50 protein-coding genes, 1 pseudogene and 1 riboswitch (2 of these 52 only partly in view) are annotated in these 57,553 nt (G+C 71.0%); of the genes and pseudogenes, 17 read left to right on the forward strand and 34 right to left on the reverse strand.

The window, feature by feature from the left end; translation table 11 throughout:
- The 3 genes from H305_RS0121760 to H305_RS0121770 all read right to left on the reverse strand — a co-directional run.
- A protein-coding gene (locus H305_RS0121760; RefSeq protein ID WP_199791437.1) for a glycosyl hydrolase crosses the window boundary here: on the reverse strand, positions 1–141 show its start. Its footprint begins 2,715 nt before the window's first position; 141 of the gene's 2,856 nt are visible here — the first part of the coding sequence; its start codon is at positions 139–141; the stop codon falls past the left edge of the window.
- Between the two features lie 566 nt (positions 142–707).
- A complete protein-coding gene (locus tag H305_RS0121765) occupies positions 708–2,036 on the reverse strand; it encodes a class I SAM-dependent RNA methyltransferase (protein WP_028802242.1) in 1,329 nt (442 codons plus the stop codon).
- A 105-nt stretch (positions 2,037–2,141) separates the two neighbouring features.
- The gene (locus H305_RS0121770; RefSeq protein ID WP_028802243.1) at positions 2,142–4,193 is read right to left on the reverse strand and encodes an APC family permease; all 2,052 of its coding nucleotides are present in this window, start codon (positions 4,191–4,193) and stop codon (positions 2,142–2,144) included.
- Positions 4,194–4,605: 412 nt separating this feature from the next.
- On the opposite strand from H305_RS0121770, the gene H305_RS0121780 reads away from it, so the two are divergent.
- Positions 4,606–5,277 (forward strand): potassium channel family protein, encoded by a 672-nt coding sequence (locus H305_RS0121780; RefSeq protein ID WP_028802244.1) that lies wholly within the window; start codon positions 4,606–4,608, stop codon positions 5,275–5,277.
- On the forward strand, positions 5,277–5,954 hold the full coding sequence (locus H305_RS0121785) for a potassium channel family protein (RefSeq protein ID WP_028802245.1): 678 nt from the start codon (positions 5,277–5,279) through the stop codon (positions 5,952–5,954). Before H305_RS0121780 ends, H305_RS0121785 begins: the two co-directional genes overlap by 1 nt.
- A gap of 365 nt (positions 5,955–6,319) precedes the next feature.
- Here the strand turns inward: H305_RS0121785 and H305_RS0121790 are convergent, their stop codons facing one another.
- The 9 genes from H305_RS0121790 to H305_RS0121830 all read right to left on the reverse strand — a co-directional run bounded on the left by H305_RS0121790 (position 6,320) and on the right by H305_RS0121830 (position 15,631).
- A complete protein-coding gene (locus H305_RS0121790; protein WP_028802246.1) occupies positions 6,320–7,075 on the reverse strand; it encodes a DUF3159 domain-containing protein in 756 nt (251 codons plus the stop codon).
- Between the two features lie 3 nt (positions 7,076–7,078).
- Positions 7,079–7,477: an OB-fold nucleic acid binding domain-containing protein gene (locus H305_RS0121795; protein ID WP_078629174.1), complete on the reverse strand. Its 399-nt coding sequence runs from the start codon at positions 7,475–7,477 to the stop codon at positions 7,079–7,081.
- 69 nt (positions 7,478–7,546) lie between these two features.
- Positions 7,547–8,263, reverse strand: a complete 717-nt coding sequence (locus tag H305_RS0121800) for a response regulator (RefSeq protein ID WP_051370823.1) — start codon at positions 8,261–8,263, stop codon at positions 7,547–7,549.
- On the reverse strand, positions 8,257–10,803 hold the full coding sequence (locus tag H305_RS0121805) for a sensor histidine kinase (protein ID WP_028802249.1): 2,547 nt from the start codon (positions 10,801–10,803) through the stop codon (positions 8,257–8,259). Before H305_RS0121805 ends, H305_RS0121800 begins: the two co-directional genes overlap by 7 nt.
- A 719-nt stretch (positions 10,804–11,522) precedes the next feature.
- Positions 11,523–12,215: an ABC transporter ATP-binding protein gene (locus H305_RS0121810; RefSeq protein WP_028802250.1), complete on the reverse strand. Its 693-nt coding sequence runs from the start codon at positions 12,213–12,215 to the stop codon at positions 11,523–11,525.
- 59 nt (positions 12,216–12,274) lie between these two features.
- Positions 12,275–13,495 (reverse strand): alginate lyase family protein, encoded by a 1,221-nt coding sequence (locus tag H305_RS0121815; RefSeq protein WP_028802251.1) that lies wholly within the window; start codon positions 13,493–13,495, stop codon positions 12,275–12,277.
- A 264-nt stretch (positions 13,496–13,759) separates the two neighbouring features.
- Positions 13,760–14,524 carry a DUF3710 domain-containing protein gene (locus H305_RS0121820; protein WP_028802252.1) on the reverse strand — a complete coding sequence of 255 codons (765 nt, stop codon included), beginning with the start codon at positions 14,522–14,524 and terminating at the stop codon, positions 13,760–13,762.
- A 1-nt stretch (position 14,525) separates the two neighbouring features.
- Positions 14,526–15,020, reverse strand: a complete 495-nt coding sequence (gene dut / locus H305_RS0121825; protein ID WP_028802253.1) for a dUTP diphosphatase — start codon at positions 15,018–15,020, stop codon at positions 14,526–14,528.
- 26 nt (positions 15,021–15,046) lie between these two features.
- A complete protein-coding gene (locus H305_RS0121830; protein WP_028802254.1) occupies positions 15,047–15,631 on the reverse strand; it encodes a PaaI family thioesterase in 585 nt (194 codons plus the stop codon).
- 58 nt (positions 15,632–15,689) lie between these two features.
- On the opposite strand from H305_RS0121830, the gene H305_RS0121835 reads away from it, so the two are divergent.
- Entirely contained in the window at positions 15,690–16,151 is a 462-nt protein-coding gene (locus H305_RS0121835; protein ID WP_028802255.1) for a DUF3093 domain-containing protein, read from the forward strand.
- A 172-nt stretch (positions 16,152–16,323) separates the two neighbouring features.
- On the opposite strand, the gene H305_RS0121840 is transcribed toward H305_RS0121835, so the two are convergent.
- From H305_RS0121840 to H305_RS0121855, 4 genes are all read right to left on the reverse strand, one after another.
- Positions 16,324–17,235 (reverse strand): hypothetical protein, encoded by a 912-nt coding sequence (locus H305_RS0121840; RefSeq protein WP_078629175.1) that lies wholly within the window; start codon positions 17,233–17,235, stop codon positions 16,324–16,326.
- A gap of 13 nt (positions 17,236–17,248) precedes the next feature.
- Positions 17,249–17,545: a DUF4193 domain-containing protein gene (locus tag H305_RS0121845; RefSeq protein ID WP_003997302.1), complete on the reverse strand. Its 297-nt coding sequence runs from the start codon at positions 17,543–17,545 to the stop codon at positions 17,249–17,251.
- A 393-nt stretch (positions 17,546–17,938) separates the two neighbouring features.
- Positions 17,939–19,183 carry a sensor histidine kinase gene (locus H305_RS0121850; RefSeq protein WP_028802257.1) on the reverse strand — a complete coding sequence of 415 codons (1,245 nt, stop codon included), beginning with the start codon at positions 19,181–19,183 and terminating at the stop codon, positions 17,939–17,941.
- Between the two features lie 6 nt (positions 19,184–19,189).
- Entirely contained in the window at positions 19,190–19,843 is a 654-nt protein-coding gene (locus H305_RS0121855; RefSeq protein ID WP_010983842.1) for a response regulator transcription factor, read from the reverse strand.
- 415 nt (positions 19,844–20,258) lie between these two features.
- On the opposite strand from H305_RS0121855, the gene H305_RS54065 reads away from it, so the two are divergent.
- Entirely contained in the window at positions 20,259–20,432 is a 174-nt protein-coding gene (locus H305_RS54065) for a hypothetical protein (RefSeq protein ID WP_179332611.1), read from the forward strand.
- A 112-nt stretch (positions 20,433–20,544) separates the two neighbouring features.
- Here H305_RS54065 and H305_RS0121865 read toward each other — a convergent pair whose 3' ends face one another.
- A complete protein-coding gene (locus tag H305_RS0121865) occupies positions 20,545–21,360 on the reverse strand; it encodes an inositol monophosphatase family protein (RefSeq protein ID WP_028802258.1) in 816 nt (271 codons plus the stop codon).
- Positions 21,361–21,368: 8 nt separating this feature from the next.
- A complete protein-coding gene (locus tag H305_RS0121870) occupies positions 21,369–22,496 on the reverse strand; it encodes a ferrochelatase (RefSeq protein WP_028802259.1) in 1,128 nt (375 codons plus the stop codon).
- 510 nt (positions 22,497–23,006) lie between these two features.
- Here H305_RS0121870 and H305_RS0121875 point away from each other — a divergent pair.
- Positions 23,007–24,245: an MFS transporter gene (locus H305_RS0121875; RefSeq protein ID WP_028802260.1), complete on the forward strand. Its 1,239-nt coding sequence runs from the start codon at positions 23,007–23,009 to the stop codon at positions 24,243–24,245.
- Complete coding sequence (locus H305_RS0121880) at positions 24,205–25,524, forward strand: D-arabinono-1,4-lactone oxidase (protein ID WP_028802261.1); 1,320 nt, start codon at positions 24,205–24,207, stop codon at positions 25,522–25,524. The genes H305_RS0121875 and H305_RS0121880 overlap by 41 nt, the downstream gene beginning before the upstream one ends.
- A 47-nt stretch (positions 25,525–25,571) precedes the next feature.
- Here H305_RS0121880 and H305_RS50880 read toward each other — a convergent pair.
- Positions 25,572–25,790 (reverse strand): annotated as a pseudogene (locus tag H305_RS50880) (hypothetical protein); the annotation flags it as partial.
- Between the two features lie 438 nt (positions 25,791–26,228).
- Between H305_RS50880 and sepH the strand changes: the two are divergent.
- Positions 26,229–27,314 (forward strand): septation protein SepH, encoded by a 1,086-nt coding sequence (sepH, locus tag H305_RS0121890; protein WP_028802263.1) that lies wholly within the window; start codon positions 26,229–26,231, stop codon positions 27,312–27,314.
- Between the two features lie 52 nt (positions 27,315–27,366).
- Here the strand turns inward: sepH and H305_RS0121895 are convergent, their stop codons facing one another.
- Entirely contained in the window at positions 27,367–28,194 is an 828-nt protein-coding gene (locus H305_RS0121895) for a sulfurtransferase (protein WP_028802264.1), read from the reverse strand.
- 324 nt (positions 28,195–28,518) lie between these two features.
- On the opposite strand from H305_RS0121895, the gene H305_RS0121905 reads away from it, so the two are divergent.
- Positions 28,519–29,331 (forward strand): VOC family protein, encoded by an 813-nt coding sequence (locus H305_RS0121905; RefSeq protein ID WP_028802265.1) that lies wholly within the window; start codon positions 28,519–28,521, stop codon positions 29,329–29,331.
- 54 nt (positions 29,332–29,385) lie between these two features.
- On the opposite strand, the gene H305_RS0121910 is transcribed toward H305_RS0121905, so the two are convergent.
- From H305_RS0121910 to H305_RS0121925, 4 genes are all read right to left on the reverse strand, one after another.
- Positions 29,386–30,033 carry a thymidine kinase gene (locus tag H305_RS0121910; protein WP_028802266.1) on the reverse strand — a complete coding sequence of 216 codons (648 nt, stop codon included), beginning with the start codon at positions 30,031–30,033 and terminating at the stop codon, positions 29,386–29,388.
- A 68-nt stretch (positions 30,034–30,101) separates the two neighbouring features.
- The gene (locus tag H305_RS0121915) at positions 30,102–31,343 is read right to left on the reverse strand and encodes an alkaline phosphatase family protein (protein WP_028802267.1); all 1,242 of its coding nucleotides are present in this window, start codon (positions 31,341–31,343) and stop codon (positions 30,102–30,104) included.
- Positions 31,343–31,930, reverse strand: a complete 588-nt coding sequence (locus H305_RS0121920) for a DUF5998 family protein (RefSeq protein WP_028802268.1) — start codon at positions 31,928–31,930, stop codon at positions 31,343–31,345. Before H305_RS0121920 ends, H305_RS0121915 begins: the two co-directional genes overlap by 1 nt.
- A 125-nt stretch (positions 31,931–32,055) precedes the next feature.
- Complete coding sequence (locus H305_RS0121925; protein WP_028802269.1) at positions 32,056–34,923, reverse strand: bifunctional GNAT family N-acetyltransferase/acetate--CoA ligase family protein; 2,868 nt, start codon at positions 34,921–34,923, stop codon at positions 32,056–32,058.
- Between the two features lie 177 nt (positions 34,924–35,100).
- On the opposite strand from H305_RS0121925, the gene H305_RS0121930 reads away from it, so the two are divergent.
- Positions 35,101–35,382: an HPr family phosphocarrier protein gene (locus H305_RS0121930; protein ID WP_028802270.1), complete on the forward strand. Its 282-nt coding sequence runs from the start codon at positions 35,101–35,103 to the stop codon at positions 35,380–35,382.
- A 169-nt stretch (positions 35,383–35,551) separates the two neighbouring features.
- Here the strand turns inward: H305_RS0121930 and H305_RS0121935 are convergent, their stop codons facing one another.
- The 4 genes from H305_RS0121935 to H305_RS0121950 form a co-directional block, all read right to left on the reverse strand.
- Entirely contained in the window at positions 35,552–36,247 is a 696-nt protein-coding gene (locus H305_RS0121935; protein ID WP_028802271.1) for a GntR family transcriptional regulator, read from the reverse strand.
- A 260-nt stretch (positions 36,248–36,507) separates the two neighbouring features.
- Positions 36,508–37,272 (reverse strand): M23 family metallopeptidase, encoded by a 765-nt coding sequence (locus tag H305_RS0121940; RefSeq protein ID WP_028802272.1) that lies wholly within the window; start codon positions 37,270–37,272, stop codon positions 36,508–36,510.
- A gap of 12 nt (positions 37,273–37,284) precedes the next feature.
- Positions 37,285–37,444: riboswitch (cyclic di-AMP (ydaO/yuaA leader) on the reverse strand.
- 214 nt (positions 37,445–37,658) lie between these two features.
- A complete protein-coding gene (locus H305_RS0121945) occupies positions 37,659–39,059 on the reverse strand; it encodes a M16 family metallopeptidase (RefSeq protein ID WP_028802273.1) in 1,401 nt (466 codons plus the stop codon).
- On the reverse strand, positions 39,056–40,411 hold the full coding sequence (locus tag H305_RS0121950; protein WP_028802274.1) for a M16 family metallopeptidase: 1,356 nt from the start codon (positions 40,409–40,411) through the stop codon (positions 39,056–39,058). Before H305_RS0121950 ends, H305_RS0121945 begins: the two co-directional genes overlap by 4 nt.
- A 533-nt stretch (positions 40,412–40,944) precedes the next feature.
- Between H305_RS0121950 and H305_RS0121955 the strand changes: the two genes are divergently transcribed.
- Complete coding sequence (locus H305_RS0121955; protein ID WP_028802275.1) at positions 40,945–43,404, forward strand: DNA gyrase/topoisomerase IV subunit A; 2,460 nt, start codon at positions 40,945–40,947, stop codon at positions 43,402–43,404.
- Positions 43,405–43,478: 74 nt separating this feature from the next.
- Here the strand turns inward: H305_RS0121955 and H305_RS0121960 are convergent, their stop codons facing one another.
- Positions 43,479–44,609: a CobW family GTP-binding protein gene (locus H305_RS0121960; RefSeq protein WP_234020994.1), complete on the reverse strand. Its 1,131-nt coding sequence runs from the start codon at positions 44,607–44,609 to the stop codon at positions 43,479–43,481.
- 352 nt (positions 44,610–44,961) lie between these two features.
- On the opposite strand from H305_RS0121960, the gene H305_RS0121965 reads away from it, so the two are divergent.
- On the forward strand, positions 44,962–45,516 hold the full coding sequence (locus H305_RS0121965) for a DUF6082 family protein (RefSeq protein ID WP_028802277.1): 555 nt from the start codon (positions 44,962–44,964) through the stop codon (positions 45,514–45,516).
- A gap of 125 nt (positions 45,517–45,641) precedes the next feature.
- Positions 45,642–45,878: a hypothetical protein gene (locus tag H305_RS0121970; RefSeq protein WP_028802278.1), complete on the forward strand. Its 237-nt coding sequence runs from the start codon at positions 45,642–45,644 to the stop codon at positions 45,876–45,878.
- Between the two features lie 303 nt (positions 45,879–46,181).
- Here H305_RS0121970 and H305_RS0121975 read toward each other — a convergent pair whose 3' ends face one another.
- On the reverse strand, positions 46,182–47,351 hold the full coding sequence (locus tag H305_RS0121975; RefSeq protein ID WP_028802279.1) for a citrate synthase/methylcitrate synthase: 1,170 nt from the start codon (positions 47,349–47,351) through the stop codon (positions 46,182–46,184).
- A gap of 96 nt (positions 47,352–47,447) precedes the next feature.
- Here H305_RS0121975 and H305_RS0121980 point away from each other — a divergent pair, with 96 nt between their 5' ends.
- From H305_RS0121980 to H305_RS0121995, 4 genes are all read left to right on the forward strand, one after another.
- Positions 47,448–48,707 carry a citrate synthase gene (locus H305_RS0121980; RefSeq protein WP_028802280.1) on the forward strand — a complete coding sequence of 420 codons (1,260 nt, stop codon included), beginning with the start codon at positions 47,448–47,450 and terminating at the stop codon, positions 48,705–48,707.
- A gap of 118 nt (positions 48,708–48,825) precedes the next feature.
- Entirely contained in the window at positions 48,826–49,770 is a 945-nt protein-coding gene (locus H305_RS0121985; protein ID WP_028802281.1) for a sucrase ferredoxin, read from the forward strand.
- A gap of 145 nt (positions 49,771–49,915) precedes the next feature.
- Positions 49,916–51,688: an ATP-binding protein gene (locus tag H305_RS46755; RefSeq protein WP_051370824.1), complete on the forward strand. Its 1,773-nt coding sequence runs from the start codon at positions 49,916–49,918 to the stop codon at positions 51,686–51,688.
- Complete coding sequence (locus H305_RS0121995; RefSeq protein ID WP_028802282.1) at positions 51,685–52,365, forward strand: response regulator; 681 nt, start codon at positions 51,685–51,687, stop codon at positions 52,363–52,365. Before H305_RS46755 ends, H305_RS0121995 begins: the two co-directional genes overlap by 4 nt.
- A gap of 18 nt (positions 52,366–52,383) precedes the next feature.
- Here the strand turns inward: H305_RS0121995 and H305_RS0122000 are convergent, their stop codons facing one another.
- Genes H305_RS0122000 through H305_RS0122010 form a run of 3 tightly spaced genes read right to left on the reverse strand, consistent with a single transcriptional unit; the run spans position 52,384 to position 55,178 of the window.
- Positions 52,384–53,442 carry an ABC transporter substrate-binding protein gene (locus H305_RS0122000; protein ID WP_028802283.1) on the reverse strand — a complete coding sequence of 353 codons (1,059 nt, stop codon included), beginning with the start codon at positions 53,440–53,442 and terminating at the stop codon, positions 52,384–52,386.
- Positions 53,443–53,497: 55 nt separating this feature from the next.
- Entirely contained in the window at positions 53,498–54,373 is an 876-nt protein-coding gene (locus H305_RS0122005) for an ABC transporter permease (protein ID WP_028802284.1), read from the reverse strand.
- The gene (locus H305_RS0122010) at positions 54,363–55,178 is read right to left on the reverse strand and encodes an ABC transporter ATP-binding protein (protein WP_028802285.1); all 816 of its coding nucleotides are present in this window, start codon (positions 55,176–55,178) and stop codon (positions 54,363–54,365) included. Before H305_RS0122010 ends, H305_RS0122005 begins: the two co-directional genes overlap by 11 nt.
- Before the next feature lie 161 nt (positions 55,179–55,339).
- Between H305_RS0122010 and H305_RS0122015 the strand changes: the two genes are divergently transcribed.
- Positions 55,340–56,032 (forward strand): response regulator, encoded by a 693-nt coding sequence (locus H305_RS0122015; RefSeq protein ID WP_028802286.1) that lies wholly within the window; start codon positions 55,340–55,342, stop codon positions 56,030–56,032.
- A 199-nt stretch (positions 56,033–56,231) separates the two neighbouring features.
- Here the strand turns inward: H305_RS0122015 and H305_RS0122020 are convergent, their stop codons facing one another.
- Positions 56,232–57,553, reverse strand: the 3' portion of a protein-coding gene (locus tag H305_RS0122020; protein WP_028802287.1) for a cation acetate symporter. The gene runs 271 nt beyond the window's last position; only the last 1,322 of its 1,593 coding nucleotides appear in the window; its start codon lies off the right edge, out of view; its stop codon occupies positions 56,232–56,234.

The raw sequence follows: 57,553 nt of genomic DNA on the forward strand, positions 1-57,553 counted from the left end.
GTCCGCGCATCCGGAGGGCAGCGGGCCGGGCGCCGTGGTGGTGTAACTGCCCGCACCCACGGTGTCGGCGCCGGCCGCGCCGGAGTTGAGCACGGTGAGGACCGCGCCGAGGAGGGCCGCGACGGCCACGAACACCGCCATCCGTCGCCAGGGCGCGCACCGCGGCGCCGCTGCTAACGGCTGAGCACTGTCTCTTGACATGGGGTCACCTTTCGGCGGGAGGAGAAGGCAGCGACCGACCGCACCGGCGGGTTCGGCGAATCGCGTGGGGGAATGTGCGGCTCGACTTTCACATCTCAGGTCACAGCGACCGGTAACCCGTGATTGTTGCGTCTTGAGAGCGCTCTCAAGCAAGGAAGGCTAGAACCACCCTACTGAGCCGTCAATACGTATTGCAGTGATCGTTCAACCGGCCGTCACCGAGCGATCGGCGGGTTTCGGCATGGAAGTCCCCCGGGGGGGGCGCCAGGCACGTAGCCGCGTTCCCGGTCCCCGCCGACTGCGGCGCGCGGGACCCTGCCGCCATGTCGACGCTGTTGGTCGATTCAGGCCCTTACGACGACGTCGGCCTTCAAGACCCGTTGTGGTCTTGAAGGCCGACGTCGTCGTAAGGGGCGGTTCAGGGCTCCGTCGTTTTCCACGTCGTGCGCTCACGAAAAGGTGTCGGCGCAACCCGGAAAAAGTCCCGTATTGGAAAAACCGGCAGGTCAGAGCCCCTTTGTAGCAGGCTCCAGAATCGCCACGCACTCCACGTGATGCGTCATCGGGAACAGATCGAACGCCCGCAGCGTCCGCACCCGGTACCCCCCGTCGCGGAAGTACGCCAGGTCGCGGGCGAGGGCCGCCGGGTCGCAGGCGACGTAGGCGATGCGGCGGGCGCCGAGGGACGACAGGTGCTCGACCGTCTTCTTGCCGGCGCCGGCGCGGGGCGGATCGAGGACGATCAGGTCGACCTCGGTGATACCGGTGCGCGGGAGCACCGACTCGACCTTGCCCTGTTCGATGCGGACCCGGTCGAAGGCGGCGACGTTGTGCCGGGCGTCCTCGACCGCGCGCTTGCCCGACTCGATGCCGAGGACCGCGCCCGTGTCGCCGAGACGGTCCGCAAGGGCGCCCGCGAAGAGGCCGACGCCGCAGTACAGGTCGAGCGCCATCTCACCCTTGCGCGGCAGCAGGCCCTGCATGACGGCCTTGACCAGGGTGTCGGCCGCCATCGGGTGGACCTGCCAGAAGCCGCCGCTGCCGACACGGTAGGTACGGCCGTCGGCGCGCTCGCGCACGAACGCGCGGCCGTGGACACGGTGGATGCCGCCGTCCTTCTCCTCGACACGCATCACGGAGACGGGCTTGTCGAGTTCCACGAGGGGCAGGCGGGCGCCGGGCCGGGGCTCCAGGATCACCATGCGGTCCTGGGATCCGGTCGCGGCGATCACGTCGACCGAGGCCATGCCGGACCAGTCACGCTCCTCGATGCCGAGTTCGCTGACACCCGGCGCCGCGATCATGCAGTGCTCGATCGGCTCGACCTCGTGCGAGCGGTGGCGGCGCAGCCCGGCATTGCCGTCGGCGTCCACGGCGTACTGGACACGCGTACGCCAGGCCGGTACCTGGCCCGCGGGCAGCTTGTCGCCCTCGGCGGGCATCACCGTGCCGTCCCAGCCGGCCGCCTCGGGCGTGAGGCCCGCGAGACGCTGGAGCTGCTCGGCGATGACCTCGCCCTTGAGGCGGCGCTGGGCGCCCGGCTTGGCGTGCTGCCAGTCGCAGCCTCCGCAGCGGCCGGGACCCGCGTAGGGGCAGGGCGCCTCGACGCGGTCCTTCGACGCGTCCAGGACCTGTACGGCGTCGGCGCGCAGGAAGCGCGCGCCCTCCTCGCCCTCAGTGACCCGTGCGACGACCCGCTCGCCGGGCAGGGCGTGCCGGACGAAGAGGACCTGGCCCTCACTGGTGCGGGCGATGCAGTGCCCGCCGTGGGCGACCGGGCCGATCTCGACCTCGTACTCGGCCCCCACCAGCGACTTCTTCGGTTCTGCCTGCATGGCGGGGTGACTCCAGTTGAGAAAAGGGGGAACGGCCGGACAACAGCCCACCAGTCTACGTGGACGTCGTCCGGCCGTTCACCACGAGGCCGTCGGTGCCAGGCCTCAGCCCTTCGTCTGGGAGGACTCCTTGGTCCGCTCCTCGGCCGGACCGCGGCGCACCGCACCCGGAGCGTTCCAGTCCTGCCGCTTGCGGGCGCGCTGCTTGGCCGCCTCGGAGGACACCAGCTGGTAGGGCACCGAGGTCACCATGACGCCCGGGGTGAACAGCAGGCGGCCCTTGAGGCGCAGGGCGCTCTGGTTGTGCAGCAGGTGCTCGTACCAGTGGCCGACCACGTACTCGGGGATGATCACGGACACCGCGTCGCGCGGGGACTCCTTGCGCAGCCCCTTCACGTATTCGATGATCGGCCGCGTGATCTCGCGGTACGGCGAGTCGAGGACCTTCAGCGGTACGTCGATGCCGCGTCGCTCCCACTCCTCGCGCAGAGCCTTGGTCTCGGCCGGGTCGACGTTGACGCTCAGCGCTTCGAGAGTGTCGGAGCGCAGCAGCTTGGCATAGGCGAGGGCGCGCAGCGTCGGGCGGTGGATCTTGGAGATCAGGACGACGGAGTGGACGCGGGAGGGGCGGACACTGTCGTCGGAGGGGCCCTCGGGGGCGGCGATCTCCTCGGCGACCCGGTCGTAGTGCCGGCGGATCGCGCTCATCGTCGCGTAGAAGATCACCATGCCGAGCAGGGCGACCCAGGCGCCGTGCGTGAACTTGGTGACCAGGACGACGACCAGGACCAGGCCGGTGAAGAAGGCGCCGAAGGCGTTGATGGCCCGGGAGCGGACCATGTGACGCCGCTTGGCCTGGTCCTTCTCGGTGGCCAGGTGGCGGTTCCAGTGGCGGACCATGCCGGTCTGGCTGAGTGTGAACGAGACGAAGACGCCGACGATGTAGAGCTGGATGAGGCGGGTCGAGTCCGCCCCGTAGATGACGACCAGCAGGGTGGCGGCGCCCGCGAGGAGCACGATGCCGTTGGAGAACGCGAGACGGTCGCCGCGGGTGTGCAGCTGGCGCGGGAGGTAGCGGTCCTGGGCGAGGATCGAGCCGAGCAGCGGGAAGCCGTTGTAGGCGGTGTTGGCGGCGAGGAACAGCACCAGCGCGGTGGCGGCGGCCAGCACGATGAACAGGAAGCTGCCCTTGCCGAAGACGGCCTCGGCGACCTGGGAGATCACCGGGTTCTGGACGTAGCCGGAGCCGACCGGGGCGCCGTTGTGGATCAGGTCGTTGGCCGGGTTCTCGGCCATCCGGACCTTGGTCGACATGGCCAGCGCGATGATGCCGCAGAACATGGTGACGGCGAGCAGGCCCATCAGTGCGAGGGTGTTCGCGGCGTTCTTCGACTTGGGCTTGCGGAAGGCCGGGACGCCGTTGGAGATCGCCTCGACGCCGGTGAGCGCGGCACAGCCGGAGGAGAAGGCGCGCAGCAGCAGGAAGACGAGGGCGAAGCCCGCGAGCCCCTGGTGCTCGGCCTTGATGTGGTAGTCGGCGGTGGGCGCGCGCATGGTGTCGTCGAGGACGAGCCCGCGGAAGGCGCCCCACGCGATCATGATGAAGACGCCCGCCACGAAGACGTACGTCGGGATCGCGAAGAGCTTGCCGGACTCCTTGACGCCGCGCAGGTTCATCAGCGTGAGGAGCACGATGACGGCGACCGCGCAGGCCACCTTGTGCTCGACGACGAAGGGGATCGCGGAGCCGAGGTTCTCGATGCCGGAGGCGATGGAGACGGCGACGGTCAGGACGTAGTCGACGAGCAGGGCGCTGGCGACGGTCAGTCCCGCCTTGGGACCGAGGTTGGTGTTGGCGACCTCGTAGTCGCCGCCGCCGCTCGGGTAAGCGTGCACGTTCTGCCGGTAGGAGGCGACCACCGTGAACATCAGCACGACGACCGCGACGGCGATCCAGGGGCTGAAGTGGTAGGCCGACACACCCGCGATGGACAGGACCAGCAGCACTTCTCCGGGCGCGTACGCGACGGAGGAGAGCGGGTCGGAGGCGAACACGGGAAGGGCGATGCGCTTCGGCAGGAGCGTTTCTCCGAGCCGATCACTGCGCAGTGCGCGCCCGATCAGAATCCGTTTGGGCACGTCGGTCAGTTTGGACACAACAGAGAAGCGTAAGGGTTCGAACACGGGGCCGCCCACCCGCCGCCCCGCTTCGGCACACCATCTGCTCTCCGAGTGAAAACGGGGACCCGTCCGGCTGCGGATTCCGCGGCCGGACGGATCCCCGTGTCTATATGACAAAACCCCGCCCTTGCCCCTGCCGTGGAGGATCCATGCATGTGACCGCGGAGCTGATCGGAGCCGCCGCCGCCCTCGTCGGCCTCGGAATCCTGACCCTGGTGAGTGTCCGCAGCATCACACGCCGCTGATCCCCCTCTCCTCGGCCGCCGCCCGGAACCCGCAGGCGAACGTGCACAGGGGTGCCCCGGACGGACCGCGCGTGTGTAGCTTGGGCGGCGGTCTGAGACCCTGTTCACCCTGAGCCGTAACCATCAGATTCGGAAGGACGGTCGTGCACATCGTCATCATGGGCTGCGGAAGAGTGGGCTCCGCTCTAGCCCAGACCCTGGAGCAACAGGGGCACACGGTCGCGGTGATCGACCAGGACCCCACCGCCTTCCGACGACTGGGCTCCGGGTTCGGCGGCCGTCGTGTCACCGGAGTCGGCTTCGACCAGGACACCCTGCGCGAAGCGGGCATCGAGGAGGCCGGCGCGTTCGCCGCGGTCTCCAGCGGCGACAACTCGAACATCATCGCCGCCCGGGTGGCCCGCGAGATGTTCGGCATCGAGAACGTGGCCGCCCGCATCTACGACCCGCGCCGCGCCGAGGTCTACCAGCGCCTCGGCATCCCGACCGTCGCCACCGTCCGCTGGACGGCCGACCAGATGCTGCGCCGGCTGCTGCCCTCGGGTGCCGAGCCGCTGTGGCGCGACCCCACCGGCGGGGTGCAGCTCGCCGAGGTGCACACCTCCTCCGGCTGGGTCGGTCACAAGATCAGCCGACTCCAGGACGAGACGGGCGTGCGCGTGGCCTTCCTCACCCGGCTGGGCGAGGCGATCCTGCCCTCCTCGCAGACGGTGCTGCAGGAAGGCGACCTGGTGCACGTCATGATGCGCTCCGACGAGGTGGACAAGGTCGAGGCGGCGTTCGCCAAGGGTCCTGAAGAGGAGGCCGGTCACTGATGAGGGTCGCCATTGCCGGTGCCGGCGCCGTGGGCCGCTCGATCGCGGGTGAGCTCCTGGAGAACGGCCACGAGGTCCTGCTGATCGACAAGGCGCCGACGGCCATCTCGGTCGAGCGCGTACCGCAGGCGGAGTGGCTGCTCGCCGACGCCTGCGAGATCACCTCCCTGGACGAGGCCGCGCTCCAGCGCTGCAACGTGGTCATCGCGGCCACCGGTGACGACAAGGTCAACCTCGTCGTCTCCCTGCTCGCGAAGACCGAGTACGGGGTCCCGCGGGTCGTGGCCCGCGTGAACAACCCGAAGAACGAGTGGCTCTTCAACGAGTCCTGGGGCGTCGACGTCGCCGTCTCCACCCCGCGCCTGATGTCGGCCCTCGTGGAGGAGGCGGTCAGCGTCGGCGATCTGGTGCGCCTGCTGCGCTTCAGTCACGGCGACGCCAACCTCGTCGAGCTGACCCTGCCGCCGGAGTCCGCGCTCGCGGGCACCACGGTGGGCGACGTCGAGTGGCCGCAGGACACCTCGCTGGTGACCATCATCCGCGGCACCCGCGTGCTGACCCCCTCCCAGGAGGACTCCCTGGAGGCGGGCGACGAACTCCTCTTCGTGGCCGCCCAGGCCCGCGAGGAGCAGCTGGAGGACCTCCTGTCGGTGCGCCGCGAGGACGCGACCGAGTAGAGGGTGCGGAGCGTGTACGACGACGGGGCGCCCGGAGATCTTCCGGGCGCCCCGCCGTCGTGTGTGGACTGTCGTGATGGGGGCTGTCGCCTGCGGGCCGTCGCCTGCGTACCGTGGCGGGCCGTCACCTGCGGACCGTCACGGGCGGGACCATCGCGGACCGTCACCTGCGGACCGTCGCGGACCGCCGCCTGCGGACCGTCGCGGGCCGTCGTCCGCGCGCGGTCAGGTCGCCTGAGCTGCCGCCCGCGCCGTCCCGCGGACCGGGTGCCCAAGCCTCGGAGCCCCGTCGGCGCGACGAAGGGCCGACACTGCCACAGGGAGTGCCGTCTCGCGGCAGGGAATGCCGTCCGCGACGGGGCGGGTTACGCCCCCCGGCGGTGGCGCGCGGGTGCCGAGTCGTCGCGCTCCGCCGCGAGGGCGGCCTTGCGCTCCTTCTCGGCCTTCTCCTCCGCCTCCATCTCGGCGAAGACGTCGATCGGCGCGGGCGCCTTGGCGAGGAAGACCCAGGTGAGCCAGACGGCGAGGAGGAACGGCGGGATCTTCAGCGCGATGAGGACCCAGCCGAACTGGGTGGTGTCGGCCCACCAGTAGAGCGGGAAGAGCACCGCGCACTTGGCGAGGAGGATCAGGCCCCAGGCCCAACTGGCCTTGGAGTACGCCTTCTTGCGGCCGGGGTTGCGGGTGCGCCAGGAGAGGTTCTCCTTGAACACCGGTCCCAGGATCAGGCCGATCAGCGGGACGCCCGCGAGGGTCGTGACGATGTAGGCGATGGCCAGACCGAGCGTGTAGATCATGCCCGGCAGGTAGAAGTCCTTGGCATTGCCCGTCATCATCGCGAAGACCACGCCGAACGCGACGCCGAACACCCCGCTGAAGGCGTGCTTGACGGTGTCCCGCATGACGAGGCGGACCACCACGAGCAGCAGGGACACGCCGAGGGCGGCGATCGCCGACCAGTGCAGGTCCTTGTTGATCGTGAAGATGGTGACGAAGAGCAGGCCGGGCACGACCGTCTCGACCATGCCCCGCACGCCGCCGAACGCGTCGAAGAGCGCGGCCTCGGTCACGGCCCTGGAGTCCTGCTGGGCGTCTTCGGTCGGCTTGTCGAGCGACGTCACCGGCTACTCCCGTCCGAGCGGTCTGAGTTCGTACTTCGGGTTGAACAGCACCCTACGGCCCCGGCTCATCGAAATCCGGCCCGATGCGATCAACTTGCGTCCCGGCTCGATCCCGACGATGGAGCGCCGGCCGAGCCAGACCACGTCCAGGGCGGCCGATCCGTCGAACAGCTCGGCCTCCAGTGCCGGGACCCCGGCCCGCGGGCGCAGAGTGACCGTGCGCAACGTACCAGTAACCGTGACGATCTGGCGGTCGTGGCAGTCACCGATGCGAGTGCACCCGGTGGTCTCGGTGTCCTCCCGCAGCTCCTCGGACTCCAGGTCCTCCTGGGACGAGGAGAGCCGGTCTATCATCCGCCGGAACCGGCCCGCCGGCTTTTCGGAACGAGGAACAGCACTCATACCGAAAGCGTACCGGGGGCCGCCGACCCGTACGCACCCCCGACCCCACCGTGCGAACCCGCGTGCGACTCATCGCTCGAACCGGTACCCCATCCCCGGCTCCGTGATGAAGTGCCGCGGGTGCGAGGGATCCACCTCCAGCTTGCGGCGCAGCTGGGCCATGTAGACGCGGAGGTAGTTGGTCTCCGTGCCGTACGACGGCCCCCACACCTCCTGGAGCAGTTGCCTCTGCCCGACAAGGCGGCCGGTGTTGCGCACCAGGACCTCCAGGAGGTGCCACTCGGTGGGCGTCAGACGGACGTCGCGGCCGTCGCGGTTGACCTTCTTGGCGGCCAGGTCGACGGTGAAGTCGTCCGTCTCGACGATCACGTCGTCCTCGCCGCCCCCGGTGGGCTCCGCCCGGCGCACCGCGGCCCGCAGCCGCGCCAGCAGCTCGTCCATGCCGAAGGGCTTGGTGACGTAGTCGTCGGCGCCCGCGTCGAGCGCCTCGACCTTCTCGTCGGAGGAGTGCCGGGCCGAGAGCACCAGGATCGGCACCCGGGTCCAGCCGCGCAGCCCCCTGATCACCTCCACGCCGTCCATGTCGGGCAGTCCCAGGTCGAGCACGACGACGTCGGGGTGGCGGGCGGCGGCGAGCTGGAGCGCGGTCGCGCCGTCGGGCGCCGCGTCGACCTCGTACTTGCGTGCCCTGAGGTTGATCACCAGGGCCCGGGTGATCTGCGGCTCGTCGTCGACCACGAGGACCCTCGTGGGGGTCCGCGGGTCGCCCCCGGTCGAGCTCAGCATGGGACCTGCCTCTCTGCGCCTGATGGTGTGGTGGCCAGGTCGGGGCGGCGGTCCACCGCCCGCAGCGTGAGCACCATGGTGAGTCCGCCGCCGGGGGTGTCCTCGGCGTTCAGGGTGCCGGTCATCGCCTCGGCGAAGCCGCGGGCGACGGCGAGGCCGAGGCCCACGCCGGCGCCGCGCGGGGCGTCGCCGTAGCGCTGGAACGGCGCGAAGATGCGGTCCTTGGCCTCGTCGGGGACGCCCGGTCCGCGGTCGACGACCCGCACCTCGACCCGGTCGGCGATGGCGCTCGCGGACACCAGGACCCGTTCGTCGGCAGGGCTGTACTTGACGGCGTTCTCGACGAGGTTGGCGACGGCGCGCTCCAGCAGCCCGGCGTCGACGGCGACCATCGGCAGGCTCTCCGGGATCTCCAGCTCCACGCTGTCCTCGGGGACCCCGCCGAGGGCCATCGGCACCACCTCGTCGAGGTCGATCTCGCGGATCAGCGGAGTGACCGTGCCGGTCTGCAGGCGGGACATGTCCAGCAGATTGCCGACCAGGTGGTCGAGGCGGTCGGCGCCGTCCTCGATGCCTTCGAGGAGCTCCGCCCGGTCCTCCTGGGACCATTCGACGTCCTCGGAGCGCAGCGAGGAGACCGCGGCCTTGATCCCGGCCAGCGGGGTCCGCAGGTCGTGGCTGACGGCGGCCAGCAGCGCGGTGCGGATGCGGTTGCCCTCGGCCAGCTCCTTGGCGCGGGCCGCCTCGTGCTGGAGCCGCTGGCGGTCCAGGACCACCGCGGCCTGCGCGGCGAACGCGGCGAGCACCCGGCGGTCCGAGGCCGGCAGGACGCGTCCGGACAGGGCCAGCGCCATGTGGTCGCCGACCGGCATGTCCACGTCCGCGTCCTCGGGACGGGCGGAGGGCTCGGGTCCCACGCTGCCCGCGCAGGTCCACGGGTCGACGTCGCTCGCCCGCTCCAGCAGGGCGACCGACTCCATCGAGAAGGTCTCCCGGACCCGCTCAAGGAGGGCCTCCAGGCTCGTCTCGCCACGGAGCACACTGCCCGCGAGGAAGGACAGGATCTCCGACTCGGCCCGCAGCCGGGCCGCCTGGTGCGTGCGGCGGGCCGCCAGGTCCACGACCGACGCCACCGAGACGGCGACGCCGACGAAGATCGCGATGGCGACGATGTTCTTGGGGTCCGCGATGGTCAGCCGGTGCAGGGGTGGCGTGTAGAAGTAGTTCAGCAGGAGGGTGCCGAAGGCCGCGGAGGCCAGTGCCGGGTAGAGGCCGCCGAGGAGCGCCGCCGCGACGGTCACCGTCAGGAACAGCAGCATGTCGTTGGCGAGGCCGAGGTCGACGGTGTTCAGCAGCAGGGCGAGGACGACCGGTCCGAGCACGCCGACCAGCCAGCCCCAGATGATCCGGGAGCGGCCGAGCCGTGCCCCGCGCGCCACCGGCAGGCCGCGCCCCTTGGCGACCTCTTCGTGGGTGACGATGTGGACGTCCAGGTCGGGGCCGGACTCGCGGGCGACGGTGGCGCCGACCCCCGGCCCGAAGACGTACTGCCAGGTCTTGCGGCGGGAGGAGCCGAGCACGATCTGGGTGGCGTTGACGCCCCGCGCGAAGTCCAGGAGCGAGGCGGGGATGTCGTCGCCGACTACATGGTGGAAGGTGCCGCCGAGATCCTCGACGAGGGTGCGCTGGACGGCAAGTTCCTTGGGCGAGGCGGAGGTCAGTCCGTCGCTGCGCGCGATGTAGACGGCCATCACCGCACCGCCCGCGCCCTTCTCCGCGAGCCGGGCCGCGCGCCGGATCAGCGTGCGGCCCTCCGGTCCCCCGGTCAGGCCCACCACGATGCGTTCCCGCGATCCCCAGATCTTGGAGACCCGGTGCTCGCTGCGGTACTCGGTGAGGTACTCGTCGACCCGGTCGGCGACCCAGAGCAGGGCGAGCTCGCGCAGGGCGGTGAGGTTGCCGGGCCGGAAGTAGTTGGACAGGGCGGCGTCGACCTTGTCGGACGTGTAGATGTTGCCGTGCGCCATCCGCCGCCGCAGCGCCTGTGGCGACATGTCGACGAGCTCGATCTGGTCGGCCCTGCGCACCACCTCGTCCGGCACGGTCTCCCGCTGCCGTACGCCCGTTATGGACTCGACGACGTCGCCGAGTGACTCCAGGTGCTGGATGTTGACCGTCGAGACGACGTCGATGCCGGCCGCGAGGAGTTCCGCCACGTCCTGCCAGCGCTTGTCGTTGCGCGAGCCGGGCACATTGGTGTGGGCGAGTTCGTCCACCAGGGCGACGGCCGGGGCGCGCTCCAGCACGGCGTCCACGTCCATCTCGGTGAAGACGGAGCCGCGGTGCTCCAGTTCCCTGCGCGGCACTTGCTCCAGGCCGTGCAACATCACCTCGGTGCGCGGCCGGTCATGGTGCTCCACGAAGGCGACCACGCAGTCGGTACCGCGTTCGACGCGCCGGTGCGCCTCGGAGAGCATGGCGTATGTCTTGCCGACGCCCGGTGCCGCACCGAGGTAGATCCGAAGCTTGCCGCGTGCCATGAGCCCTATTGTCTTCCTGTCACTGCCGTGTACGCAGCGTCGACCTTACGGCCATGAATTCCGGCAAAGGGGGGCGTCGGGGCAGGCGGGCGACGTCTTTGACGCAACTCTGACGCGGCGGCGCAAGTACGGACACGGGTCACGCGTGCGGCACGCCCGGCCGGGCGGACGACCTCAGGTGGCACGGGCCGCCCCGGGCACGTTCGGGCGGAGGCCTCCCCGGGCTGCCGGGGCAGCGCGAAGCCGGTGCGCCGGGCTGCCTTGCGAGCCGGCAGCGGCCCAGCCTCGGCCGGCACGCGCTCCTGGAGCGCGGGGCCGGCCGTCACCAGCCACGCCGGCATCTGCCTCAGCCGCGGCCGCCGGGGCGCCGCCGTCGCCGGATCGGTGATCAGCTCGGCCGGCCAGGTCACCGCGATCTCGGTCCCGCCCGCGGCCTGGAGGTCCGGCAGCAGCTGGAGCTCACCGCTCTGCGGCGCGGAGGGGAAGCCCAGGACGTGCCGCCACCGCGTCAGCGCCGCGTCTCCCGAGGGCGGCCGGTTCCCGGGCGAGCGCCCTGCGCTGCCCCCGGTAGAGGCGGCGGTGCGTCAAGATCCGCGCCGGCGCGCGGAGGTGGTGCGGGCGTGTGCCGCCATCTCCCCGGTGCCGGAGCGGCCGCCACGTGCCGGCGGTGACCCGCCGTGGCGGACGTTGTGCGCCCGAAGCGGGACGCGTCGGCGCCGTCAGTGTTCGACGATCTCGCCGTCGCTCAGCTCCAGCACCCGGTCGGCGAGGTCGAGCAGCGCCGCGTCGTGCGTGGCGACGAGGGCGGTGACCTGCTCGCTGCGGACGACGGCGCGCAGCAGTTCCATCACGGCGATGCCCGTCTCCGCGTCGAGCTGCCCGGTGGGCTCGTCGGCGATCAGGAGGGCGGGGTTGTTGGCCAGGGCGCGGGCGATGGCCACGCGCTGCTGCTGGCCGCCGGACAGCTCACCGGGCCGCTGCGCCGCGTGGTCGGCGAGGCCGACGAGCGAGAGCAGCAGTTCCACGCGCTCCTCGCGCTCGCGCGGGTCGGCCCGGCGCAGCCGCAGCGGCACGCCGACGTTCTCGGCGGCGGTGAGGATGGGGATGAGCCCGAAGGACTGGAAGACGAAGCCGATGCGGTCGCGGCGCAGTCCCAGCAGGCCGTTCTCGTCGAGGCCCGACAGGTCGAGGCCGTCCACGGTGATACGGCCCTCGTCCGGCTCGTCGAGACCGCCCACGAGGTTGAGCAGGGTGGTCTTGCCGGATCCGGAGCGGCCCTTGAGGGCGACGAGCTCGCCGCGCGGCACGTCGAAGGAGACTCCGCGCAGTGCGTGCACGGCGGCGGCTCCTGTGCCGTAGGAACGATGGACGTTCTCGACCCGCAGCATGGTGTCGGTGGCGACCTGACTCATGTTCCTCCCCCGTCGGCCGGGCGCCAGTATGTCCAGCGGGCGCCCGGCCGGGCAATGGGTCAGCCGAGGTTGTCACCGTGGGTCAGCGTCTCCCAGGCCACGAACAGGTTGTTGCTGCCGGCCGGGCGGTTCTGCTCGGTCAGCCGCTGGGTGTTGGTCATCGCGATGCCCAGGCGGTTGTGCAGGGCGTTGTAGCCGACCTCGGTGACCGGTCCGAGCCCGAGGTTCAGGGACCCGCCGCACAGCCAGCTCGGTGCAGCCTCGCCCAGCTGGTACTTGGACTGGAAGCCGAGTGCCTGTCGCAGCCGCTCGCCTACATCGGTGCCGTACAGGTCCTGGCCCTGTATGCGGCTGGTCTCGGCGATGTGCGAGATGGCGGAGATGCCGTAGCCGGTGTGCGTGAAGTCGCGGCAGGTCTCCTGGGTGAGTCCGGTGACGAAGGTGGACTGCCCCTGCCAGTAGTTGACGATCTTCTCCTTGGTGTCGAGGTTCTGGCTCGGCACGGTCTTCGGCAGGTCGCCGTCCGAGGCGAGGTAGACGTAGGCGGCGGTACGCGTCCGGAACTTCGCCATGGCCTTGTCGTACGACGTCCTGTCCTCCAGGAAGACGGAGATGCCGACGGCGGCCTCCATCATCGACAGCTCCCAGTTCCCGTTGGAGTTCGAGCCGTTGATGATCTCGGGCAGGTAGACGTCGCGCAGCATGGTCGCGAAGCGGCCGGAGTTGGCCCACGTCCCGGTGTACGTGTACTTGATGATCTCGGCGGCCTTCGGCCAGGAGGAGCCGGCCCAGCCGGTCTGCAGGGGCGCGTTGCTGTTGGTGTGGTCCTTGATCACCGCCGACCAGGCGTCCATCAGCTCGATGGCCTTCCTGGCGTACCGGTCGTCGCGCGTGATGTACCAGGCGAGGGCGTCGGTGTACGCGGCGATCGCGTCCTCGCGCTCGTCGGTGCACCCGTAGTTGGGGTTGGAGTACGAGCCGCACTCGACGGTCGCGCGGGGTTTGGCGGTGCGGCTCAGTGAGGCGTACTTGCTCGCCATCATCTGGTCGAAGGCGCCCTTCCAGGGCTGGGCGCCCGCGTTGACCTTGGTGCGCGCGAAGTCCAGCTGGCTCTTGGAGACGGTGACTCCGGGGTGCGCGAAGACGGCGGGCGCGGCCTCGGCTCGATGGGCACCGGGCCAGGAGACCAGGGTGCCCGCGAGCGCCGCGGTCGCGGCGGCGACGGTGGCGAGGACGACGGGCCGCCGTCTGCGGTGGAGCCGTGTGGGGGTGTCGGGCATGTGGGGGCCATCCATTCTCGTATGTGAACGACACATGGAATGCTGAACACGCGCGTTGGCCGGTGACCATAGGTATGGACCAGGCTTCCGTCAAGGCCTCAAGAAAGACCCGCAGTTCAACTGCCGTTCATGGACGCGAACTTGGCCGGGCGCGGACACGCGAAAGGGCCGCACCCCCTAAGGGGGTGCGGCCCGAGCTCGTGTACGTCCCTCGGCCGGCGGTGGCCCGGTGGTCCCAGGTCCGTCGGTCTCGGAGAACCCCGGTCAGCGGACCTCGGTGATCTCCGGCCCGCGCTGGAGCTGTCCCATGCCGCCGGAGAAGCGGGAACCGCCCTGCTCCTCCTGCTGGACACCCTCGGGGACCATCTGCGCGTCGTTCGGCAGCTTCAGGACGATCGGGTCGCGGGGGGCCATCGGGCCCTCGCCGCGGACGACGACCGTGTCCCGGAAGATCTGCTCCAGCAGACCCGCGGCCTGCGGCTGCACCGCGCCCTGCCCGGAGATCACTCCGCGCAGGAACCAGCGGGGACCGTCCACGCCGACGAACCGCACGACCTGGAAACCGCCCGTGCCGTCCGGCAGCTGCACCGGGACCTGCGCACGCAGCTCCCAGCCCAGCGGACCCTCGACCTCGTCGATGACACCGCCCTGCTGGGTGATGCCGGAGGCGATCTCCTCGCGTACCTCGCCCCAGATGCCCTCGCGCTTGGGAGCGGCGAAGGCCTGCAACTGGACGGCACTGTCCTTGAGGACCACGGTCGCCGCGACGATCGCGTCGCCCGCGACCTCGACCCGCAGTTCCATGCCGTCGACCCCGGGCACGAAAAGACCGCCCAGGTCCACCCGGCCCTCGGCCGGCTCACGGACCTCGGAGCTGTCCCAGGGCCCGTCGGGGCGGGGCTCGGGCTCGAGCCTCACGCGCTCCCGCTCCTCCGCCTCGTCCGCCTCAGTGTCGACGCCGTCGACGACCTGCTCGGCCTCGCCCGCCGCGTCCTCGGCGGCACTGCCCTTCTTGCGACGTCCGAACACGTCACTGTCCTTCCCGGTCGGATACGACCGAAGCGTATCGATTCCCACCCGTTGTGCTGCCCACGGCGGCATGACCGCCGGTGGACCCGAAGCCCCCTGCGGCCCGCGCCGTGTCGGGAAGCTCCGCCACCTCCTCGAAGCGGACCCTCTCGACCTGCTGGACGACCAGTTGAGCAATCCGGTCGAAGCGCTCGAACCGCACGCACTCGCGCGGGTCGAGATTCACCACGATCACCTTGATCTCCCCACGGTACCCGGCATCCACCGTCCCCGGGGCATTCACGAGGGCGACACCGCAGCGGGCGGCGAGCCCGGAACGGGGGTGCACGAAGGCCGCGTACCCCTCGGGCAGCGCGATGGACACCCCGGTGGGGAGCACGGCCCGCTCACCGGGCGCCAGTTCGCAGCTCTCGGTGGTGCGCAGATCGGCTCCCGCGTCACCCGGGTGTGCGTACTCGGGGAGCGGTACGTCGGGGTCCACGCGCCTGATCAGCACGGGGAGTTGTCCGCCGAAGTCACGGGTCACGGGTTCACCTCGAAGGCACGGGCCCGCCGGATCTGGTCCGGGTCGTTCATGGCCGCGTGGATCTCCTCCGGGCGGCCGTTCTCGATGAAGTGGTCCACCTTCACCTCGACGAACAGGGCGTCCGCGCGGACGGCCACGGGGCCGTCGGGGCCGCCGATCCGCCCGGTGGCGGTGGAGTAGATCTTCCGGCCGGCCACCGCGGTCACCTCGGCCTCCAGGTGGAGCACGGTGCCGACGGGCACCGGGCGCCGGAAGTCGGTCTCCAGCCGCCCCGTCACGGCGATGGTGCGCAGCAGCCAGTTCAGCGATCCGAGCGTCTCGTCCAGCGCGGTGGCGAGGACGCCGCCGTGCGCGAGGCCCGGGGCGCCCTGATGGGCGGGCCGCACGGTGAACTCCGCGGTGATCCGGACACCTTCGCCGGCGCGGGCCTCCAGATGCAGCCCGTGCGACTGCTCACCGCCACAACCGAAACACTGTTCGTAGTGGGCGCCGAGGAGTTCCCCGGGGGCGGGCGCGTCGGGGTGCCGCACCGGCGCGACGGCGTCGGCGGGAGGCGTCAGAGCTGCGGAAGTACCACTCACAGGCGCAGACCTTACCCGCGAGTCGGCCCCCCGTACGCACCGTGTCAAGCTTGGCTTCATGCAGCTCTCCGCCTCGCCGTACGAAGAACGCCTCACCGCACCCCGCTCCTGGTGGCTGGTGTGCTTCATGGTCGGGGTCGCGATGGCCCTGATCCTGCTTCCGTTCGGCACGCTCCCGTTGCTGGGCGGCCTGGTCGGCGGAACCGCGGTCTCGGCGGTCGTGGCCAGTTCGTACGGCTCGATCCGCATCCGGGTCGTCGGTGACTCGCTGATCGCGGGTGAGGCGAAGATCCCTCTCGCGGCCCTCGGCGACGCCGAGATCATGGACCAGGAGGAGGCGCGCGCCTGGCGTACGTACAAGGCCGATCCCCGCGCCTTCATGCTCCTGCGCGCCTACATCCCCACGGGCCTGCGCGTCCAGGTCACGGACCCGGAGGACCCGACGCCGTACCTGTACCTGTCGACCCGGGAGCCGGAGCGCCTGGCGGCGGCCCTGAAGTCGTCCCGCACCGAGGCGTAGCCCGCGGCCGCACCGTCCGGCGGCGGCCACGTACGCGCCGCACGGCGGCCCGCTCCGTCGAGCCGGACCCCGGGGGCACGCGTGCGTGCCCCGAGGCGGCTCCTGGGGCCCGGGGACCGTGCGGTGCGTGGCTTGCGGCCCGATCGGCCGGGGTGCGCCGGGCGGAGGTCTCTCAGCGGCCCAGCTCTCTGGGGATCTCGCCGAGACGCAGGGGGTCCGCCGGCTTCTCCAGCGGCGGAAGGGCGGGCAGCGCGTCCCACGGCACCTGCATCTTCCGCAGGTCCTTGCGGATGCGGGACGCCAGGCGCCTGGTGTCGCGGCGGTTCATCAGCGCGCCGACCGCCGCTCCGACCATGAACGGCATCAGGTTGGGCAGGTCCCGCACCGTCCGCTTCATGATCTGCTGGCGCATCTCGCGCTTCATCTGGCCGCCCAGCGCGGCGTTGATCGTCGACGGCTTCGTCACGTCGATACCGCGCTCCCCCGACCAGGAGTTCAGGTACGCGGTGCTGCGCTCCTTGAGGTTGCCGGGCGGTCGCAGACCGTAGACCTCGTGGAGCTCGGCGATCATCTTGAGCTCGATCGCGGCCACGCCGGTGATCTCGGCGGCGAGCTCGGTGGGCATCGCCGGCGGCACCGGCAGCATGGCGGCGGCACCGATCCCGGCGCCGACCGTCGACGTCGCGGCGGCTGCGCCCGCGACGAGCTTGTCCGCGAGCTCCTCGGGTCCGAGGCCCGGGAATTGCCTGCGGAGGGTCGCGAGGTCCCGTACGGGCACCCGCGGGGCGTTGTCGATGATCCGGTCGGCGACATGGGCCAGCGCCGCCTTGGCGCGGCTGCTGCCCTTCTGGACGCCTTTCAGGACGCCGTCCCTGACAGCCGCCGCGCGGCGACCGGCCGTGCGCGCCGGAGGGTCCCGAGGGGCCTCCAGGGCGCCGCCTGAGGGCGGCTCGTCGAGCGAGGCTGATCCCGGTGCGGAAGAGCCTCGCTCGTCGTCACGTACGCCTTCAGAGCCGCCGTACGGCCCTTCGTCCGCTCCCCGCCGGGAGGAGCGGCGCTTCCAAGGAGGGGTCGAGCCAGTCACGGCCGACCCTGCCTCAGTCGCAGTCGCGGCAGATCGGCTGGCCGTTCTTCTCGCGGGCCAGCTGGCTGCGGTGGTGCACCAGGAAGCAGCTCATGCAGGTGAACTCGTCCTGCTGCTTGGGCAGGACCCGGACGGCGAGCTCCTCGTTCGAGAGGTCCGCACCGGGCAGTTCCAGGCCTTCGGCGGCCTCGAACTCATCTACGTCGACGGACGAGGTCGACTTGTCGTTCCGGCGTGCCTTGAGCTCTTCAAGGCTGTCCGAGTCGACGTCGTCGTCGGTCTTGCGTGGGGTGTCGTAATCCGTTGCCATGTCGCTCTCCCCCTCTGGGTGTCTGCGGTGTCTCCAGCGCACGTAACGCGTGAGAGGCCGGACTTGTGCCCGACCCGAGGCGGAGATTTTGCCTCACATCAAGGTCTGTTACTCAATCGACACCCAACCGGACTCCTCAAGAGTGATCGGCTTGGATGGCGATGCGGACCGTACACGGTCCTGATGGCGCACTTCAAAGGCGTCTCACCGTGTACTTCCCGTGATCAAGACCCCCGAAAACCCGGATTTTCCCGGCTTTCCGACAGCCTGCATGATCACGGAGAGTAGATGGCCAGAAAATCGCCCTTGTGATCGATCACACACGACTCTCCCGGACGGGTGGCCGGAAAATTCCGCGCAAAGCGAACATCGCCGCGTGTGCGGGACATGCTCTCAGATCGGAAGGGTGACGCGCATCACGAGCCCACCTCCGTCACGCGGCTCGGCGACGATGTGCCCGCCGTGCGCGCGGGCCACCGACCGGACGATCGACAGGCCGAGGCCCACGCCCTTGTCGCTGCCCGTGCGCTCCGTGCGCAGCCGCCGGAAGGGCTCGAAGATGTTGTCGATCTCGTACGCCGGCACCACTGGACCCGTGTTCGACACGACCAGGACCGCCTGTCCGTGCTCGGCCGCCGTGGTGACCTCGACCCAGCCGCCCTCCGGCACGTTGTACCGCACGGCGTTCTGCACGAGGTTCAGGGCGATCCGCTCCAGCAGGACGCCGTTGCCCTGGACGACGGCGGGCTTCCGCTCGCCCCGGATCTCCACGCCCTTGGCGTCCGCCTCGGCGTGCATCTGGTCGACGGCCTGCTCGGCGACCTCGGCGAGATCCACCGGCTTGCGCTCGACGATCTGGTTGTCACTGCGGGCGAGCAGCAGCAGGCCCTCGACTAGCTGTTCACTGCGCTCGTTGGTGGCGAGGAGCGTCTTGCCGAGCTGCTGGAGCTCGACCGGCGCCCCCGGGTCCGAGAGGTGCACCTCCAGGAGCGTGCGGTTGATCGCGAGCGGAGTGCGCAGCTCGTGCGAGGCGTTCCCGACGAACCGCTGCTGGGCGGTGAAGGCGCGCTGGAGCCGCTCCAGCATGTCGTCGAAGGTGTCCGCCAGCTCCTTCAGCTCGTCGTCCGGCCCGTCCAGTTCGATCCGCCGGGAGAGGTCCGAGCCGGCCACCGCGCGTGCGGTGCGGGTGATCCGGCCGAGCGGCGAGAGCACCCGGCCGGCCATCGCGTAGCCGAAGGCGAAGGCGATGATGGCGAGGCCGAGCAGGGCGAGCAGCGAGCGGCTGAGCAGGTTGTCCAGGGCTGCCTGGCGCTGCTGGTCGATGCAGTGGCTGATCGCGGCGTTGAAGGCATCGAGCGACAGACCCGAGTTCACCGCGGGGCAGTTGTCGCTGGTGACCTTGATGTCGGTGCCGCCGGCGATCCTGAACAGCGGCTCGTTGCCGGTGTTCAGCGCCTGCGCCGCGAGCAGATAGATGATCGACAGCAGCATGATGCCGGCGATCAGGAACATGCCACCGTAGAGCAGCGTGAGCCGTATGCGGATGGTCGGGCGCAGCCAGGGGAAGGGGGGTTCCGGCCTTCTGGGTTCCCAGGTGGGTTTGGGGGGCGCCGCGGGGGGCGCCGGGGTCGCGGCCACGGCGGATCAGATCCTGTAGCCGGAGCCGGGCACGGTGACGATGACCGGGGGCTCGCCGAGCTTGCGGCGCAGGGTCATCACGGTCACGCGTACGACGTTGGTGAAGGGGTCCGTGTTCTCGTCCCAGGCCTTCTCCAGCAGCTGCTCGGCGGAGACGACGGCGCCCTCGCTGCGCAGCAGCACCTCCAGGACGGCGAACTCCTTGGGCGCGAGCTGGACCTCCTTGCCGTCGCGGAAGACCTCCCGGCGGTTGGGGTCGAGCTTGATCCCGGCACGCTCCAGGACGGGCGGCAGCGGCACGCTCGTGCGCCGCCCGAGGGCACGCACGCGTGCCGTCAGCTCGCTGAACGCGAACGGCTTGGGCAGATAGTCGTCGGCGCCGATCTCCAGTCCCTCCACCCGGTCGCTGACGTCGCCGGACGCGGTGAGCATCAGCACGCGCGTGGGCATCCCGAGCTCGACGATCTTCCGGCAGACGTCGTCGCCGTGCACGAGCGGGAGGTCGCGGTCGAGGACGACCACGTCGTAGTCGTTGACGCCGATGCGCTCCAGGGCGGCCGCACCGTCGTACACGACGTCGACGGCCATGGCCTCCCGGCGCAGTCCGGTGGCCACCGCATCGGCGAGCAGTTGCTCGTCCTCGACGACGAGTACGCGCACGTCGCTAGTCCTTCCTCTGTCCACCCGCGCGACGGCACTTGGGCGCACGCGGGCAGGGCTTGTCACGGGTGAGGGCTCCATCCTGCCCTTTTCGGCCGTAAACCGGCTGTAAGACAGTGGGAGGGGGGACGGGGCTCCGGTCCCGGGGCCCGGGAATGCCAGATTTTCTCGTCGGGTTGAGGTTTCCACGGAAGGAAGCGGGGGGAGGACGGCTTTACACCCCGCGATCACGCTCTGCACAGGGCAAGCCACCTTGTGGTACGTCCAACCGCTTCCGCAGAGCGGGCGTGGATGTCCGGCACCGTCGCCGCCCGGCCTGGGCAGCGCTGGGCACCCATCTGGAGACGTGATCGCCCCTTCCGAACGGCACACCCCCGTGCCACCCGACCCACGACCCAGGACGAGGGGGCGCAGCATGGACGCATTCACCGCAGGACTTCTGCAGCGCATAAGGGCGACCGAGTCCGACCTGACGCGGGCTCGCGAAACAGGCGACGACTTCCTCGCGGAGGTCGAGCAGGGCGAACTCGACGACCTGCACCGCCTCGCCGCCGAGCACGGTGTGGAGGTCGGCGCGTCGCGCGTCTGATCGGTTCGTAGGAGAGCGGGGCCCCGGTATCGATCCAGTGCCGGGGCCCCGCTCCTTTGTGCTCCCGCGCGCTTGCGCCACCGGTCACGTGGTGCGGTGCGCGCGGCCGGGCTCAGTCGTGCCAGGCGCCGAAGCCCTCCAGGAGCCGCTGGAGAGGCTCGAAGACGCCGGGCGAGGCGGCGATCGCGAGATCGCGTGCGGGGCGCTCTCCGGGACGTCCTCCGGTCAGCGCTCCCGACTCCCTGGCGATCAGGTCGCCCGCGGCGAGGTCCCAGGGGTGCAGTCCGCGTTCGTAGTAGCCGTCGAGACGGCCCGCGGCCACGTCGCACAGGTCGACCGCCGCGGAGCCGGAGCGCCGGATGTCCCGCAGCAGCGGGATCAACCGCTGGGCGACGTCGGCCTGGTGGGCCCGGACCTCGGCCACGTAGTTGAAGCCGGTCGAGACCAGGGCCTGGTCGAGGGGCGGCGCGGGACGGCAGGCCAGCCTGCGCTGCCCGGCCCAGGCGCCGACGGCGTAGGCGCCCCGGCCGCGCACCGCGTGATACGTCTCACCGCGCATCGGCACCGCCACCACCCCGACGACGGTCTCCCCGTCCTGCTCGGCCGCGACGGACACGGCCCAGGTCGGCAGTCCGTACAGGTAGTTGACCGTGCCGTCGAGCGGGTCGACGACCCAGCGGATGCCGCTCGTGCCCTCGCTGGAGGCGCCCTCCTCGCCGAGGAGACCGTCGTCCGGGCGGTGTTCGGCGATGAGGTCCGTGATCAACTTCTCGGCGGCGATGTCCATCTCGGTGACGACGTCGATCGGGCTGGACTTGGTGGCCGCGACCGCGAGGTCCGCCGGACGGCCGTCCCTCAGCAGCTCGCCGGCGCGCCGCGCCGCTTCCTGGGCGAGCTGGAGCAGTTCGGTGTGCAGGGGCTCGGTCACGGGGCTCCTCACGCGTACGGGCTGTCGGCGCCCGCGGCGGCGGGCTTGGGGGTACGGGCCGGGCAGCAGCCCACCGGGCACACGTCGTGGCTCGCGCCCAGCGTGCCGAGCGCGCAAGGGGCGACGTGCCGGCCGTTCTCCGTCGCGGCGCGCTCCAGGACGAGGTCGCGGATCGCCGCCGCGAACCGCGGATCGGCGCCCACGGTGGCGGAGCGGCGCACCGGCAGTGCGAGTTCCGCCGCTTTCGCCTTCGCCTCCGTGTCCAGGTCGTACAGGACCTCCATGTGGTCCGAGACGAACCCGATGGGGGCCATCACGACGGCCGGGACGCCGGCGCCGTGCAGCTCCTCCAGGTGGTCGCAGATGTCCGGCTCCAGCCACGGGATGTGCGGGGCACCGGAGCGCGACTGGTAGACGAGCCGCCAGGGGTGCTCGATGCCGGTCTGCTCGCGCACCGCGTCGGCGATGAGCCGCGCGACGTCCAGGTGCTGCCGGACGTAGGCGCCTCCGTCGCCGTGACCCTCGGCGGGGCCGGAGGTGTCCGCCGCCGCGTCCGGGATGGAGTGCGTGGTGAAGGCGAGGTGGGCGCCGGCGCGCACGTCCTCGGGCAGGTCGGCGAGCGCCTTCAGGACGCCTTCGAGCATGGGCTCGACGAATCCGGGGTGGTTGAAGTAGTGCCGCAGCTTGTCGATCCTCGGCGGCTCCAGTCCCTCCGCCTCCAGGGTGGCCAGCGCCGCTGCGAGGTCCTCGCGGTACTGACGGCAGCCGGAGTAGGAGGCGTAGGCGCTGGTGGCAAGGACGAGGACGCGGCGACGGCCGTCGGCGATCATCTCGCGCAGGGTGTCGGTCACGTACGGCGCCCAGTTGCGGTTGCCCCAGTACACCGGCAGGTCGAGGCCGTGGTCGGCGAAGTCCTTGCGCAGGGCATCCAGCAGGGCGCGGTTCTGGTCGTTGATGGGGCTGATCCCGTCGAACAGGAAGTAGTGCTGCCCCACCTCCTTGAGCCGTTCCTTGGGGATGCCTCGCCCTCGCGTCACGTTCTCCAGGAACGGAACCACATCGTCCGGGCCTTCCGGGCCGCCGAACGAGAGCAGGAGCAGGGCGTCGTAAGGGGTGGCATCGAGCGCAGATGGCATGCGTCCGATCCTGCCACCCGTCACTGACGGGCGGGAAACGGCGGGGCGGCGGAAAGGCAGGTGGCGGGCATGAAGAGGGCCCGGACGGGCGTCCGGAGGGGGACGCGGCGGAGTCGCGGACGGCGTCGCGGGCGGGCCGCACGAGGCTTCGGAGGGCCTGCGGAAGCGGGCCGCGAGCGGGGGCGCGCCGTGCTACGGGCACGTGCGGAGCCGGGCGTGAGAAGCCTGCGGAGCCGGTCGGCCGGGCGGGTTCGGAGGCGGGCGGCGAGCCGGGCACGAGGAGCCTGAGGGGCCGGGCGGCAAGGCCTGTGCGGAAGTCGGCGGCCAGCCGGCGCGAGGAGCCTGCTGGAGCCGGGGCCACGTCGGGCGCGGCGCCGGGCGCGAGGAGCGTGCAGGGGGCGTGCGTCCGGGTGACCTCGCCCGTAAGCTGTATCGGCCACCTTCACGCCTTACAGAGTTCGCGTCGCCCGGGATGACCGGGCGGCCGAGCCGAGCCGACCGGAGACCCCCGTGCCCAGCCCGTACCGTGCCCTGTTCGCCGCCCCCGGCTCCAAGGGCTTCTCCGCCGCGGGCTTCCTCGGCCGGATGCCGCTGTCGATGATGGGCATCGGCGTCGTCACGATGATCTCCCAGCTGACCGGGCGGTACGGGCTCGCCGGTGCGCTGACGGCGACCATGGCGCTGGCCGCGGCCGTCCTCGGTCCCCAGGTGTCGCGCCTCGTGGACCGGCACGGACAGCGGCGGGTGCTGCGGCCCGTGACGCTGTTCGCCCTCGCGGCGGCCGCCGGGCTGCTGTGCGCCGCCCGTTTCGAGTGGCCGGACCAAATACTGTTCGTGTGCGCGGCGGGCATCGGCTGCGTCCCGAGCGTCGGTGCGATGGTCCGGGCCCGCTGGGCCGCCCTGTACGGGGGCACCCCGCAGCTGCACACCGCGTACTCCTTCGAGTCCGTGGTGGACGAGGTCTGCTTCATCTTCGGGCCGATCATCTCCATCGGCCTGTCCACGGTGTGGTTCCCGGAGGCGGGGCCGCTGCTCGCCGCCTGCTTCCTCGCGGCCGGCGTCTTCTGGCTGACCTCCCAGCGCGCGACCGAGCCCGTGCCGCACCCGCGCGAGCACCACGCCGGCGGCTCGGCACTGCGCTCGGCCGGGCTCCAGGTGCTGGTGGCCACCTTCGTGGCGACCGGCGCGATCTTCGGGGCCGTCGACGTGGTCACCGTGGCCTTCGCCGAGGAGCAGGGGCACAAGGGGGCGGCCAGCGTCGTACTCGCGCTGTACGCGGCGGGTTCGTGCGTCGCCGGCGCCGTGTTCGGGCTGCTGCACTTCAGGGGGGCGCCCGAACGCCGGTGGCTGCTGGGCATATGCGCGATGGCCGTGAGTATGATCCCCCTCCTACTGGTCGGAAACTTGCCGTTCCTGGCCGTGGCGCTGTTCGTTGCGGGCCTGTCCATCGCTCCCACGATGATCACGACGATGTCCCTCATCGAGCAGCACGTACCACGCGCGAAACTGACCGAGGGCATGACCTGGGTGAGCACCGGACTCGCGGTCGGGGTCGCGCTGGGCTCCTCCGTGTCCGGCTGGGTGATCGACGCCGCCGGCGCGGAGGCCGGGTACGGGGTTCCGGCGGTGTCCGGGGCCGTCGCGGTCGCGGTCGGTTTCCTCGGGTATCGCCGGCTGAACAGGCCGGTTCCGCGGCGGGGAGGGTCCCATGAGCACCACAGTGAGCGGGAAGAGCGGCACGTGGCGTAACTGGGCGGGGAACGTCACCGCCCGTCCCGTACGGGAGGTCACCCCCGCCTCGGTGGACGAACTCTCCGCCGCTGTGCGGAAGGCGGCCGACGACGGTCTGCGGGTGAAGGCCGTCGGCACCGGGCACTCCTTCACGGCCGCCGCCGCGACCGACGGTGTGTTGATCCGCCCTCAACTGCTGACCGGCATCCGCGGGATCGACCGCGAGGCGGGCACCGTCACCGTCGAGGCCGGCACTCCGCTCAAGCGGCTCAACACGGCTCTCGCACGTGAGGGACTGTCGCTCACGAACATGGGCGACATCATGGAGCAGACCGTCTCGGGGGCGACCAGCACCGGCACGCACGGCACGGGCCGTGACTCGGCCTCGATCGCCGCACAGATCAAGGGCCTTGAACTGGTCACGGCGGACGGCTCGGTCCTCACCTGCTCCGAGAAGGAGAACCCCGAGGTCTTCGCGGCGGCCCGGATCGGCATCGGCGCGCTGGGCGTCGTCACCGCGATCACCTTCGCCGTGGAGCCCATGTTCCTGCTCACGGCCCGCGAGGAGCCGATGACCTTCGACCGGGTCACCACCGACTTCGACGAACTGTTCACCGAGAACGAGCACTTCGAGTTCTACTGGTTCCCGCACACCGGCAACTGCAACACCAAGCGCAACAACCGCAGCGCGGGTCCGGAGAAGCCGGTGGGGCAGATCGGCGGCTGGATCGAGGACGAGTTGCTCTCCAACGGCGTCTTCCAGGTGGCCAATCTGCTGGGCCGCGCCGTACCCGCCACGATCCCGGCGATCGCGAAGATCTCCAGCCGTGCGCTGTCCGCGCGGACCTACACCGACATTCCCTACAAGGTCTTCACTTCTCCGCGCCGGGTGCGCTTCGTGGAGATGGAGTACGCCGTCCCGCGCGAGGCCCTGGTGGAGACGCTGCGCGAGCTGAGGACGATGGTCGAGCGCTCGTCCCTGCGGGTCAGTTTCCCGGTCGAGGTGCGTACGGCTCCGGCCGACGACATCGCGCTGTCGACGGCGTCCGGGCGGGACAGCGCGTACATCGCCGTCCACATGTTCAGGGGAACCCCCTATCAGGCGTACTTCACCGCCGCCGAGCGCATCTTCACCGCCCACGAGGGGCGCCCGCACTGGGGCAAGGTGCACACGCGCGACGCCGCGTACTTCTCCGAGGTCTACCCGCGCTTCGGCGAGTTCACGGCGCTGAGGGACCGGCTGGACCCGGACCGGCGCTTCGCGAACGACTACTTGCGTCGGGTGCTGGGCTCGTAGGCGCGCTCGGGGTGGAGGTCGGGCCGTCGCTCCCGGCCTCCGCGTCCGAGGGTGCCTGCGCAGGTCGCGATCACGCCGACCAGGCCGGCGCCCAGGATCGTCCCGTAGACGCCGAAGCGGGAGGCGAGCTTCGCGGCCACCGCCGCCGCCACCGCGCTTCCCGCGACTTGAGGCAGGCTCAGGTCGACCCGTTTCCTTGTCGGCCCCTCATCGGCACCCGGCTCATGGACACCCGGCTTCTCGCCGACTTGGGACTTCTTACGCATCCCCGGACCTTGCCCGCCTTCCCGGACTTGGTCGACCGATCGCACGAGAAGGGGACGTACGGGCGAAACGATTGGTTCCGTTTCCGACGATCGGGTGAAGTGCGCCACGTTCCATGGTCACGAATGCGGCGCTTCGGGCGGCCAACTACCGCCCCTTGCCCGAAGTTGGGCGGCGCGCCGATCCACGTAGGTGGCCCGAATGGAGTACTGTTGCGAGCCCTGGGTCCGGACTCCCGCCAGGGTGTCCGGGGCCTTGCAGGATCGCCGGGAGGGGGCTCGTTGCACAGGGTGATGAGGTTCGTCACTTAGCGTTGCGAAAAGGTAACCGTGCCATAACGGCGCTCCCGGGCCCATGCCCGACACGCCGGGCAACTCGGCAAGGTTGTGGCAGGCTGCACCCGGGCAGGCCACACTCGACTAGCGGAAGCAGCGACGCACGTGACGTCGGCAGGCACCACCCGGGAGGTCCCCATGCCCGAACTGCGTGTCGTGGCCGTCTCTAACGACGGCACACGGCTGGTGCTGAAGGCTGCGGACAGCACGGAGTACACGCTTCCGATTGACGAGCGTCTGCGCGCCGCCGTACGCGGTGACCGTCCCCGCCTCGGCCAGATCGAGATCGAGGTGGAGAGCCATCTCCGCCCCCGTGACATCCAGGCGCGTATACGTGCCGGCGCCTCCGCGGAGGAGGTCGCCCAGCTCGCCGGTATCCCCGTCGACCGCGTGCGCCGCTTCGAGGGGCCCGTACTCGCCGAGCGCGCCTTCATGGCCGAGCGCGCGAGGAAGACCCCGGTCCGCCGCCCCGGCGAGAACGCCGGACCCCAGCTCGGCGAGGCAGTCCAGGAGCGACTGCTGCTGCGCGGCGCCGAGAAGGACACGGTGCAGTGGGACTCGTGGCGCCGCGACGACGGCACCTGGGAGGTCCTGCTGGTCTACCGGGTCGCGGGCGAACCGCACTCGGCGAGCTGGACGTACGACCCGCCGCGGCGTCTGGTCCAGGCCGTCGACGACGAGGCGCGCTCACTGATCGGCGAGTCCGACGACCTCGCCGCGCCCGAGCCGAGCTTCCCGTTCGTCCCGCGGATCGCACGGCTGCCCCGGGACCGTCCGCTGGACCGCGCCCTGGACCGGCAGATGGAGCGGCCGAGCCTGCCCGCCCCGCCCCCGGAGCCCGTCGAGGAGTCCGGCGACCGGGATTCGCTGACCAGCCTCCTGGAGGCGGTGCCCAGCTTCCGGGGCGACATGGTGGTGCCCGAGCGGCCCTCGACCACGGAGCGGCCCGCCGCGGAGGAGCCCGACCCCGAGCCCGAGGCGGAGGAGCCCCCGGCTCCCGCGGCGTCGGCCGGTGCCGGTTCGGCGTACGCGGACGTCCTGATGCCGCGTTCGGTGGGCAGCCACCGCGACCGTCTGGTCGGCGCGACCGACCGGCAGGCCGAGGCCGACGGCGTCCGGCCGGGCCGCCGAGCGGCGGTACCGAGCTGGGACGAGATCGTCTTCGGTACGCGACGGAAGAAGCAGGACTAGTCAGTTGTCCGACGAAGGGGCCCGCACCGGTTCGGCGCGGGCCCCTTCGCTGTCACTGGGGGTCGGGTCCCACCGCGACCGGACGGCTCCCGTCCCGGGACCACTCGGACCAGGAACCCACGTACAGGGCCGCGGGGATGCCAGCCACGGCGAGGGCCAGGACCTCGTGCGCGCCGGAGACACCGGAGCCGCAGTAGACGCCCACCTCGGAAGTGGCGTCGGCGCCCAGCGACTTGAAGCGGTCGGCGAGTTCGGCGGCGGGCAGGAACCGTCCGTCGGCCCCGACGTTCTCCGTGGTCGGCGCGGACACGGCGCCGGGGATGTGCCCGCCGACCGGGTCGATCGGCTCGACCTCGCCGCGGTAGCGCTCACCCGCGCGGGCGTCGAGCAGGACACCGGTGCGGGCGAGCGCCGCCGCGCCGTCCGCGTCGAGCAGAGGGCGCGCACCCGGTGCCGGTACGAAGCTTCCGGGCTCCGGAGCCGGCCGCTCCGAGGACACCGGCCCGTTCCAGGCGGCGAACCCTCCGTCGAGGACGCGTACCGAGGAATGACCCGAATAGCCCAGCAGCCACCAGGCGCGCGCGGCGGCCCAGCCCTGGCCGCCGTCGTACACGACGACATCGCGGTCCGCGGACACGCCGGCGGCTCGCATCGCGGAGCCGAAGACCTCGAGATCGGGCAGGGGATGCCGCCCGGCCGCCCCGGCCGGACCGGCGAGTTCGGAATCCAGATCGACGAAGACGGCTCCCGGGATGTGCGCCTTCTCGTACTCGTCGCGCAGGTTCGGGCCGCCCAACTGCCAGCGGACGTCGAGGAGGACCGGCGGGTTCGGTCCTGCCAGATCGCTCGCGAGTTCAGGTGCGGTGATGATGGCGTTCATGGCCACCATCCTTGCGCACGGGGTGGCCGCGTCGTCCAGCTCCGGCTACTCTGCTCGGCCGGACAGGTCCGATCACGAGGCGTACAGGATCGGGCACATGCTGTACAGCTGATGGACACCACCCGGCAATCACGCCGAAACGGATGAGAAACGACACTCCGGGCATCCTCCGGCCGGGGACCGCTGAGCGGCGGTGCGACCGGAACGCGCGGCAGGACCGGTGGTGCGAACATCGGCACGGGGCTTGCACGGGTGCCGCTGCGGTACCCGTGTTCGTAGGCGGAAGGTGACCGGCCACCGCGAGGGGCCGAGAAGAGAGTGACGATGACCGAGGCACGGGGGTCGACCGGCCTGAACGGCACCACGCACGCTCGGCGCACACCCGGCACACCCTGCTGGGTGAGCCTGATGGTGCACGGGATGGCCGCGACCCAGGAGTTCTACGGACAGCTGTTCGGCTGGGAGTTCCGGCCGGGACCGCAGCAGCTCGGCCCGTACGCGCGGGCTCTGCTGGACGGTCACGAGGTGGCGGGCATCGGCCAGCTGCCACCCGACCGGCATCTGCCCATCGCCTGGACGCCCTACCTCGCCTCGGACGACGTGGACGTGACCGCGGAGACGGTCCGCCACAGCGGCGGCACGGTGGGCGTGGGTCCCCTCGACGCCGGGGATGCCGGGCGCATGGCGATCGCCTCGGACCCGACCGGTGCCGTCTTCGGCATCTGGCAGGCTGCCGAGCACCTGGGCACGGGGATCACCGGGCTGCCCGGCACGCCCGCGTGGAACGAGCTCGTGACCCGCGACACCGACAGCGTGGTCAAGTTCTACCAAGGGGTGTTCGGATACCGGCTCGAGCCGACCGTCTCGGCCGACTTCGACTATGTGACCCTGCACATCGAGGGCCACCCGGTCGCCGGCGTCCACGGCGTCGGGAACGCGCTGCCGCGCGACCGCGGACCGCACTGGCTGACGTACTTCGAGGTCGCGGACGTGGACGACGCCGCCCAGCATGTCGTCGAGCTCGGCGGGCATCTCCTCAAGTCCGCCCACGACTCGCCGTACGGGCGGGTGGCGACGGTGGCGGACCCCGAGGGTGCGATGTTCTCACTCATCCACGCCGACCGCCGGGATTCCTGAGGGGCCCGGGGCCGGCCGGCCCCTGTGACGTCCCGGGACTCACATCCCGCGCGATCAGGCCGAGGCGACCGGCAGCACGTCCGGTGACAGGGCGCCCGCCCGGGCCGTCGCGGCCGTCATCCGACGGCGATGGTGCCGGCGGCACAGCACCTCGTACCCGATGTCCTCGGACTGGTTGACGTCGCCGACGACGACCTGTGCGCCCTCGACGACCATCTCGCCACCTATGGTGCGGGCGTTGTGGGTCGCGCGGGCGCCGCACCAGCACAGTGCCTCGACCTGGAGGACCTCGACCCGGTCGGCCAGCTCCACGAGCCGCTGGGAGCCGGGGAAGAGCTTGGACCGGAAGTCGGTGGTGATCCCGAAGGCGTAGACGTCGAGGCCCAGGTCGTCCACCACGCGGGCGAGCTGGTCTATCTGCGCGGGGGCGAGGAACTGCGCCTCGTCCGCGATCACATAGTCCGCCCGGCCGCCCTGGGAGAGATGGTCGACCAGGTATCCGTACAGGTCCTGGTCGTCCGCCACCTCGACGGCGTCCGTGACCAGGCCCAGGCGGGAGGAGAGCTTGCCCTCGCCCGCCCGGTCGTCACGCGTGAAGATCATGCCCTGCAGACCCCGCGCCGAGCGGTTGTGCTCGATCTGGAGAGCCAGCGTCGACTTCCCGCAGTCCATGGTTCCGGAGAAGAACACCAGCTCGGGCATGGGGAGTTGAGCACCTTTCGGCAACGGGAGTACGGGGCGGGGGTACGTGATCAGCGTACGGGAACAGCCTAGGAGCGTACGTGCAGGAGGGGCACGAGCTGTTCGGCGGGGGTCATGGAGCCGTGGTTGCCGACCATCGCGGACTCCTTCGGCTCCCGCTCGGACGCGATGATCAGCACGTCGTCGCGGGCCGCCGCGACGACGTCGCCGATCCGGGCGTACACCCGCTCGTCGACCTGCGGACCGAACCAGCCCGCGGCGATCGCCTCGTCCCGCGAGGCCACCCAGAACTGCTCGCCGAGCACCTCGCGCCAGCAGGTCAGGACGTCCGCCGCGGCGCCCGGCACCGCGTAGACATGGCGGGCGCGGCCCTCCCCGCCCAGCAGGGCGACCCCGGCGCGCAGCTCCCAGTCCTCGTCGAAGTCGATGCGGTGCTGCTCGTCGAACGGGATGTCGACCATGCCGTGGTCGGCGGTCACGTACAGCGCCGTGCGGGGCGGCAACTGCTCCGCGAGGCGCTGGACCAGCCGGTCGACGTACATGAGCTGGCCGCGCCAGGGGTCCGAGTCGACGCCGAAGCGATGGCCCTTGCCGTCCACCTCGGCGTAGTACGTGTAGACCAGCGAACGGTCCCCGGCGGCCAGTTGTTCGGCCGCGAGGTCCATGCGCTCCTCGCCGGACAGCCGTCCGTGGAACGTGCCGCCGGACAGCGCGATCTTCGTCAGGGGCGTGTTCTGGAAGGTGGGCGACGAGACCTGCGCGGTGTGCACGCCCGCCGCGTCCGCCAGCTGGAAGACCGTCGGATAGGGCTGCCAGGCGGTCGGCTCCGTCCACGGGTTCCAACGGAGCTGGTTCATCAGCTCGCCGGTCGCCGGATTGCGGGCGGTGTAGCCGGGCAGGCCGTGCGCGCCGGGCGGCAGGCCGGTGCCCACGGAGGCGAGCGAGGTCGCTGTGGTCGCGGGGTAACCCGCGGTGATGGGGCGGCCCGTGCCCCCTCGGGACGACGCCAGGAGCGACGCCATGAAGGGGGCCTCTTCGGGGTGGGCCTTGAGCTGCTCCCAGCCGAGACCGTCGATCAGGAAGACGCAGTTCCGGTCGGCCGCGTCCAGCTCCGGTATGGCGGCGGTCAGGCCGGGCACCCCCATGCCCGCTGCGAGCGTGGGCAGCAGGTCCGCCAGGGAACCGGCGCCGTACTCGGGGACGGGCGCGGTGTCCACGGCGAGCGGCTCCGGCTGGTCCCAGGCGGACGGGGGCGGGGCGGGCGCGAAACGCCCGCCCTCGTGGGCTGCGGAGGGGAACGGGTGCGACATCAGCGGGTGATGTCCGCGGTCGCCTCGGAGAGCGACTGCGCGAAGGCCAGGGCCTGGCGCACCGTCTCCGGGCCGTCCCCGGCCTCGCTGACCCGCAGGCTCAGGTCGTCGGCCGTCGAATTGCCCGTGTAGCCGTGGTCCGCTTCACAGTTGGGGTCGCCGCAGGCGGCGGGCTCCAGGTCGATGCGGGAGACCGCACCCCAGCCGATGGTCAGGACGACCTCGCGGGGCAGGGTGCCCGGTGTGTACGACTCCGGGTTGGAGACGACGCGGCTGAGGACGACCGACGAGATCCGGCCGAGTTTCACCGACTCCGTCGATGTCGTGGCGTACGGCGTCGGGGAGGTGCTGTCCGCGGCCTGCTCGTCGGTGTGGCTCACGATGAAGCGGTTTCCGGTGAGGACGAGGACCGTGACGTGCCGGCGCACCTCATTGGCGTCGAACGTCGTCTCCTGGTGGACCAGGTACGACCGGATGGTCTCGCCGCCGATCGCGGCCTCCACCGCCTCGGCCACGAGGGCCGGGTAGTAGCCGCTGCGCTCGATCGCCGCTCGCAGCCCCTGGGTCGTCGTACTGGTCTTGGCCATGACGTCCATCCTACGGTGGCCCACTGACTGCGAGGCACCGCTCGCGGGTGTCCGTCGCGCACGGACCGGGCACCGGGCGGGCGCGGCACGGATCACCCGCCGCGGGCCCGGACGGCGGCCGGGGCTCAGACCACGGGGAGCGTGCGAGGACCGAGATCGTCGCGCACGGGTGCCCGGGCCAGCCGCACGGTGGCGCCGAGCACACTGAGGCCGTGCGGGGCGACCACCACGGGCTCCAGCGACACGGCGACGACCTCGGGATGGTCGTCGACCAACCGCGACACCCGCAGCAGCAGCTCTTCGAGGGCAGCCGTGTCGACCGGCGCGGAGCCCCGCCAGCCGAACAGCAACGGCGCCGTCCTGATCGATCTGACCAGGGAGGCCGCCTCCCGGTCGGTGACCGGGACCAGCCGGTGCGCGGTGTCGCCGAGCAGCTCGGAGGCGGCTCCGGCGAGCCCGAAGGACAGGACCGCCCCGGCCGCCGGGTCGATGACGGCGCGTACGACGGTGTCCACTCCGCGCGGCGCCATCGCCTGCACGACGGGGCGCAGCTCCTGGGGCGTCCCGAACAGGTCGGTCAACTCCGTGTACGCCCGTCGCAATTGCTCCTCGTCCGCCAGGTCGAGCCGGACTCCTCCCAGGTCGGCGCGGTGCCGCAGATGCGGGGCGGTCGTCTTGAGGGCCACGGGATAGCCGAGGGTGCGCGCGGCCTCCACGGCGTCGCCGGGTGTGGGCGCGGGCAGGGCCCGGCGCACGTCGATGCCGTAGCGCCCGAGCAGGACGCAGGCCTCCTCCGTGCCGAGCGTCAGCCCCTCGCCTCGTGCGAGGAGGGCGTCGATCTGCGCGGCCGCCCCCTTCTCGTCGATGTCCTCGTACTCGGGCACCTTGCCGGGCTGGGCGGCGTCGCGTCGCCACTGGGCGTACCTGACGGCTTCTGCGAGGGCGCGGACGGCACGCTCGGCCGCGGGGTAGGCCGGGATGAGGCGGCGGTCCGGCGCCGGCGCGGATCCCGCCGGCGTCGGCTGACCCTCGCCGGGCGGACCGGGGGTCCGCGATGCGGGCGGGGCCGGGGCGGCGGGGGTGCGGGTTCCGTCCGCGGCTCCGGGAGCCGGAGCCGCGGCCTGGGGCGCGGTGCTCGCCGCCGCGGACAGCGCTTCGGCGAGTCCGCCGAGCTCGACGTGCACGACCAGCACCGGCTTCGTGGGGGCCTCGGCGGAGGCCGAGCGCAGGGCCTCGGCGAGGGCCGCGTCCCGGGCGGACGTCTCCCCCACCGCCGGGATCGCCGTCACCACGACGGCGTCGCAGCCGCCCTCGGACAGGGCGTGGGCCAGCGCGCGCCGGAAGTCCTCCGCCGACGCCGCCGTGGTCAGGTCCAGCGGGGGCAGTGGACGCAGCCCCTGGGCGAGGCAGGCGTCGTAGGTGAGGAGTCCCAGCGACTCCGAATTGCCGAGGATGGCCACCCGGGGACCCTGGGGCAGCGGCTGACGGGCCAGGAGCAGCCCGGCGTCGACCAGTTCGGTGATGGTGTCCACGCGGATCACCCCGGCCTGCCGCAGCAGGGCGGACACGGTGGCGTACGGCAGGCGGGTGGGCCGCACGGTGTGGCCGAGGGGCGCGACTCCGCCGTGCCGCGCGCCCTGCACCACGACCAGCGGCTTGGCCGCCGCCGTCCGGCGGGCCAGGCGCGTGAACTTGCGCGGGTTGCCGATGGATTCAAGGTACATGAGGACGACGTCGGTGTCCGGGTCGTCGTACCAGTACTGGAGGACGTCGTTGCCCGAGACGTCCGCGCGGTTGCCCGAGGAGACGAAGGTGGACACGCCGGTCACACCGGTGACACCGCCGCCGCGCCGGTGCAGCCGGGACAGCAGGGCGATGCCGATGGCCCCGGACTGGGCGAACAGCCCTATCCGCCCGGGTCGCGGCATCTCCGGGGCGAGCGAGGCGTTGAGGCGCACCTGCGGGGACGTGTTGATGACGCCGAAGGCATTGGGGCCGATGATCCGCATGCCGTACGAGCGTGCCTGGCGCACCAGTTCGCGCTGGAGTCGGCGTCCTTCGGGACCGCTGTCCGCGTATCCGGCGGAGACCACCACGAGTCCCTGCACTCCGTGCACCCCGCACTCCGCGACGACCTCGGGGACACGCGGCGCGGGCACGGCGACGACCGCGAGGTCGACGGGCTCGGTGATGTCGCGCACGGAGCGGTAGGCGGGGACTCCGTCGAGTTCCTTCTCCTGGAGCGCCTTGTTGACCGCGAAGAGGCGGCCCGTGAAACCGGCGTCGCGCAGGTTGGCGAGGACGCTGCGACCGACGCCGCCGGGGGTGCGGCCCGCGCCGATGACGGCGACCGAGCCGGGGGCGAGCAGCCGCTGCACGGACCTGGCCTCGGCGCGCTGCTCCCGCGCCCACTGGACGGCACGCGAGCGGTCGGTGGGTTCGAGGTCGAACTCCAGGCGTACGACGCCGTCCTCGAAGCTGCGCTTCTGGGTGTACCCGGCGTCCGTGAACACCTTGATCATCTTGTTGTTGGCGGGCAGCACCTCGGCGGCGAAGCGGCGGATGCCTCGCTCACGGGCCACGGCCGCGATGTGTTCGAGGAGGGCCGAGGCGACACCACGGCCCTGGTGGGCGTCCTGGACGAGGAAGGCGACCTCGGCCTCGTCGGCGGGGGCGGACGCGGGCAGGCCGTCGGGATTGATGCGGTCGTAGCGTACGGTGGCGATGAACTCGCCGCCCACTGTGGCCGCGAGACCCACCCTGTCCACAAAGTCGTGGTGCGTGAAGCGGTGGACGTCCTTCGCGGACAGGCGCGGATACGGCGCGAAGAAGCGGTAGTACTTCGACTCGTCGGACACCTGCTCGTAGAAGCTGACCAGGCGCTCGGCGTCATCGACGGTGATGGGCCTGATGCGTGCGGTGCCGCCGTCGCGCAGCACCACGTCGGCTTCCCAGTGAGCGGGGTACGCGTGCCCGTCCGGCGAGGTCTGCATGGGCCCCAGAGTACGGCTCGCGTCCGACAACGGCGCGAGGCAGTCTGTGGGGGACGGAAGCCGGATCGAGGCCGCGATCCGGCGACACTCGGGACGGGGCACCGGCCCGCTCCGGGCAGTCTTCACGTTGTGGGACACTGGTCTAGACAACCCTGAACACCTGAAGGGCAGCATCACATGGCTGAGCGCCGCGTCAACGTCGGCTGGGCTGAGGGCCTCCACGCCCGCCCCGCCTCCATCTTCGTCCGGGCCGCCACGGCCTCCGGCATCCCCGTGACGATCGCCAAGGCCGACGGCAACCCCGTCAACGCGGCCTCCATGCTCGCGGTCCTCGGCCTGGGCGCCCAGGGCGGCGAGGAGATCGTCCTCGCCTCCGACGCCGAGGGTGCGGACGCCGCCCTCGACCGCCTGGCCAAGCTCGTCGCCGAGGGGCTCGAGGAGCTCCCGGAGACCGTCTGAGCGCATTGCCGGCGACGGCGGCCTTCGCCCCGAAAGGCGAGAGAACGCCGGCCCGCACATCGACCGAAGGGCTCGTCCGAGAATCTCGGACGAGCCCTTTTCTTTTCCCGTTTCCGGGCAGCAGAAATAATCCCCCGCGAATTACCCTTCTTTGTATACGGCGCCCGTGTTAATGCCGCACGCCCGTCATGTTTACGGGATGTTGCGAAGTCCTCACACGTTCCGTCCGGTCCCCGCCGCCGGGAAAGCGGAGCCGGTGCGCGGCCGTCGCGCGCTCCGCGTGCAGAGCCGTGATCGACCGCGCCCGCTCGCTGTCACCCCGCGCGACGGCGTCCACGATCCCGCCGTGCTCCGCCCAGGACTCCGCCGGGCCGGCCGGCACCTCCACGGTGTACATCCAGGCGATCTTGTGCCGCAGCTGGGCGAGCGTGGAGGTCAGCGCCGGGCTGCCGGAGGCCTGCGCGAGGGTCTCGTGGAACCAGCCGCCCAAGGAGCGCAGATCCTCGCTGTGCCCCCTCCTGGCGCGCTCCTGGCCGAGCCTGACCAGGCCTCGGAGCACCTTCAGGTGGGCCTCGGTGCGGCGCTGCGCGGCCCGCGCCGCACCCAGCGGCTCCAGCAGCATCCGCATCTCCAGCAGGTCCGACGCCTCCTGTTCGGTCGGCTCGGCGACACACGCGCCCGCGTGCCGCCGGGTGACGACGAAGCCCTCGGCCTCCAGGGTGCGCAGCGCTTCGCGCACCGGGACGCGCGAGACGCCGTAGCGGCGGGCGAGCAGTTCCTCGGTGAGCCGGCTGCCGCGCTCGTAGACGCCCGCGACGATGTCGTCACGGATCGCCGTGCATACCGAGTGCGCCGGAATACGCATGACCGGACCTCCGCTTTAATGCCCGCGAAACGCCATCGATTGACGCCTGTTCAGTGACTCTATTGCAGGCTGCCGGAATTTCCGACGGGAGGCCGGAATCCATGGATATTTTTTGGACAGGTGCCCGGCCGAAACGACGATGCCCCGGCTCGGTGAGCCGGGGCATCCGAAGTCGTGAAGAAGCCGCGGAGCGGACGTCGAGGTACACACCGCGCGAGCGGCGGCGCGTGGGACGTCAGTGCCCTGCGTGCGCAGGTGCGTCAGACGCTCACACCGCGCGCGCGGAGGTAGCCGACGGGGTCCATGTCCGAGCCGTACTCCGCGGTCGTACGGGCCTCGAAGTGGAGGTGCGGTCCGGTGGTGTTCCCGGTGGACCCGGAGAGGGCTATCCGCTGCCCCGGAGTGACCGCCTGGCCGACGGAGACGCCGATGGACGACAGGTGGCCGTACATGGTGTACGTGCCGTCGTGCATCTTGATCACGACCTGGTTGCCGTAGGCGCCGCCCCAGCCGGCCGTGACGACCGTGCCCGAGCCGACGGCGTGGACCGGGGTGCCGGACGCCGCGTGGAAGTCGACGCCGGTGTGGCTGCCGGAGGACCAGAGGCTGCCACCGGTCTTGTAGCCCGTGGAGACGTACGAGCCGGTGATCGGCAGGACGAAGGAGTTGAGGCGCTTGCGCTCGGCCTCGCGGGCGGCGCGCTCCTTGGCCTCACGCTCCTTCCGGGCCTCCTCGGCGGCCCGCTTGCGGGCGGCCTCCTCGGCCTTCTTCAGCGCCGCGGCCTCGTCGGCGGCGCGCTGCTGCGCCGCGGCCTGCTCGTCGATCTGCTCGGCGACCGAGTCGCCGAGGGTGACGACCGGGGTCAGTCCGGTCTGCTCGACGGACGATTCCGCGGCGAGCGCGGGTGCGGCCAGCGCCCCGACGACGCCGGTGGTGGTGAGCGCCGCGACGCCGACGGCGTTCGTGGTGGTGCGCTTCACGCGGCTCGGACGACGATGCTTCCCGGTGCCACAGGTGAACGCCATGTAGGGGCTGGTCCTTTCCTTCCCTCTCGCCTACCGGGTTAGCTGACGGGTTCGGAGCAGGAAGGTCTCCTACGGACCCCCTCCGGGAGGGCGTCCGATTCACCCCAGGGACTGCGAATGGGTCCCCGGCTCCCCTGGCTCGCGCCGTACGGGGACTCGGCGATGACTGTCCGGTGCCGCGGGCGCGGCGCACTGCCTGGCGAACAGCCGGATCGACGCTAGACGGGGCGTCTTCCAAACAACAAACGGATCACGGTTTTTGTAGTGCATGCCACAGGGCAGACGACAACCTCTCTACCAATAAGGACAAATCGAGGAGGAAGTCCGGACAAAGCGAGGCCCAGGTGACGCAAGCGTCACCTGGGCCTCCGAGACGTCGCGCCGCCCTACTCGGCAGTCACGACGGTCACTTCACCGATTCCGAGGGCCTCGACGGGCTCCTTGATCTGCTCGGCGTCGCCCACCAGGACCGTCACCAGCCGGTCCACCGGGAAGGCGTTCACGACGGCCGCCGTGGCCTCCACGGTGCCCGTCGCGGCCAGCTGCTGATACAGCGTCGCCTGGTAGTCGTCGGGCAGGAACTGCTCGACCTGGTCCGCGAGTGTGCTCGCCACGGCCGCCGCGGTCTCGAACTTGAGGGGCGCCACACCGACCAGGTTCTGCACGGCGACGTCCCGCTCCGCGTCGGTCAGACCCTCCGCGGCGAGGGTGCGCAGCACCTTCCACAGGTCGTCGAGCGCCGGACCCGTGTTCGGGGTGTCCACGGAGCCGCTGATGGCGAGCATCGCCACGCCCGTGGTGCCCGCGGCGGACGACGGCGCGGCCCGCAGGACCTGGCCGAACGCCCGCACACCGTAGGTGTATCCCTTCTCCTCGCGCAGGACCCGGTCCAGACGTGAGGTGAGGGTGCCGCCGAGGCAGTAGGTGCCGAGCACCTGGGCGGGCCACACACGGTCGTGCCGGTCGGCCCCCACACGGCCGATGAGCAGCTGCGTCTGGACGGCGCCTGGCCGGTCGACGATGACCACACGGCCCGTGTCGTCGGCGCTCACCGGCGGCACCGGGCGCGGCTCGGCAAACGAGCCGGTCCAGGAGCCGAGCGTGTCGCCGAGCAGTTCGTCGACGTCGACGCCGGTGAGGTCACCGACGATGACCGCGGTCCCGGTCGCGGGACGCACGTGCTTCTCGTAGAAGGCGCGCACGGCCGCCGAGTCGATGCTCTCGACGGTCTCCTCGGTGCCCTGCCGCGGGCGCGACATGCGCGAGGTCGACGGAAACAGCTCCTTGGAGAGCTCCTTGGCTGCGCGGCGGGCCGGGTTGGCCGACTCGTGCGGGATCTCGTCCAGCCGGTTGCGCACCAGCCGCTCGACCTCGCTGTCCTCGAACGCCGGTGCCCGCAGGGCGTCGGCCAGCAGACCGAGCGCCTTGGGCAGGCGGGAGACGGGGACTTCGAGCGACAGACGCACGCCGGGGTGGTCCGCGTGCGCGTCCAGCGTGGCGCCGCAGCGCTCCAGCTCCGCGGCGAACTCCTCGGCGGAGTGCTTGTCCGTGCCCTCCGAGAAGGCCCGCGCCATGATGGTGGCGACGCCGTCCAGACCGGCCGGCTCGGCCTCCAGGGGCGCCGCGAGCAGCACCTCGACGGCGACGACCTGCTGGCCGGGGCGGTGGCAGCGCAGCACCGTCAGGCCGTTGTCCAGCGTGCCCCGCTCGGGGGCCGGGAACGCCCAGGGCTTGGCCTCGCCCGCCTGGGGCTGCGGGTGGAAATCCATGCTCGCGAGCTCGGTCACTTCGCCGACTCCTCGTCCTCGTCGGTGGTTTCGGCGGTCTGGGGGGCCTCGGCGACCGGCTCGTAGACGAGCACCGCGCGGTTGTCGGGGCGCAGCCGGGCCTTGGCGATCTCCTGGACCTCCTCCGCGGTGACGGCGAGGACGCGCTGCACGGCGGTCAGGGCGAGCTGCGGGTCGCCGAACAGGACGGCGAACCGGCACAGTTCGTCGGCGCGGCCCGCGACCGTGCCCAGCCGGTCCAGCCACTCGCGCTCGAGCTGGGCCTGCGCCCGCTCCATCTCCTCGGCGGTGGGACCCTCCTCGGCGAACCGGGCGAGCTCCGCGTCGACGGCGGCCTCGATGACCGGGACCTCGACGTCGCCGGACGTCTTCACGTCGAGCCACCCCAAGGAGGGCGCGCCGGCGAGCCTGAGCAGGCCGAACCCGGCCGCGACGGCGGTACGGTCGCGGCGGACCAGCCGGTTGTAGAGCCGGGACGACTCGCCGCCGCCGAGGATGGTGAGGGCCAGGTCTGCCGCGTCGCACGCACGCGTGCCGTCCTCCGGGAGCCGGTAGGCGGCCATCAGGGCGCGCGCCGGGACCTCTTCCTCGACGACCTCGCGCAGCTGCTCGCCGATGACGTCGGGCAGCGAGCCGTCGCGCGGTGCGGGCTTGCCGTCGTGTCCGGGGATCGAACCGAAGTACTTCTCGATCCAGGCGAGCGTCTGCTGCGGATCGATGTCACCGACGACCGACAGGACCGCGTTGTTGGGCGCGTAGTAGGTGCGGAAGAACGCGCGCGCGTCCTCCAGGGTGGCGGCGTCCAGGTCCGCCATCGACCCGATGGGGGTGTGGTGGTAAGGGTGGCCCTCGGGGTACGCCAGCGCGGTCAGCCTCTCGAACGCGGTGCCGTACGGGACGTTGTCGTAGCGCTGACGACGCTCGTTCTTCACGACGTCCCGCTGGTTCTCCATCGACTCGTCGTCGAGCGCGGCGAGCAGCGAGCCCATGCGGTCGGCCTCCAGCCAGAGCGCGAGCTCCAGCTGGTGGGCGGGCATGGTCTCGAAGTAGTTGGTGCGCTCGAAGCTCGTCGTGCCGTTGAGCGAACCGCCGGCGCCCTGGACGAGCTCGAAGTGGCCGTTGCCGTGGACCTGCTTGGAGCCCTGGAACATCAGGTGCTCGAAGAGGTGAGCAAGTCCGGTACGGCCGTTGACCTCGTGACGCGAGCCGACGTCGTACCAGAGGCACACCGCCGCGACCGGGGTCAGGTGGTCCTCGGAGAGCACCACGCGCAGGCCGTTGGTCAGGCGGTGCTCGGTCGCTGTCAGGCCGCCGGAGCCTGCCTCGGCTGTGGCCGTGTGACCCATGGGCATGTACGTCCCTTCGATCGCGGAAAACTGCCTTTTCCTGTCGGTCCTGCCACTGTATGCAAGCGCGCGGAAAGCTGGCGAAGTTCCCGCACCCCGTACGCCGAGAGCGAGACTCACGTGTACTACGGTCCCTGCCGGGCGAGTCGGCGGGACACGCCGCGGACGCAAACCCCGGTGTGCCGTGGGCAGGTCTCCCGGCGTGCCGCCGCGGACGCGGCCCGGAACTCGGCGAGGGCGGGTCCGGGAACCGGTCGTGGACAGGTCCGGGACCGTCGTGGACAGCTCCGGTGACCGGTCGTGGACAGGTCCGGTGATTGTCTTCGCGAGGGCCGGGGACTCGTCACCGACCGGGTCCGGGGCCTGGCGCGGAACGCGGCCGGGACCCTCCGCGGACCGGGTCCGGGACCTGTCACCGAAGGGTCGCGAGACCCGCTACGGACGGGTCGCGGTCCACGTTGTCAGTGGGGCGGTCCACAATGGTCCGCGTCAGAACCCGTTCATGCCCCGGCAGAGACTGTGAAGGAGCCGCAGCAGCGATGGCCCGCCGCAGCACGAAGACCCCGCCGCCCGACGACTCGTACGAGGAGAAGATCCTCGACATCGACGTCGTGGACGAGATGCAGGGCTCCTTCCTTGAGTACGCGTACTCGGTCATCTACTCGCGAGCCCTGCCGGACGCCCGGGACGGGCTCAAGCCCGTGCACCGCCGCATCGTCTACCAGATGAACGAGATGGGCCTGCGCCCCGACCGCGGCTACGTGAAGTGCGCCCGCGTCGTCGGCGAGGTGATGGGTAAGCTCCACCCGCACGGCGACGCGTCGATCTACGACGCGCTGGTGCGTCTGGCCCAGCCCTTCTCGATGCGTCTGCCCCTGGTCGACGGCCACGGCAACTTCGGCTCGCTGGGCAATGACGACCCGCCGGCCGCGATGCGTTACACCGAGTGCCGGATGGCCGACGCCACGTCACTGATGACCGAGTCCATCGACGAGGACACGGTCGATTTCACGCCGAACTACGACGGCCAGGAGCGGGAGCCCGGGGTCCTCCCCGCCGCGTATCCGAACCTCCTGGTCAACGGCTCTCAGGGCATCGCCGTCGGCATGGCCACCAACATGCCGCCGCACAACCTCGGAGAGGTGATCGCCGCCGCCCGGCACCTGATCCGCCACCCCGGCGCCGACCTCGACACGCTGATGAAGTACGTTCCGGGCCCCGACCTGCCCACGGGCGGCCGGATCGTCGGCCTCTCCGGCATCAGGGACGCGTACGAGAACGGCCGGGGCACCTTCAAGATCCGCGCCACGGTCTCCGTGGAGAACGTGACCGCGCGCCGCAAGGGCCTCGTCGTCACCGAACTGCCCTTCACCGTCGGCCCGGAGAAGGTGATCTCGAAGATCAAGGACCTGGTCGGTTCCAAGAAGCTCCAGGGCATCGCGGACGTCAAGGACCTCACCGACCGTGCGCACGGACTGCGTCTGGTCATCGAGGTCAAGAACGGCTTCGTGCCGGAGGCCGTCCTCGAACAGCTCTACAAGCTGACGCCGATGGAGGAGTCCTTCGGCATCAACAACGTGGCGCTGGTGGACGGTCAGCCGCTCACCCTGGGCCTCAAGGAGCTCCTGGAGGTCTACCTCGACCACCGCTTCGAGGTCGTCCGCCGTCGCAGCGAGTTCCGTCGCGGCAAGAAGCGCGACCGGCTGCACCTGGTCGAGGGCCTCCTCGTCGCCCTGCTGGACATCGACGAGGTCATCCGCCTCATCCGCTCCAGTGAGAACTCCGCGCAGGCCAAGGAGCGCCTGATCGAGCGGTTCTCGCTCTCCGAGGTGCAGACGCAGTACATCCTCGACACGCCGCTGCGCCGGCTCACCAAGTTCGACCGCATCGAGCTGGAGTCGGAGCGCGACCGGCTGAACGGCGAGATCGACGAGCTGACCGGGATCCTGGAGTCGGACACGGAGCTGCGCAAGCTCGTCTCCACCGAACTGGCCGCGGTCGCCAAGAAGTTCGGTACCGACCGGCGCACCGTGCTCCTGGAGTCCGCGGGCGCGCCCGCGACGGCGGTCCCGCTCCAGGTGGCGGACGACCCGTGCCGGGTGCTGCTGTCCTCCACGGGCCTGCTGGCGCGCACGGCGAACGGCGAGGCGTTCGCGGACGCCGCGGAGGCCCGGCGCACCAAGCACGACGTGATCGTCTCCGCGGTGCCCGCGACGGCGCTCGGCGAGGTGGGTGTGGTCACGTCCTCCGGCCGCCTGCTGCGGCTGAACGTGATCGACCTCCCGCAGCTGCCGGAGACGGTCACGGCGCCCAATCTCTCCGGCGGCGCGCCCATCTCGGAGTTCCTGTCCTCCCTGGAGGCGGACGAGACGGTGGTGTGTCTGACGACGCTCGACGAGTCGTCGCCTGGACTGGCCATCGGCACGGAGCAGGGTGTCGTCAAGCGCGTGGTCCCCGACTACCCCTCGAACAAGGAGGAGTTGGAGGTCATCGCGCTCAAGGACGGCGACCGCATCGTCGGCGCCGCGGAGCTGCGCACCGGTGAGGAGGACCTCGTCTTCATCACGGACGACGCCCAACTGCTGCGCTACCAGGCCTCTCAGGTCCGCCCGCAGGGCCGGGCCGCGGGCGGCATGGCGGGCATCAAGCTCACCGACGGCGCCAAGGTGATCTCCTTCACCGCGGTCGACCCCGCGGTCGACGCGGTGGTGTTCACGGTCGCGGGCTCCCGCGGCACTCTGGACGACTCCGTCCAGACCACGGCCAAGCTCACCCCGTTCGACCAGTACCCACGCAAGGGCCGCGCCACGGGTGGTGTGCGCTGCCAGCGGTTCCTGAAGGGCGAGGACTGCCTGTCGCTGGCCTGGGCCGGCGCGACGCCCGCTCGGGCCGCGCAGAAGAACGGCACACCGGTCGAGCTGCCGGACGTCGACCCGCGCCGCGACGGCTCGGGCGTGTCCCTCGCGAAGACGGTGGCCGTGGTGGCGGGCCCGGTGTAGTCCGCCGGCCCTCTCCACTCAGAGGCCAGGGGCCCTGGCCCCACTCAGAGACCAGGGGCCCTGGCCGCCGCGTCTCAGCGGTCGGGGTCCGTGTCGTCGAGGTCCTGTACGTAGCGGAGGACGCCCCACATGCTGTGCTCGTCGGCGTGTGGGGCGTCCTCCTGGCACGCCTCCAGCTCCTTGGCCAGAGCCGTCCCGTCGATGCCGGAGCCGATCAGGACAAGCTGGGTGAGGCGCTCCTCGGCGCGGCCCCAGGCTTCCGGGTAGAAGCGCAGGAACCTTCCGACGGCGTGGACGGCGTAACGGTTGGCGCTGTCCTGCACGCCGAAGTCGACGGATCCCTTGATGCGGTAGAGGCCCTCCGGCCGGCTGTCGAGGAAGGCCATCAGCCTCCGCGGGTCGAGCGGCACCACGGAGCTGAAGGAGACGGACTCGTAGGCGGAGTGCAGATGACCGGTGTGACCGGTCGCCGCGTGCCCGTGGCCGTCCAGCCCCTCCTCGCGCTCCTGCCCGTGCTCGCCCTGGTCGTGCAGATCGTCGAAGGACAGCTGTCCGACGCGTTCCTCGCTCGGCCGGCAGTCGAAGAGGAACTCCGGATCGATACGACCGTACGAGGCGGGGACGACGGCGGCGCGGCCGGCGAGTTCCCGGACGGTGCGGAGCACTCGTTCCCCGTCGACGGCGCGGTCGATCTTGTTGACGACGACGAGGTCGGCGATGCCGAGGTGCCTGTCGATCTCGGGATGCCGTTCCCGGGTGGAGTCGAACTCGGCGGCGTCGACGACCTCGACGAGCCCTCCGTACACGATCCCCGGGTGCTCGCTGGCGAGCACCATCCGCACGAGCTCCTGGGGCTCGGCCAGGCCGCTCGCCTCGATGACGATGACGTCGACGCGCGCCGAGGGCTGGGCGAGCCGGGTCAGGTACTGGTCGAGCTCGCCGGCGTCGACGGCGCAGCAGAGGCACCCGTTGCCCAGTGAGACGGTCGAGTCGCCCAGCGCTCCGGCCACCGCCATGGCGTCGATCTCGATCGCCCCGAAGTCGTTGACGACGGCCGCGATACGGCTGCCGCCGCTGTGGTGCAGGAGGTGGTTGAGCAGTGTGGTCTTGCCTGAGCCGAGGAACCCGGCGAGCACGACGACGGGAATCTGCCCGGGCACACCCTGCGCGTTCGGGGGACGCTCGGGACTGGACGGCTGGCTCAACGGGCGACCTCTTTCATACCGGCACGTGCACCGGCTCGCGGACCGGCTCCCGTACGAGCACGGCTCACACACCGGCGCTCGCAGGGACAATCAATGCCGACCCAGCATACGAGTGGGGGGAAACGCCCCGAAGTGAACGATTGTTAGCGGCGCTCGCGGGGCACACGTTGGACATGGCGCCGGGATACACGACCCGCACTTCCCTCCGTGCGCCTCCTCTCCGCCTCCCTGCCGATCAGAGCCGCTCGGCAACACTGGGAGACGGCAAGCGCGCCGCCCACCGCTCGCCGGTCCGCTCCCTGTCGCCCCACCACCGACGACCGGCGCAAGGTCGCCTGATTCGGGGGTTGACATGACCACACAGAACTTTGGGGCGCGGAGCTCGGGCTCTGCCGTGACGGCAGGGCTCGCCTTCGCGGCCGGGGCCCTCGTGGTCCTGGCCGTCCAGCAACGGCGCCTGGAAGCCCTCCGTCTACGGGTCGCTCAGGTGGAACGGATCGACGGAAGGAACGCGAGGCTCGCGGAGCAGCAGCGCTTCCAGACGTATCTGCTCGACAAGGCTCTCGGAGATCCGGACCTCGCCGAGGTGCTGAGCACCATCGACGAACTGGACCCGGTCCGACGGCGTCAGTACCTCTTCGCCAACGCGCTGTACACGAACGCCCTGCGTGCGCACCGGGCCGGAGACGTCGACTGGGACGAGTTGCACGGCCATCTCAGGGTGATCTGCCAGAGCGCGATCTTTCGCGACTACTGGGACGCCACGCGCCACCATCGCGCAAGCCTCAAGAAGTCCTCACAGGAGGCGCGCGTGGGCCGAATGACGGACGCCCTCATACGCGATCTGGACCAATCGGACACGGAGGAGTGGTGGGTGGTGGGTGAGCCACCGAGGGAACGGGACTGATGTTTGGGGCGCGAACAAGCAGTCGTCGTAGGCCAGTTGGCCTAGGGGGCCGAAGGTTTAAGCCGTTAAACTCTCGGCTACTGTGTCCCCGTTTTCACTGTCTAAACTTGAGGACCGGGATCACCTTGAAAATCCTGCGCCGCATCGGCGCGTCTCCACGCGAGCGAGGCAGCCTGTCGGGCGAGACGTGCCCCGACATCTTCGAGCTCAGCGACGGGAACTTCGCCGTCATCGGCACCGAGGCGACAGCGACGCTCGACACCGAACTCCCCCATGACGCCGCTCGCGCGGACTACGAGCGCATCGTCGTCGTCAGCCGGGAAACGCTCATCCGCGCGAAGGCGGACATCCCCGACAGTTGAACTGGGCCCATGGCCATCGCAGGACCCGCCCGTGGTCCGTCGAGATCCATCGGTCACCCCGACCCTTCTCCGGACCGCGGCCACGACACCGGGCCCATACCCCCTCATCCACGAGCCCCGCGGACATCCCCACCGCCGGTGGCCCGAGCTGCGCCGACGCTCACCGCGCACCGTGCCGCTCGACACGAACTTCCCGAGGTCCAGCACCGACCGGTGCTGGACCTCTCGCGTGCCAGGACGTGCCGCTTCTCGCGCCGCCACGGAGCGGCGCAGCCACGATCCCGGGCACCATCGGACGGGCGTCTACACGGCCCTCGGCACGGCCGCCGGCGCCCCCGGACCCACATACCGTGCCGCCGGGCGGATGATCTTCGAGTCCTCCGACTGTTCCAGGATGTTGGCGCTCCAGCCGACGACGCGGGCGGCGGCGAAGGTCGGGGTGAACATCTCCCGGGGCAGTCCGCAGAGTTCCATGACCACGCCCGCGTAGAACTCCACGTTCGTGTGCAGTTCCCGGCCCGGCTTGAGCTCGGCGAGGATCGCTTCCACCTGGCGTTCGACCTCGACGGCGAAGTCGACCAGCGGGCCGCCGAAGGACTGCGCGATGCCCCGGAGCATGCGCGAGCGGGGATCCTCCGTGCGGTAGACCGGGTGCCCGAATCCCATGATGCGATCGCCGGCCAGGACGCGTTCACGAATCCACGGGTCGATGCGCTCGGGGGTGCCGATCGCGTCGAGGGTGTCCAGGGCCCTGCTGGGAGCACCGCCGTGGAGGGGTCCGGACAGGGCGCCGACCGCTCCCACGAGGCACGCCGCCACGTCCGCTCCCGTGGACGCGATCACGCGTGCCGTGAAGGTTGATGCATTGAAACCGTGGTCAATGGTCGAGATGAGATATTGCTCGACCGCACGGGCCCGGTCGGCATCGGGCTCGGAGCCGGTCAACATGTACAGATAGTTGGCGGCGTACCCGAGGTCCTCGCGCGGGCCCACCGGATCCAGGCCCTGGCCGAGGCGGTACAGCGCGGTGAGAAGTGTCGGGACGGCCGCGGTGATCGCGAGCGTGTCCGCGAGGCGCCGCTCGGCGTCGATGTCGTACACAGGCCGGAATCCGGCTGCGCCGCCGAGGAGCGACAGTGCCGTACGCAGCCCGGCGAGCGGCCCCGAGAGGCGCGTCGCCGCGGCGATCGCGGGCAGCGCGGTGCGGACCTCGTCCGGCAGCCGGCGCAGCCGCACCGTCCGCGCGGTGAACGCCGCGCGCTGTGCCGCGTCGGGCAGTTCGCCGTGGACGAGCAGATGCCAGACGTCCTCGAAGCCGCGGGTTTGCGCGAGTTCGACGGCCGAGTACTGGCGGTAGTGGTAGAAGCCCTCCAGCCCCCTGACGTCACCCAGTCGGGTGTCGGTGACGACGACGCCCGCGAGTCCTCGCGGCACGTCGGCGGAGGTGGTGGACGCGGCCCGGTTGATCGGCATGTTTCCTCCCTGGACTTGACTAGACTGTCCATGCTTGACTCAATCACTGTCAATATTGATTAAATCAATGCATCGATCCATGGATACGGTGGCGCCATGAGGGATCAAGAAGCGGCAGCGTCCGGGCACGAGGGCCGACGGCTCAGCACCAAGGAGACCGCCGAGCTGCTCGGCGTGAAACCCGAGACCGTGTACGCCTACGTGAGCCGCGGCCAGCTGAGCAGCCGGCGCGAACCGACCGGCCGCGGCAGCACCTTCGACGCCAAGGAGGTGGAGGCGCTCGCGCGCCGCAACAGGCGTGAGACCGGGTCGAGTTCGAGCACGAGCGACGAGTTGTCCGTGCGCACCCGCATCACCCTCATCGACAAGGACCGGTACTACTTCCGCGGGGTCGACGCGACGGAGTTGGCCGCGGCGTACTCCTACGAGGAGATCGCCGAGTGGCTCTGGACGGGACACATGCGCCCTGGCGTCACGTTCACCGCCCCTGAAGCGTCCGTCGCCGTCGCGCGCCGCGCCGTGGACGCGCTGCCCGAGCACAGCGGCCCGACCGACCGGCTGCGCGTGGCGGCGATCGCCGCGGCGGCCGCCGATCCACTGCGCTTCGACCTCACCGAGAACGCCGTCCTGGGCACCGGACGGACCCTGATCCCCACGCTCGTGGCGGCCCTTCCGCCCCTGCGTCACGACCGCCGCGACGAGGGCCCGCTCGCCCACCGCCTGTGGAATCGGCTCACCGGACGTACACCGGACGACGCGTCACTGCGTGTGCTGGACACGGCACTTGGCCTCCTCGTGGACCACGACCTCGCCGCCTCGACACTGGCGGTCCGGGTCGCGGCGTCGGCCCGCGCCCACGCGTACGCCGCGGTGTCGGCGGGCCTCGGCGCACTCGAAGGCCCCCTTCACGGCGCGGCCAGCAGACTCGCCCACCGAATGCTCCTCGACGTCCTGGACCGGGGCACGGCCGCCCCCGTCGTCGCCGACGAACTGCGCGCCGGGCGCCGTGTCCCCGGGCTCGGTCACCGGCTCTACCCCGGCGAGGACCCCCGCGCGCGTGCTCTGTTCGCCCTGCTGGAGGACGTCCCCGCCGCCGGACCCGCGCTGGCGGCGGCCCAGGACGTCGTGACGACCACCGCCCGTCACGCGCCCCTGCACGCCAATGTCGACCTGGCGCTGGCCGTCCTCACCGTCTCGTCCGGGATGTCGGCCTCCGCAGGGGAGACGGTCTTCGCCGTCGCCCGTACGGCGGGCTGGATCGCCCACACCCTGGAGGAGTACGCGGAGCGCCCCCTGCGCATGCGCCCGAGCGGCCGGTACGTGGGGGAACGCCCTCCGCAGCCGCTCCCTCGCTAGGAGATGCGCTCCCCTCCCGAGCTGCGCACGCCCCCCAGTGCGCCTGAACCACCCCAAGCGCGCCCCCATCGGCGGGGCCGGAAGTCACCCCGACTCAAGTCAGGTTAGGCTCACCTCTGTGAGTATGTGCACGACCGCGTCGCGGCACCTCGACGAGCCCCTGGCGGGAACTGCGGCCACCGCGAGGACATGGCTGCTGATCGAGCAGCCCGGCCCCTGGGGTGCGAAGGCGCTCACTTCGAGCCACCTGGACCCCACGATCGGGCGTGCCCTCGAAGCGGCGGCGAAAGGCACGGACGTGCGGATCGCGCTGATCCGCCGCCCCGGACGGCACGCCGACTGCGGGACGCTCGCGGAGCGCCATGTGTACGCGGCGCACATCACTCCCGGAAACGTGTGGCTGCACAGCGCCATGACGACCGATCCCGAGCACCTGCTCGACCTCGACTTCGCCGCTCTCGGCATGGGCGACCGCCACACCTTCGACAGGGTTCTCCAGGGCGGGCCGCACACGGGCGACCCGCTCGCGCTCGTCTGCACCAACGGCAAGCGCGACCGCTGCTGCGCTCTGCTGGGACGCCCCCTCGCCGCCGAACTCGCCATGTCCGGCGCGGCAGGCGTCTGGGAGGTCACCCATCTGGGCGGACACCGCTTCTCGCCGACCGTGCTCGTCCTGCCGTACGGATACGCGTACGGCCGCGCCGAGGCACACGCCGTCAAGGAGATCGTCCAAGGCGCCCGGCACGGCCGGGTCGTCACCGAGGGCTGCCGCGGGAACTCCGCGTGGGAGCGGCCGGGCCAGGCGGCCGAACTGGCCGTGCGCACGGCCCTGGGAGAGCACGCGGCCGAGGTCCTGACCGTGGTCCGCACGGAAGGCACCGCTCCCCGCTGGGCGGTCACCGTGGCGCACACGGACGGCCGTCTGTGGCGTGTGATCGTCGCCCAGGGGGCCGCGCTGCCGCCGCGCCCGGAGAGCTGCGGTTCGGTGCTGGGCTCGCCCGCCCGGATGGACGTCGTGGCGGTACGGGCGATGGGGCCGGCGACTGCCGCGGTAGCCTGCTGACCCCTGGCCCGGGCGGTCGCAGGCGCTCGCCGGCCTCGTACCGGGGCATCGCGCCCCCGTCCCCACGACTCCCCCACCGGACGATCAAGAGATCCGTGCCACACTCCCTTCGGCCGGGTGCGCCCGCCCCCGTACCGTCATAGCCATGAGCCCCACTCCCCCCGCACGACGACTGCGCCTCGGTCTGCCGCGGCGGGTGTTCTCGCAGGTGCTGCTGATGCAGGTGGCGATCGCCGCGGGAGTCGCCGTCCTCGCCACCGGGCTGTTCCTCGCACCGCTCAGCGCGCAGCTCGACGACCAGGCGATGCGCCGCGCGCTGGCGATCGCGCAGACCACGGCGGCACAGCCGCAGATCGCCGACGATCTGCGCACGACACGGCCCTCCGCGGCCGGCCCGGTGCAGGCCGAGGCGGAGCGGATCCGGACGGCCAGCGGGGCCGAGTACATCGTGGTGATGGACATGCAGGGCATCCGGTGGTCGCACACCGATCCCTCGGAGATCGGCCGGGAGGTCTCCACGGACCCCCGTCAGGCGCTGCGCGGCAAGGACGTCATGGAGATCGACACCGGCACCCTTGGCCGCTCCGCGCGGGGCAAGGTCCCGCTGCGCGACGCCGACGGGAAGATCATCGGTGCGGTCTCGGTCGGCATCAAGTACGACAGTGTGCGGGCACGGCTGATCGACGCGATCCCGGGTCTGTTCGCGTACGCGGGCGGGGCGATGGCCGTAGGCGCGCTGGCCGCCTATCTGATCTCCCGGAGAGTGCAGCGGCAGACCCGTGATCTGGCCTTCTCCGACATCTCGGCACTGCTCGCGGAGCGCGAGGCGATGCTGCACGGCATCAGGGAGGGCGTGGTCGCGCTCGACGGCGCCGGCCGCGTACGTCTCCTCAACGACGAGGCGCAGCGCCTGCTGGGCCTCGGCTCGGAGGCCATCGGGCAGTCCCTGGACGACGCGCTCGGTCCGGGACGTACGACCGACGTGCTCGCCGGACGCGTGACCGGGACCGATCTGCTGACCGTCCGCGGCCAGCGCGTCCTGATCGCCAACCGGATGCCCACCGACGACGGGGGCGCCGTCGCCACGCTGCGCGACCGTACGGAGCTGGAGCAGCTCGGCCGGGAACTCGACTCCACACGCGGTCTGATCGACGCCCTGCGCGCCCAGGACCACGAGCACGCCAACCGCATGCACACGCTCCTCGGACTGCTCGAACTGGAGATGTACGACGACGCCGTCGACTTCGTCGGAGAGGTCGTCTGTGACCACAAGGTGACCGCGGAACAGGTCACCGAGAAGGTCCACGACCCGCTGCTCGCTGCCCTGCTGGTCGGCAAGGCGACCGTGGCCGCCGAGCGGGGCGTGGCCCTGTGGATCTCGGACAGGACACTGCTGCCGGACCGCCTCGTCGACCCCAGAGGACTGGTCACCGTCGTCGGTAACCTCGTCGACAACGCGCTCGACGCCGTCGCGGGCAAGCCTCACGCGCGCGTGGAGGTGGAACTGCGTACCGAAGGCCGCACCGCCGTGCTCCGCGTGCTGGACACCGGACCCGGGATCCCGCAGGAACAGCGGGAACTGGTCTTCACGGACGGATGGACCACCAAGAAGCCCCCGGCGCACGGGAAGCGCGGCATCGGGCTCCCCCTGGTGCGCCGGCTGGCCGAGCGGCAGGGCGGCAGCGCACGGGTCACCGAGGCGGACGGCGGGGGTGCGGAGTTCACGGTGGTGTTGCCGGAGGCGCTGACCGAACCTCTGCCGGAGGCGCTGGCCGAACCCCTGCCCGACGAAACGGCCGGAGGGGAGGACAGTCCCGTCCCCGCACCGGGACCACGTCTCGTACGGCAGTCCCCGTCCCCCGAGGCCGCGGGGCCGGGAGCCACCGACACCCCGGACGCCGGGGAGGAGTCGCGATGATCGAGGTACTGGTCGTGGACGACGACACCCGGGTCGCTCGGGTCAACGCCGCCTACGTCGGGAAGGTGCGCGGCTTCCACGTCGCGGGCGAGGCGCACAGCGCGGCGCAGGCCCTGAGCCGGATGGAGGCGCTGCCCCGGGTCGATCTGGTCCTCATGGACCACTACCTGCCGGACGACACGGGTCTCGCCGTGGTCCAGGAGATGCGCCGCCGCGGCCACCAGACCGACGTGATCATGGTGACCGCGGCCCGGGACATCTCGACCGTGCAGGCCGCGATGCGGCAGGGCGCGCTCCAGTACCTGGTCAAGCCGTTCGCCTTCGCGGGGCTGCGCGCCAAACTGGAGGCCTACGCGGCTCTGCGGCGCACCCTGGACGGCGGCGGTGAGGCCGAGCAGCCCGAGGTGGACCGGATCTTCGGCGCGCTGTCCGCGCGCGCGGAGCCGGACCTGCCCAAGGGGCACTCCCCCTCGACCGCGGAGCTGGTGCGCCGCGCGCTGGTGAACGCGGAGGGGCCCCTGTCGGCCCAGGAGGTCGGCGACGAGACCGGACTGAGCCGCCAGACCGCGCAGCGCTATCTGAAGCTCCTGGAGCGCACTGGGCGGGCCAGGCTGACCCTCAAGTACGGCGACGCGGGCCGCCCGGAGCATCGCTACGTCTGGGCGACCCGCGTCTGAGCTGCGTGCGCCGGCGGCTCAGCCCGCGGCCTTCTTCACGAACTCGGTGGTGTACGTCTTGCTCAGGTCCACATCGGCGTTCTTGATGTTGGGGTTGAACGCCTTGAGGACCTTCTCGACGGTCTCGGGACCGTTCTCGGGCATCACACCGTCCTTGGTGAACATCGGCAGCGTGCTCTGGATCGCGCCCGCGTACAGCGTCTTGTTGCCCTGCGAGTAGTCGGCGGGCATCTTGTCGGCGATGTCGGCGGCGCTGTGCGTGGACATCCACTTGAGGGTCTTGACGAAGGCGTTGGCCAGCTTCTGGACCGTGTCCTTGTGGCTGTTCACCCAGTCCGTCTGCATGTACAGACTGGACGAGGGGTACGGTCCGCCGAGCGCCTCCTGGGACCCCTTCGGCGTCCGCATGTCGACGAGCACCTTGCCGAGGTTCTTCTCCATGACCGTGGCGACGGTGGGGTCGGTCGTCATGCCGCCGTCGATGGCCCCCTTCTGGAGGGCGGAGATGAACGTGGGGCCGGCGCCGACGGCGACGGGCGTGAACTCGCTGACCTGCACACCGTTCTTGACCGCGAGGTACTTGGTGAGGAAGTCCGTCGAGGAGCCCAGACCGGTGATGCCGAGCTTCTTGCCCTTGAAGTCCTTGGGCGAAGTGATGTCGTCCTGGCGCTTGTTGGAGACGATCTCCACCTCGCCGGGCGCGTGCGAGAACTGCACGACGGACTCCACGGACTTGCCCTTGGTCTGCAGGTCGAGGGTGTGGTCGTAGAAGCCGACGGCTCCCTGCACCTGGCCGGAGACGAGGGCGGTCTCGGCCTGAACACCGGCGGGCTCGCTCAGGAGTTGGACATCCAAACCCTCCTCCTTGAAGTAGCCGAGCCGCTGCGTGAGCATCGCCGGCAGGTAGATGACCTTGTCCAGTCCACCGACCATGATCTTGACGTGCTCACCGCCGCCACCTCCGTTGTCGCCGGAATCGGCCGTCGTGCTTGCCGCGTCGTTGGCGCAGGCGGTGAGCGAGGTGAGAGCGAGCAGACCGGCGGCTGCCAGGGCGGAGTATCTGGCGGTCTTGCGCATGGTGGTTCACGTCCTTGTGAGAGAAGAGCGGGTGCGGTACGCGGGTGCGACGGGTTCAGCGGTCGGAGTCCGACGGCTTCCACCGGAAGATGCGGCGCTCGGCGAAGGTGAGCAGTCCCTCGGCCAGCAGGGCGACGACGGCCAGGATGACCATCGCGGCATAGACACCGGCCGCGTTGAAGGTGCCCTGCGACTGCGCGACGAGCAGGCCGATGCCCTTGGTCGCGCCGATGTACTCGCCGACGATCGCGCCGATGAGCGCGAAACCGAAACTGACGTGCAGGCTGGTGAAGATCCACGATGTGGCGGACGGGATGACGACCTGGAGCGTCACCCTGCGGTCGCTGGCCCCGAGAATGCGGGCGTTGGCCACCAGATTGCGGTCGACCTCCCGCGCGCCCTGGAAGGCGTTGAAGAAGACCGGGAAGAAGACGAGGACCACGGCCGACGCCACCTTGGAGGCCGGCCCGAGTCCGAACCAGATCACGAAGATGGGTGCGAGGACGATCCTGGGGATGGAGTTGAGCACCTTGATGTAGGGCCCCAGGACGTCGGCGAGGAACGTGATCCGGCCCAGCGCGATACCGAAGACCACACCGGCGACCACACCGATGATCCAGCCGAGCAACGCCTCGTGGAGCGTGAACCAGATCTGTTCGCCGAGCGAGCCGAGCGCCGTGCCATGGGTCGTCCACGTGTAGATCTGGTCCCAGATCTTCGACGGCATCGAGAAGTTGAACGGATCGATGACCTCGGCCCGGGAGAGCCCCTCCCACAGGCCGAGCACGGCGACCAGGAGCAGCGCGCGGGCGGCGGCCACGACGATCTTGCGGCGGCGAGCGGCCCGCGCGCGGGAATGCGTGCGGTCCTGCTTGGCGGGCTCGGCGTCCTTCAGGGCGACGACCGTCTCGGGCAGGGTGTCAGGCGACATGGGCCGCGCCCCTCTCCCGGGTGATGCGAACCTCTTCGCCCAGCGACTCCCAGATCTCGCGGTAGATTTCGATGAACCGCGGCTCCAGGCGCACCGACTCGACCTTGCGCGGGCGCGGCAGGTCGATGTCGAAGACGTGCTTCACGGTCGCGGGGCCCGCGGTCATGACGACGACCTTGTCCGCGAGCGCGATGGACTCCTCCAGATCGTGGGTGACGAAGACGACCGAGGCGCCGGTACCCTCCCAGAGTTCCAGCAGCTCGTCCGACATGAGCGCCCTGGTCTGTACGTCGAGCGCCGAGAAGGGCTCGTCCATCAGCAGGATCTCGGGGTCGTTGACGAAGGTGGCGGCGAGGGCGACGCGCTTGCGCTGACCTCCGGAGAGCTGGTGGGGATAGCGGTCCTCGAAGGCCGCGAGCCCGACTCGGGCCAGCCATTCGCGGGCCCGCTGCTTCGCCTCGGACTTGGGCACGCCACGGAAGCGGGGGCCGGCCATCACGTTCGACAGCACTGTGCGCCAGGGGAAGGTGGCGTCCTGCTGGAAGACGAAACCGACCTTGTCGCCGACGCCCGCGACGGGCTCCCCGGCGACAAGGACTTCGCCCTCGGTGGGCTCTTCGAGTCCGCTGACCAGGGTCAGCGTGGTGGACTTCCCGCAGCCGGTGGGACCGACGACGGCGACGAACTCGCCCCGGCCGATCGTGAGGTCCAGCTCCCTGACCGCCGTGTGCAAACCCCCCGACGGCGTCTTGAAGATCTTGCTCGCGCCCCGCAGCTCGATGGCGGGGCTGATGTCTGTGCTCATGGCCCGGGACCGTAGGTGTGGCGGGGGCCACAGCATCAGTCTTCTGAGCGCAAGGCCTTCTTCTGCTTGCAAGAGTCTGTTGTGCTCATTTTGCTCGCGCTACAACAGCGGAGCCGAAACACGGGCTTAACGCCCGCCAGGCCTTGAGGGAAAGAGGCCCGATGATTGACGTCCTGGTCGTGGACGACGACTTCCGCGTCGCCGAGATCAACGCGAAGTACGTGGGGAAGGTTCCCGGATTCCGGGTGACCGCCCGCGCGCACAGTGCTGCCCAGGCGCTGGCCGCGGTCGAACGCGCGCCCGTGGACCTGGTGCTGCTGGACCACTACCTGCCCGACCAGACGGGCCTGGAACTGGTCCACCGGATGCGCGAACGCGGCCATGGCACCGACGTCATCATGATCACCGCGGCCAGCGACGTGGTGACCGTGCAGGCCGCGATGCGTCTCGGCGCCCTGCACTATCTCGTCAAGCCGTTCACGTTCGCCGCGCTGCGCGCCCGCCTCGACTCGTACGCCGCCCTGCTCCGCACCGTGGACCGGGTGGGCGGCCACGGTGTGGCGGGCCAGGAACAGGTCGACCGGATCTTCGGCGCTCTGCGCACCACACCCGTGCCGTCGTCACCGGGGCTGCCCAGCGGTCACTCCGAGCCGACCACCGACCTCATCTGCGACGTGCTGCACCGTGCGGACCACCCTCTGTCGGCTCACGAGGTGGCCGCAGAGACCGGCCTCAGCCGCTCCACGGCGCAGCGCTATCTGCGCCACCTCGAACAGGCCGGCCGCCTGAGCCTGTCGCTCAAGTACGGCGACACGGGCAGGCCGGAGCACCGGTACGCGTGGGTGGCGCCTTAGACCCCACAGGTACGGGCCGGACACGCCCGGCGGAAGGGACTGCCGGACACGCCCGGCCGGCCGACGGGACGGGCGAACGCGTCGGCCGGAGCGTCGCACGGACGCACCGGCCGCCCCCGGCAGCAACCGCTCTGGCTCCGAGGAGTCTGCGGGTCCCGTCCCTGTTCGATGAGCGGCGGATACGCCCCCGCCGACGCCCTCAGACGGCCCCGGCGCCGGTGAGTGCCCGCACCTCGGTCTCCGCGTACTTGGCCTCGTCCGGTTCCTCCGCCGATGTGACCGTCCCGAGCCAGCCCGCGAGGAAGCCCAAGGGGATCGACACGAGGCCCGGGTTCTGCAGCGGGAAGTACTGGAAGTCCACGTCCGGGAAGAGCGATTCGGGACTCCCCGAGACCACGGGCGAGAGCACCACGAGCACCAGCGCGGGCACCAGGCCGCCGTATACGGCCCAGACCGCGCCCCGCGTGGTGAACGACCGCCAGAACAGCGAGTACAGCAGCACCGGCAGGTTCGCGGACGCCGCGACCGCGAAGGCGAGGCCCACCAGGAAGGCCACATTGAGGTCACGGGCGAGCAGCCCCAGCGCGATCGCCACCACGCCGACTCCGACGGCAGCCGCCCGCGCCACGGCCACCTCGCTGCGCGGCTTCGCGTGCCGACGCCGCAAGGACGTGTACAGGTCGTGGGCCACGGACGCCGAGGAGGCGAGGGTGATGCCGGCGACGACCGCCAGGATGGTCGCGAAGGCGATGGCGGCGACCACCGCGAAAAGAACCGTTCCACCCGTCGAGTTGGCGCCGCCACCCAGGTCGAGCGCCAGGAGCGGGACCGCTGTGTTGCCGGCCGCGTTGGACGCGCGCACCGTCTCCGGACCCACGATCGCCGCGGCCCCGAAGCCCAGGACGATCGTCATCAGGTAGAAGCCACCGATGAGCCCGATCGACCAGACCACCGAACGCCGCGCCGCCCGGGCCGTCGGCACGGTGTAGAACCGGGCCAGGATGTGCGGCAGCCCGGCCGTGCCGAGGACCAGCGCAAGCCCCAGGCTGATGAAGTCGAAGCGCGCGGTCCAGTCGCCGCCGTACTTCAGTCCGGGTGCGAGGAACGCCATGCCGTGCCCGCTGCGATCCGCCGCCGAACGCAGCAGCTCATTGACATTCCCGTGGAACCGCACCAGGACGAGCACCGTCAGCGCGACGGCTCCCCCGAGCAACAGCACGGCCTTGACGATCTGGATCCATGTGGTGGCCCGCATGCCGCCCAGCGACACATAGATCACCATGAGCGCGCCGACGCCGATCACCGTCCAGTTCCGCGCGGCGTCGCTCGTGCCTCCCAGCAGCAGTGCGACCAGGCTGCCGGCTCCGACCATCTGCGCCACGAGGTAGAGCACGGACACCGTCACCGAGGACGTTCCCGCCGCAATCCGCACCGGCCGCTCGCTCATCCGGGCCGCGACGACGTCGGCGAGCGTGAAACGCCCGCAGTTGCGCACCAGTTCGGCGACCAGGAACAGCACGA

The organism is Streptomyces sp. 142MFCol3.1 (assembly GCF_000424945.1).
Taxonomy (GTDB): domain Bacteria; phylum Actinomycetota; class Actinomycetes; order Streptomycetales; family Streptomycetaceae; genus Streptomyces; species Streptomyces siamensis.

Excerpts from the sequence above, each read along its gene's own strand:
- H305_RS0121870 (WP_028802259.1), bottom strand. The coding sequence starts at position 22,496 with ATGCCATCTGCGCTCGATGCCACCCCTTACGACGCCCTGCTCCTGCTC.
- H305_RS0121795 (WP_078629174.1), bottom strand. The coding sequence starts at position 7,477 with ATGAGTGCTGTTCCTCGTTCCGAAAAGCCGGCGGGCCGGTTCCGGCGG.
- H305_RS0121935 (WP_028802271.1), bottom strand. The coding sequence starts at position 36,247 with ATGCGTATTCCGGCGCACTCGGTATGCACGGCGATCCGTGACGACATC.
- H305_RS0121810 (WP_028802250.1), bottom strand. The coding sequence starts at position 12,215 with ATGAGTCAGGTCGCCACCGACACCATGCTGCGGGTCGAGAACGTCCAT.
- H305_RS0121910 (WP_028802266.1), bottom strand. The coding sequence starts at position 30,033 with ATGCCCGAGCTGGTGTTCTTCTCCGGAACCATGGACTGCGGGAAGTCG.
- H305_RS46755 (WP_051370824.1), top strand. The coding sequence starts at position 49,916 with ATGAGCCCCACTCCCCCCGCACGACGACTGCGCCTCGGTCTGCCGCGG.
- H305_RS0122005 (WP_028802284.1), bottom strand. The coding sequence starts at position 54,373 with ATGTCGCCTGACACCCTGCCCGAGACGGTCGTCGCCCTGAAGGACGCC.
- H305_RS0121785 (WP_028802245.1), top strand. The coding sequence starts at position 5,277 with ATGAGGGTCGCCATTGCCGGTGCCGGCGCCGTGGGCCGCTCGATCGCG.
- H305_RS0121995 (WP_028802282.1), top strand. The coding sequence starts at position 51,685 with ATGATCGAGGTACTGGTCGTGGACGACGACACCCGGGTCGCTCGGGTC.
- H305_RS0121835 (WP_028802255.1), top strand. The coding sequence starts at position 15,690 with ATGCAGCTCTCCGCCTCGCCGTACGAAGAACGCCTCACCGCACCCCGC.
- H305_RS0121895 (WP_028802264.1), bottom strand. The coding sequence starts at position 28,194 with ATGAACGCCATCATCACCGCACCTGAACTCGCGAGCGATCTGGCAGGA.
- H305_RS0121950 (WP_028802274.1), bottom strand. The coding sequence starts at position 40,411 with ATGCCCATGGGTCACACGGCCACAGCCGAGGCAGGCTCCGGCGGCCTG.
- H305_RS0121915 (WP_028802267.1), bottom strand. The coding sequence starts at position 31,343 with ATGTCGCACCCGTTCCCCTCCGCAGCCCACGAGGGCGGGCGTTTCGCG.
- H305_RS0121925 (WP_028802269.1), bottom strand. The coding sequence starts at position 34,923 with ATGCAGACCTCGCCGGACGGGCACGCGTACCCCGCTCACTGGGAAGCC.
- H305_RS0121920 (WP_028802268.1), bottom strand. The coding sequence starts at position 31,930 with ATGGCCAAGACCAGTACGACGACCCAGGGGCTGCGAGCGGCGATCGAG.
- H305_RS0121845 (WP_003997302.1), bottom strand. The coding sequence starts at position 17,545 with ATGGCAACGGATTACGACACCCCACGCAAGACCGACGACGACGTCGAC.
- H305_RS0121955 (WP_028802275.1), top strand. The coding sequence starts at position 40,945 with ATGGCCCGCCGCAGCACGAAGACCCCGCCGCCCGACGACTCGTACGAG.
- H305_RS0121940 (WP_028802272.1), bottom strand. The coding sequence starts at position 37,272 with ATGGCGTTCACCTGTGGCACCGGGAAGCATCGTCGTCCGAGCCGCGTG.
- H305_RS54065 (WP_179332611.1), top strand. The coding sequence starts at position 20,259 with ATGGACGCATTCACCGCAGGACTTCTGCAGCGCATAAGGGCGACCGAG.
- H305_RS0121880 (WP_028802261.1), top strand. The coding sequence starts at position 24,205 with ATGAGCACCACAGTGAGCGGGAAGAGCGGCACGTGGCGTAACTGGGCG.
- H305_RS0121765 (WP_028802242.1), bottom strand. The coding sequence starts at position 2,036 with ATGCAGGCAGAACCGAAGAAGTCGCTGGTGGGGGCCGAGTACGAGGTC.
- H305_RS0121905 (WP_028802265.1), top strand. The coding sequence starts at position 28,519 with ATGACCGAGGCACGGGGGTCGACCGGCCTGAACGGCACCACGCACGCT.
- H305_RS0121805 (WP_028802249.1), bottom strand. The coding sequence starts at position 10,803 with ATGGCACGCGGCAAGCTTCGGATCTACCTCGGTGCGGCACCGGGCGTC.
- H305_RS0121815 (WP_028802251.1), bottom strand. The coding sequence starts at position 13,495 with ATGCCCGACACCCCCACACGGCTCCACCGCAGACGGCGGCCCGTCGTC.
- H305_RS0122015 (WP_028802286.1), top strand. The coding sequence starts at position 55,340 with ATGATTGACGTCCTGGTCGTGGACGACGACTTCCGCGTCGCCGAGATC.
- H305_RS0121980 (WP_028802280.1), top strand. The coding sequence starts at position 47,448 with ATGAGGGATCAAGAAGCGGCAGCGTCCGGGCACGAGGGCCGACGGCTC.
- H305_RS0122000 (WP_028802283.1), bottom strand. The coding sequence starts at position 53,442 with ATGCGCAAGACCGCCAGATACTCCGCCCTGGCAGCCGCCGGTCTGCTC.
- H305_RS0122010 (WP_028802285.1), bottom strand. The coding sequence starts at position 55,178 with ATGAGCACAGACATCAGCCCCGCCATCGAGCTGCGGGGCGCGAGCAAG.
- H305_RS0121800 (WP_051370823.1), bottom strand. The coding sequence starts at position 8,263 with ATGCTGAGCTCGACCGGGGGCGACCCGCGGACCCCCACGAGGGTCCTC.
- H305_RS0121965 (WP_028802277.1), top strand. The coding sequence starts at position 44,962 with ATGACCACACAGAACTTTGGGGCGCGGAGCTCGGGCTCTGCCGTGACG.
- H305_RS0121930 (WP_028802270.1), top strand. The coding sequence starts at position 35,101 with ATGGCTGAGCGCCGCGTCAACGTCGGCTGGGCTGAGGGCCTCCACGCC.
- H305_RS0121975 (WP_028802279.1), bottom strand. The coding sequence starts at position 47,351 with ATGCCGATCAACCGGGCCGCGTCCACCACCTCCGCCGACGTGCCGCGA.